44 protein-coding genes (2 of these 44 running past the window's edge) are annotated in these 57,671 nt (G+C 50.3%); 20 read left to right on the top strand and 24 right to left on the bottom strand.

Translation table 11 applies throughout. The annotated features are described in order from the left end of the window. Positions 1–918 carry the 3' portion of a DUF5685 family protein gene (locus ACFMKP_RS10915; RefSeq protein WP_382291732.1) on the top strand. 462 nt of this gene lie to the left of the window's left edge, so 918 of the gene's 1,380 nt are visible here — the last part of the coding sequence; its start codon lies beyond the left edge, outside the window; its stop codon occupies positions 916–918. Positions 919–985: 67 nt separating this feature from the next. Here the strand turns inward: ACFMKP_RS10915 and ACFMKP_RS10920 are convergent, their stop codons facing one another. The 3 genes from ACFMKP_RS10920 to ACFMKP_RS10930 all read right to left on the bottom strand — a co-directional run bounded on the left by ACFMKP_RS10920 (position 986) and on the right by ACFMKP_RS10930 (position 5,529). Beyond that, complete coding sequence (locus ACFMKP_RS10920; protein ID WP_382291734.1) at positions 986–1,438, bottom strand: DoxX family protein; 453 nt, start codon at positions 1,436–1,438, stop codon at positions 986–988. A 404-nt stretch (positions 1,439–1,842) separates the two neighbouring features. Continuing rightward, entirely contained in the window at positions 1,843–4,173 is a 2,331-nt protein-coding gene (locus ACFMKP_RS10925) for an FTR1 family protein (protein WP_382291736.1), read from the bottom strand. 276 nt (positions 4,174–4,449) lie between these two features. Continuing rightward, positions 4,450–5,529, bottom strand: a complete 1,080-nt coding sequence (locus ACFMKP_RS10930; protein WP_382291738.1) for an EfeM/EfeO family lipoprotein — start codon at positions 5,527–5,529, stop codon at positions 4,450–4,452. 259 nt (positions 5,530–5,788) lie between these two features. Between ACFMKP_RS10930 and ACFMKP_RS10935 the strand changes: the two genes are divergently transcribed. The 9 genes from ACFMKP_RS10935 to truB all read left to right on the top strand — a co-directional run bounded on the left by ACFMKP_RS10935 (position 5,789) and on the right by truB (position 14,666). Continuing rightward, entirely contained in the window at positions 5,789–7,087 is a 1,299-nt protein-coding gene (locus ACFMKP_RS10935; protein ID WP_382291740.1) for a hemolysin family protein, read from the top strand. Between the two features lie 120 nt (positions 7,088–7,207). Continuing rightward, positions 7,208–7,807, top strand: coding sequence for a GNAT family N-acetyltransferase (locus ACFMKP_RS10940; protein WP_382291742.1), 600 nt, complete (start codon positions 7,208–7,210; stop codon positions 7,805–7,807). Between the two features lie 73 nt (positions 7,808–7,880). Further along, the gene (locus ACFMKP_RS10945) at positions 7,881–8,117 is read left to right on the top strand and encodes a hypothetical protein (RefSeq protein ID WP_382291744.1); all 237 of its coding nucleotides are present in this window, start codon (positions 7,881–7,883) and stop codon (positions 8,115–8,117) included. A gap of 175 nt (positions 8,118–8,292) precedes the next feature. Next, positions 8,293–9,627, top strand: a complete 1,335-nt coding sequence (gene nusA / locus ACFMKP_RS10950) for a transcription termination factor NusA (RefSeq protein ID WP_054532403.1) — start codon at positions 8,293–8,295, stop codon at positions 9,625–9,627. Positions 9,628–9,630: 3 nt separating this feature from the next. Next, positions 9,631–9,954 (top strand): RNase P modulator RnpM, encoded by a 324-nt coding sequence (rnpM, locus tag ACFMKP_RS10955; protein WP_054532402.1) that lies wholly within the window; start codon positions 9,631–9,633, stop codon positions 9,952–9,954. A gap of 497 nt (positions 9,955–10,451) precedes the next feature. Beyond that, the gene (gene infB, locus ACFMKP_RS10960) at positions 10,452–12,260 is read left to right on the top strand and encodes a translation initiation factor IF-2 (protein ID WP_204756354.1); all 1,809 of its coding nucleotides are present in this window, start codon (positions 10,452–10,454) and stop codon (positions 12,258–12,260) included. A 99-nt stretch (positions 12,261–12,359) separates the two neighbouring features. Then, complete coding sequence (gene rbfA, locus ACFMKP_RS10965; RefSeq protein ID WP_110518679.1) at positions 12,360–12,740, top strand: 30S ribosome-binding factor RbfA; 381 nt, start codon at positions 12,360–12,362, stop codon at positions 12,738–12,740. Positions 12,741–12,751: 11 nt separating this feature from the next. Next, entirely contained in the window at positions 12,752–13,744 is a 993-nt protein-coding gene (locus tag ACFMKP_RS10970) for a bifunctional oligoribonuclease/PAP phosphatase NrnA (protein WP_382291747.1), read from the top strand. A 46-nt stretch (positions 13,745–13,790) separates the two neighbouring features. Continuing rightward, positions 13,791–14,666: a tRNA pseudouridine(55) synthase TruB gene (gene truB / locus ACFMKP_RS10975; protein WP_382291749.1), complete on the top strand. Its 876-nt coding sequence runs from the start codon at positions 13,791–13,793 to the stop codon at positions 14,664–14,666. A 196-nt stretch (positions 14,667–14,862) separates the two neighbouring features. On the opposite strand, the gene ACFMKP_RS10980 is transcribed toward truB, so the two are convergent. After that, entirely contained in the window at positions 14,863–15,357 is a 495-nt protein-coding gene (locus ACFMKP_RS10980; protein ID WP_382291751.1) for a hypothetical protein, read from the bottom strand. A gap of 527 nt (positions 15,358–15,884) precedes the next feature. Here ACFMKP_RS10980 and ACFMKP_RS10985 point away from each other — a divergent pair. From ACFMKP_RS10985 to ACFMKP_RS11000, 4 genes are read left to right on the top strand one after another with little or no spacing between them, the layout of a single operon-like run. Further along, a complete protein-coding gene (locus ACFMKP_RS10985) occupies positions 15,885–16,757 on the top strand; it encodes a hypothetical protein (RefSeq protein WP_382291753.1) in 873 nt (290 codons plus the stop codon). A gap of 10 nt (positions 16,758–16,767) precedes the next feature. Further along, entirely contained in the window at positions 16,768–17,436 is a 669-nt protein-coding gene (locus ACFMKP_RS10990) for a VWA domain-containing protein (RefSeq protein ID WP_382291755.1), read from the top strand. Between the two features lie 57 nt (positions 17,437–17,493). Beyond that, positions 17,494–18,894, top strand: coding sequence for a protein phosphatase 2C domain-containing protein (locus ACFMKP_RS10995; protein ID WP_382291757.1), 1,401 nt, complete (start codon positions 17,494–17,496; stop codon positions 18,892–18,894). A 22-nt stretch (positions 18,895–18,916) separates the two neighbouring features. After that, a complete protein-coding gene (locus tag ACFMKP_RS11000; RefSeq protein WP_382291759.1) occupies positions 18,917–20,134 on the top strand; it encodes a protein kinase in 1,218 nt (405 codons plus the stop codon). On the opposite strand, the gene ACFMKP_RS11005 is transcribed toward ACFMKP_RS11000, so the two are convergent. Both ACFMKP_RS11005 and ACFMKP_RS11010 read right to left on the bottom strand, forming a co-directional pair. Further along, the gene (locus tag ACFMKP_RS11005) at positions 20,131–21,036 is read right to left on the bottom strand and encodes a DUF58 domain-containing protein (RefSeq protein ID WP_054532398.1); all 906 of its coding nucleotides are present in this window, start codon (positions 21,034–21,036) and stop codon (positions 20,131–20,133) included. The genes ACFMKP_RS11000 and ACFMKP_RS11005 overlap by 4 nt on opposite strands. Then, positions 21,008–22,342: a hypothetical protein gene (locus ACFMKP_RS11010; protein ID WP_382291761.1), complete on the bottom strand. Its 1,335-nt coding sequence runs from the start codon at positions 22,340–22,342 to the stop codon at positions 21,008–21,010. The genes ACFMKP_RS11005 and ACFMKP_RS11010 overlap by 29 nt, the downstream gene beginning before the upstream one ends. 160 nt (positions 22,343–22,502) lie before the next feature. Here ACFMKP_RS11010 and tkt point away from each other — a divergent pair, with 160 nt between their 5' ends. Together tkt and rpiB are read left to right on the top strand one after the other, a co-directional pair. Further along, on the top strand, positions 22,503–24,509 hold the full coding sequence (gene tkt, locus ACFMKP_RS11015) for a transketolase (RefSeq protein ID WP_382291763.1): 2,007 nt from the start codon (positions 22,503–22,505) through the stop codon (positions 24,507–24,509). Positions 24,510–24,586: 77 nt separating this feature from the next. Then, complete coding sequence (gene rpiB / locus ACFMKP_RS11020) at positions 24,587–25,030, top strand: ribose 5-phosphate isomerase B (protein ID WP_382291765.1); 444 nt, start codon at positions 24,587–24,589, stop codon at positions 25,028–25,030. Between the two features lie 71 nt (positions 25,031–25,101). Here the strand turns inward: rpiB and ACFMKP_RS11025 are convergent, their stop codons facing one another. The 3 genes from ACFMKP_RS11025 to ACFMKP_RS11035 all read right to left on the bottom strand — a co-directional run bounded on the left by ACFMKP_RS11025 (position 25,102) and on the right by ACFMKP_RS11035 (position 30,206). Beyond that, the gene (locus ACFMKP_RS11025) at positions 25,102–27,708 is read right to left on the bottom strand and encodes a choice-of-anchor J domain-containing protein (protein WP_382291767.1); all 2,607 of its coding nucleotides are present in this window, start codon (positions 27,706–27,708) and stop codon (positions 25,102–25,104) included. A 287-nt stretch (positions 27,709–27,995) separates the two neighbouring features. Then, positions 27,996–28,865: a fumarylacetoacetate hydrolase family protein gene (locus ACFMKP_RS11030; protein ID WP_110518756.1), complete on the bottom strand. Its 870-nt coding sequence runs from the start codon at positions 28,863–28,865 to the stop codon at positions 27,996–27,998. A gap of 96 nt (positions 28,866–28,961) precedes the next feature. After that, positions 28,962–30,206 carry a PP2C family protein-serine/threonine phosphatase gene (locus ACFMKP_RS11035; protein WP_382291770.1) on the bottom strand — a complete coding sequence of 415 codons (1,245 nt, stop codon included), beginning with the start codon at positions 30,204–30,206 and terminating at the stop codon, positions 28,962–28,964. A gap of 120 nt (positions 30,207–30,326) precedes the next feature. Between ACFMKP_RS11035 and ACFMKP_RS11040 the strand changes: the two genes are divergently transcribed. Further along, entirely contained in the window at positions 30,327–31,457 is a 1,131-nt protein-coding gene (locus ACFMKP_RS11040; RefSeq protein WP_382291772.1) for a M20 family metallopeptidase, read from the top strand. Positions 31,458–31,876: 419 nt separating this feature from the next. Further along, positions 31,877–32,338, top strand: coding sequence for an OsmC family protein (locus tag ACFMKP_RS11045; RefSeq protein ID WP_382291774.1), 462 nt, complete (start codon positions 31,877–31,879; stop codon positions 32,336–32,338). On the opposite strand, the gene ACFMKP_RS11050 is transcribed toward ACFMKP_RS11045, so the two are convergent. The 5 genes from ACFMKP_RS11050 to ACFMKP_RS11070 form a co-directional block, all read right to left on the bottom strand. Then, positions 32,335–33,735: a hypothetical protein gene (locus ACFMKP_RS11050; protein ID WP_382291776.1), complete on the bottom strand. Its 1,401-nt coding sequence runs from the start codon at positions 33,733–33,735 to the stop codon at positions 32,335–32,337. The genes ACFMKP_RS11045 and ACFMKP_RS11050 overlap by 4 nt on opposite strands. After that, positions 33,728–34,540 carry a sensor histidine kinase gene (locus tag ACFMKP_RS11055; protein ID WP_382291778.1) on the bottom strand — a complete coding sequence of 271 codons (813 nt, stop codon included), beginning with the start codon at positions 34,538–34,540 and terminating at the stop codon, positions 33,728–33,730. Before ACFMKP_RS11055 ends, ACFMKP_RS11050 begins: the two co-directional genes overlap by 8 nt. Continuing rightward, positions 34,537–35,229: a response regulator transcription factor gene (locus ACFMKP_RS11060; RefSeq protein ID WP_382291780.1), complete on the bottom strand. Its 693-nt coding sequence runs from the start codon at positions 35,227–35,229 to the stop codon at positions 34,537–34,539. Before ACFMKP_RS11060 ends, ACFMKP_RS11055 begins: the two co-directional genes overlap by 4 nt. 489 nt (positions 35,230–35,718) lie before the next feature. Then, entirely contained in the window at positions 35,719–36,570 is an 852-nt protein-coding gene (locus ACFMKP_RS11065; protein WP_382291782.1) for an aldo/keto reductase, read from the bottom strand. A gap of 96 nt (positions 36,571–36,666) precedes the next feature. Beyond that, positions 36,667–37,299: an HAD-IA family hydrolase gene (locus tag ACFMKP_RS11070; RefSeq protein ID WP_382291784.1), complete on the bottom strand. Its 633-nt coding sequence runs from the start codon at positions 37,297–37,299 to the stop codon at positions 36,667–36,669. Between the two features lie 175 nt (positions 37,300–37,474). Between ACFMKP_RS11070 and ACFMKP_RS11075 the strand changes: the two genes are divergently transcribed. Continuing rightward, a complete protein-coding gene (locus tag ACFMKP_RS11075) occupies positions 37,475–37,924 on the top strand; it encodes a hypothetical protein (protein ID WP_382291786.1) in 450 nt (149 codons plus the stop codon). 220 nt (positions 37,925–38,144) lie between these two features. On the opposite strand, the gene ACFMKP_RS11080 is transcribed toward ACFMKP_RS11075, so the two are convergent. From ACFMKP_RS11080 to hrcA, 7 genes are all read right to left on the bottom strand, one after another. Continuing rightward, the gene (locus ACFMKP_RS11080; protein ID WP_382291788.1) at positions 38,145–40,286 is read right to left on the bottom strand and encodes an ATP-binding protein; all 2,142 of its coding nucleotides are present in this window, start codon (positions 40,284–40,286) and stop codon (positions 38,145–38,147) included. Then, positions 40,283–41,158, bottom strand: coding sequence for an ectoine/hydroxyectoine ABC transporter substrate-binding protein EhuB (gene ehuB / locus ACFMKP_RS11085; RefSeq protein WP_382291789.1), 876 nt, complete (start codon positions 41,156–41,158; stop codon positions 40,283–40,285). Before ehuB ends, ACFMKP_RS11080 begins: the two co-directional genes overlap by 4 nt. A 244-nt stretch (positions 41,159–41,402) precedes the next feature. Then, complete coding sequence (locus ACFMKP_RS11090) at positions 41,403–41,813, bottom strand: zinc-ribbon domain containing protein (protein WP_054532383.1); 411 nt, start codon at positions 41,811–41,813, stop codon at positions 41,403–41,405. 283 nt (positions 41,814–42,096) lie between these two features. Continuing rightward, entirely contained in the window at positions 42,097–43,233 is a 1,137-nt protein-coding gene (gene dnaJ / locus ACFMKP_RS11095) for a molecular chaperone DnaJ (protein WP_382291792.1), read from the bottom strand. A gap of 245 nt (positions 43,234–43,478) precedes the next feature. After that, a complete protein-coding gene (gene dnaK / locus ACFMKP_RS11100) occupies positions 43,479–45,335 on the bottom strand; it encodes a molecular chaperone DnaK (protein ID WP_382291794.1) in 1,857 nt (618 codons plus the stop codon). Between the two features lie 95 nt (positions 45,336–45,430). Continuing rightward, positions 45,431–45,946, bottom strand: a complete 516-nt coding sequence (gene grpE, locus ACFMKP_RS11105) for a nucleotide exchange factor GrpE (protein WP_204756347.1) — start codon at positions 45,944–45,946, stop codon at positions 45,431–45,433. Between the two features lie 58 nt (positions 45,947–46,004). After that, positions 46,005–47,069, bottom strand: coding sequence for a heat-inducible transcriptional repressor HrcA (gene hrcA / locus ACFMKP_RS11110; RefSeq protein ID WP_204756348.1), 1,065 nt, complete (start codon positions 47,067–47,069; stop codon positions 46,005–46,007). 419 nt (positions 47,070–47,488) lie between these two features. On the opposite strand from hrcA, the gene ACFMKP_RS11115 reads away from it, so the two are divergent. Continuing rightward, the gene (locus tag ACFMKP_RS11115) at positions 47,489–50,542 is read left to right on the top strand and encodes a M4 family metallopeptidase (protein ID WP_382291796.1); all 3,054 of its coding nucleotides are present in this window, start codon (positions 47,489–47,491) and stop codon (positions 50,540–50,542) included. Between the two features lie 137 nt (positions 50,543–50,679). Here the strand turns inward: ACFMKP_RS11115 and ACFMKP_RS11120 are convergent, their stop codons facing one another. The 3 genes from ACFMKP_RS11120 to ACFMKP_RS11130 all read right to left on the bottom strand — a co-directional run. Next, positions 50,680–52,980 (bottom strand): hypothetical protein, encoded by a 2,301-nt coding sequence (locus tag ACFMKP_RS11120; protein ID WP_382291798.1) that lies wholly within the window; start codon positions 52,978–52,980, stop codon positions 50,680–50,682. Positions 52,981–53,001: 21 nt separating this feature from the next. Next, positions 53,002–55,407: a hypothetical protein gene (locus ACFMKP_RS11125; RefSeq protein WP_382291800.1), complete on the bottom strand. Its 2,406-nt coding sequence runs from the start codon at positions 55,405–55,407 to the stop codon at positions 53,002–53,004. Between the two features lie 79 nt (positions 55,408–55,486). Further along, a protein-coding gene (locus tag ACFMKP_RS11130; RefSeq protein WP_382291802.1) for a hypothetical protein crosses the window boundary here: on the bottom strand, positions 55,487–57,671 show its 3' portion. It continues 128 nt past the right edge of the window; only the last 2,185 of its 2,313 coding nucleotides appear in the window; its start codon lies beyond the right edge, outside the window — the gene reads right to left on this strand; its stop codon occupies positions 55,487–55,489.

The following is a 57,671-nucleotide window of genomic DNA, read 5'->3' on the forward strand; positions in this document are numbered from 1 at the left end:
GTCGAAGCCTTGCCCAAGGCCGATTTTTGCACCTACTCAGCGCCAACTGAAGCCGCTGTGGGCGCAGCCTTTCGGCATACCGCAATTTTGGCCAACCAGCCAAGCAACGCCGAGCCGCTAGAGCATATGGGTCGCATGTATGGCCGCATGATGTTGCTGCTCGATAGCTATGGCGATTTTGCCGAAGATCAGGCGCGTGGCCATTTTAATGCCTTGAATGCAACACCCCAAGCTGAATTGCGCACCACGGCGCATAAAATCTTCAACGATGCCTTGGCAAGCTTGCGCCAACACTGGCAACGTTTGACCCTCTTGCAAGCGCATTTGGTCGAAGTGTTGTTGCTCAATATGTTGCCAGCAATTGGCTCAAAAGCTTTTGGAGCTTGCAAACGCCATAGTTTGGTCTGTGCAACCGCTTTGCCAGTGGCCGCCGCATTGTTGCCAGCCATGGCCAGCGATTATGACGACGACCCTTCGCGTCGCGACCCCAACCGTGCCTACACTGGGCCAACACGGGCCCTCAAACCCCACGAAAACCCAGAGTACCAAGGCCAATATCCGCAACAACCGCCCTACCAAGGCCAACAATATCCTTCGCAATATCCGCCGCCGTACAATCCCAACGATCCAGGGATGTTGCCACCAGGTACGTTGCCGCCAGCCAGCTCGCATCCCGCGCCGCAAGGCCATTATCAAGATAGCAAGCGCGATGTGGCCTTAGGTGCGGCCTTGTGTTGCTGCCAAAGCCGCCGCCATTCGCATCGCTCGCGCAGCCGCTGTTGTGATAGTGATTGCTGTGATTGTTGTCAATGTTCATGTATCTGTTGCGATGCAACTGATGCCTGCGAAGGCGGCTGTGGCTGTTGCGAATGTGGTAGTTGCTGCGAATGTGGCGATTGCTGTAGCTGCGATTGTTAAATTAAAAGCTGACCCCGCCATGCGTCTAGGCTGCATGGCGGGGTCGCTGTGTGTATCTGTAAGTTGTTTAGGCGCGAGCGGTAATTTGGCGGCCAGTCAAGCGTGGGCTGAGCAAGTTGTCGAGCGCCAATGAGCCTGAACCAAGCAAGACCAAGGCAAGGCTTGCCCCAATCAAAGCCAACACATATTCGTAGCCACCATTTTGTGATGAGAAGCCATTTTCCAAGTGCACGGTTACCAAGGCCACAACCATGGCAATTGCTTCAGCCACTGCAACGTAGCGGGTAAAGAGGCCGAGAATCAACATAATCCCGCCAATAAGCTCAGTCGCAATCAACAAAATTGCCATGAAATAAGGGGCTGGAATGCCAAGGCTGCCAAGGAAACCAGAAGTTCCGTTAAGCCCACCTTCGCCAGTAAATTTATCCCAACCGTGCATAAAGAAAATAAAACCAACCACAATTCGCAAAATAGCGATCCCAAACCCTGGCTTATCGAGTAATTTATTGATACTTGCCATGACCGTGTGCTCCTTTCAAGCAATGGTGAATTTCAAACCTCGGCCACTATAAAGCTAGATAGTCCGAAACAACGTCCTTGCTCACGTCCCAAAGGTCAATAAAAGATTAATAAACGATGAAGTAGCGATGAATATTGCTGAGAATTCCAGCTAACAAACTTAATTTTAGATATAACGCCGCATAAACGTGGGCAAACGAGCTACATAAAAAGCCCTTAGTTCGTAACCATTCTTGGGACATCCACAGCATGAAAAAGCCCCTCGCACGCTAGGCATGCGAGGGGCTTTAACACCTTGATTGTACCGCAATCTGTTGGTACATAACGGTCGGCTCCCCCTCGCCCGCGTCTAGTGGGAGAGGGGGTTGGGGGGTGAGGGGACGTTTGACCACAGCTTTAAATTATTTATTTGGCAGGGGCACTTTGGCGTTTAACCGCAACATCGGTTTTGCGATGTTGCAAGTGCTCAGCAATCACATACGAGCCAATGACGAAGGCAGCAGCTGCAACTTGTGAGGCAATGCCTTCCCAGGTTGCATAGAAGCCCAGCCACATATTGGCCCAATACGGAATTTCAAGGCTGCGAATTGGGTGCAGCGGCATCCAACCAACTAATTGCATAATATGAACCGTGTTGCCAACCATAATCAGCAGCACCGCCCCAATCATCACGCCAGTGACGATCAGCATTTTCTTATGCGGCAATTTGGCTTGCAAACCAAAGACTAGCACGCCAACCAAGGCCGTGCCACCAAGCCCCAGCGCAACCCCGCCAAGCACCACTTGGGTGCTAGCTTCGAGCACCAGCGCTTGCAAAAAGAGCACGGTTTCAACGCCTTCGCGATAGATGCTGGTAAAGCCCAAGGTGATCAAGCCCAGCCAAAGCCCTGCTTTGCCGCCAATAATTCGGCGTTTTTGGGCATGGAAATTGGCCATCCAGCCAGTCCAATAGACTTTGTGGAAGAACCAGTTGGTGATCAATAGCAACACGCCAATCGCAATCAACGAAACAATCGCCTCGATCTTTTCTTGATCACCACGCCGAATCAGTTCGTTGATCAAGCCTCGCGCTAGCACCCACGTTAGAGCTGTAGCGACCATCGCGAGGGCTGCACCAATCCAAATTGGCTTGCGATAGCTGCGTTGTTCGCCAATTTTGAGGCTGGCTAGCAACGAGGCCAAAATCAACACGGCCTCTAAGCCTTCGCGGAACACAATCACGGCAGCACTGGTAGCCACAGCTTCTGGGGTACTGGAGCCGCCAAGGGCATCTTGCGCCAAATCGAGTTGTTTATCCAAGGCTTGGCGGCTGGCGCGAATGTCGCTCAGCGGCGCTTTTTGGCGAATCAACTCGGCAAGGCCAGTAAATTCGTCTTTGCCATACCAAAAGAGATTTTCAATTGGGGCTTTGTATTCTGGCGCAAACACAATCAAGCGCGCTTCTGGGCCAGATTCGAGCACAGCGTAGGCTTCCAAACGCGCCGATTCAGCCAGATCATATTGATCGCCAGCGACAGCATTTTCCATCTGATCAAGCATTGAATCGATCACATCGAAATCGCCTTCGAGGCTCGATTTTTGCCACTCGGCAGGCATAATTGAGGCTAAGGTTGTGGTAATGCTATCAACTTTGGCTTGCACTGCATCGGGGTCGGCGACGCTGGTACGTTGGGCCGCAGCGGTCAGCATCGTTTCAAGATCGCGCAACTCGCCAGCAACTTGTTGGGTTTTGGTCGCATCAATTTCGACCAACAAGCTTTCAAGGTCACTAAATGCGGCAGCAGCGCCATTACGGAAGGTAGTGGCTTCTTGAATTTCAAGGTCAAGCGTGACTTGGCCGTTGCGCACGCCACGTTCATATTCAACAGGCACAAGGCTCAAGAAGCGGCGCAATTGACCAGCGCGACGCACTTGCTCCGATGGACTAAGCGGAGCCGCCCGAAAGCCGCTGAGTGAGCCTTCAAAGGTTGTAATTGCCGTTTCTAGGTTGGTATTGCTTAGCGCTGCTTCGCGCAAGGCTTGGGCATTGGTTAATGCACTATCAGCCTTATCAGGATATTGCCCACGATAGGCTGGCTCTAAAATATTAAAATAGCCTTGGATTGCTGCGCCAGCCTCTGCTTGCTGAATCCGATTGCCTTTTTGGGCGGCGCTACGCAGGGTGCGCAAACTCTCGTTAAGTTTGGCTTGATAGGTATCCAACAAATCGGCATCGAGGGCAATGCGGGCATCGGCGGCACTATAGGCTGCTTGTTTCCATTGCTCGATAGCGCGGGCTGCATCGCCATTAGGGCGTGAAAAGCGGGTCGCATTGCGAAACTCGCGCACAGGCAGCCATTGCAAAGCTTGTTCTGGCTTGTCGGTATCGATTGCTTGGCCAACAATGCCATAGCTCGCTTTGAGCAAATCGATCCAGAGCAAGGCACGCTGTTGAGCAAAGGCCGCAACATCGTTCGCAGCCAAGGCCTGATCTAAATCTGCCCAGCGTGTGGCGATTTCAGTAGCCTGTTGGGGAGCCAAGCTGGTCAAATCCTTGGCGAGAGCTTGATCATACAAGGCTTGGGCTTCGCTGACCAAACGTTTGGCGTTGGCAGCATCAGTTGTGAGCGATAATTGGGCTTTCACCAACAACGAACGCACCGATTCGCTGGCTTGGGCTGGTGATGGTTCGGCTGCCATGGCCGACCATGGCAATAAAGCAACGACCAACGCCAGCAAAAAACGACGCAACCACATACAAGCTCCTAAAATTGTGGTTTGCTGCTGCTCACAATGGGCAACAGCAAAATAAACCGACAAAGGACGTGAACCGTATGCCAACAGTTCACGTCCTTTGCTGCTTAAGTTTTGTGATGGAGGGACGCACACCCAAACTCCATCGACCTTGCTCCGTCGCAACTTCTTTCTCATTGATCGCATAGGTATAACTGTGATACAAGCAGTATACCTATTTTGGTTCGATTTGCGAATCAGTTCGTGAACCGATTTTTAGCCTATTTCGAGCTTTTTTGCTTATTCGCTAATTTTTACATTCAAGCGAGCAGCAATTTGGCTAACTTGGCCGGTAATTGCATCAGCACGATTTTGGGCTTCAGCACCGAGCAAATCGGCTTCTTCCGCGGTAAAGCGTTGGCCAGCTTGTTCTTTTTTGTGCACATCGGCAACAAAATCGCGTAGACCTTGTAAGTTGGTCTTGATTTGGCGATCTTGATCGGCATCGAGGGTAGCAATTTTGGGGCTAAGGCTGTCGTAGACAACTTGCAAGCTGCCCAAAATATCGCCGATGTCGGCCAAACGTGAGATGGCCACGAAATCGCGTTGGGTGCTGCTATCGCCAGCAACAAAGCGCGAGTTCTTCCACGAATCGAAATATTCGTTCATGGTTGGCACCATCACGACCAAGGCGCTAAATGCGTCGCTGTCGGTTGGTTCCCAAGCTTTGGCGGCGGTATCAAGCTCGGTTGCGGTGGCTTTGAGCTTTTGGGCTGCTGCCAACAACACATTCGCTTCTGGCAACGATTCGCCAAATTCAACCGTGCCGTTGCCGTTGATATCGGCTTCTACATCGGTGACGCGGAAAGCATCGTAGGTGCCCCAGAGCGTGCTTTCGGTTACGCCAAACAAGTTGCCTGGTTTGGCAACCGTGCGGCCATCAGCCAAGGTCAAATCATAATTGACCACGCTATCGCCGCCTTCTTCTGCCGAAGCGCCAGCGTCAAGCGTTACGTCGAAATCGGCCAAGCTGCTTACGCCTGCAACGATCCCTTCCATTTGTTCGTAGGTAGGGCTGGATTTCAACCAAGCTGCTTTGGCATCGTTTAAGATTGTGCCAACCTCAGCTTGCTTGCTGCTCCACAGCGTTGCATAATCGAAATTAGCAGCTTTTGCCAAATCATAATAGCGTTGGCTAGCGGTTTCCAAAGCGCTGGTACTGGTGATCAAATCGCCAGTTTTGCCCAAAAGATAGGTCTTGATTGCGCCAAGTTCGCCAGCGGCGGCAGCTTGGGTTGGTTGCGTGGTAGGAGCAGCTTCTTCAGCACCACAGCCGAAAAGCACTGCCACGAGAGTTAATGCACAAAGCCAACGATACATGAGCCAGAAACCTCCAAATGCCAAGGTCTAGTTAAATCAGTTAGTACGGAAAAAACTGTTTTTATTGTGATTGGCAGAGTATACGTCGCGCTATTGGTTCTGTCAAACGAGAATGATTCTTAGATTTAGCTGCTGAATCAAGCCCAAAGCTGCGTCAACGCGAGGCCAAGTCAATGGTACAATTTGTGATATTACAGCACAAGGAATCCCAATTAAAAACTGTGCTGGAACATTCTATATTTGAGAAAGGAACAATTGAATGCTAAGTGACATAGCCAGCGAGCTAGGAATTGTCTTGGTATTGCTGGTTGCCAACGGGGTTTTTGCTGCATCGGAGCTAGCCATGGTTTCGGCGCGGCGTTCTCGCTTAGAACAACAAGCCGCCGATGGCGATCTTCGGGCAAAGAAGGCCCTGCAACTCGCCGACCAACCTGATCGTTTATTAGCCACCGTTCAAGTTGGGATCACATTAATTGGTACGTTTGCAGCAGCTTTTGGGGGCGCGAACATCAGCAAACCCTTTGCCGAATATCTGAAAACGATTCCTGCGCTCGAGAGTTATGCCGATTCAATTGCCTTTACGGTGGTTGTATTGCTCATCACGTATCTGTCGTTGATTATTGGTGAGCTAGTGCCAAAACGCTTAGCTTTGTTGCATGCAGATGCGATTGCCCGCAACCTTGCGCCGTTACTTTCGTGGCTTTCGTGGCTCACCCGCCCAATCGTTTGGGTGCTTACCAATTCATCAACTTTGATTTTGATGTTGATTGGCCAGAACAAAAAACCTGATTCTAGCGTTACCGAAGACGATATTTTGTATATGACCCGCGAAGGGCGAGCAGGCGGCACAGTGGCCTTGCACGAAGAAGCGTTAATCTCGCGGGTTTTCGATTTTTCGGATCGCACGGCGCGCATGTTGATGACTCCCCGCCCCGATGTGGTAGCGGTCAGCGCCAACACCCCACTTGCTGAAATCACTCGCATTGCGGTTGAACATGGCTATTCGCGCATGCCAGTCTACGAAGGCGATTCGCTTGACCGCTCGATTGGCACGATCTATATAAAGGATGTGTTGCCATCGATGTTGGGCAACGATCAACGCCAACTGCGTGAATTGGTGCGCCCGCCAACCTATGTCTTGGAGCACGAGCCAGTATCCAAAATGTTGAGTCTGTTTCGCCGAACTGGCTCGCATATGGCCTTGGTGGTCGATGAGTATGGCCAAATTTCGGGGATTCTGACCCTCGAAGACGTGTTAGAAGAATTAGTTGGCGATATTCGCGACGAATATGATTCGAACGAAGAACAAACCATGGTCAAGCGTGATGATGGCTCATGGCTGATCGACGGCTCTGAATCCTATGCGGTAATTGCAGATCGCTTAAACATTGCAATTAATGATGCCAATGATTTTGTGACGATTGCGGGCTATGTGCTAAACGAACTGCATCGTTTGCCAAATGTTGGTGATCATGTCGCTTGGGATGATTATGATGTTGAAGTTATCGATATGGATGGGCGGCGGATTGATAAAGTCTTGATCAAAAAACGCGCCTAAACTGCTTGATCGACAATTGGCAATGACGAAGCTCGTTTGAGTTTCGTCATTTGCGTTAATCACGAACCTGTTGAATTGATTGTTGATAAAGCCCGTCACGTGTTTACAACAAGAGGTGATATGCTTGATTTAGATCGTGCTTTAGCCCAATTTCCCGTGTTGGAGACCAAGCGCCTGATATTGCGCCAGCCAGTTTTAGCCGATCGCGATCCCATGTTTGCGATTATGGCCGACCAGCAGGTATTGCGTTATTTTGGTCAATTGCCAATGGAAACGCCTGAGCAAGCAGAAAATCGCTTGAACAATCTCAAACGATCGTTTGAGCAAAAAATTGGTGTGCGCTGGGCCATTACCTTACGCGACCATGGCGAATGGATTGGTTCTGGTGGGTTTTGGCGGTTTGAGAGCGAGCATGCGCGGGCCGAAATTGGCTACGAATTGGCAGCCCAATACTGGGGCCAGGGCATTATGACCGAGGCCTTGCAGGCGATTCTCCAATTTGGCTTTGAAAACCTTAAATTACATAGCGTCGAAGCCCAAATTCACCCTGAGAATCAAGGCTCGCGGCGAGCGCTCGAAAAAGTTGGCTTTCGCCAAGAAGGGCTGCTGCGCGAGAACTACTTTGATATTGTCGAAAAACGCTTTACCGACACGGTGGTCTTTGGCTTGCTCGGCACTGATTGGCGAGCGGCGCAGGCCAAAAAGATTAACAACGGTTAAGCCAAAGCTTTGACTTTTTATCAGCGCTACGGTAGCATAACGAGCGATTGAAAACCCATGGAGGTTCTTACAGATGCGCAAACACATGTTGGCTAGCCTTGTTGTGCTAGCACTCTTGGCTGGTTGTTCAACCACCGGTTCAGCTCCAACCACGGCTCCGGTTACCAACCAACCAACCAATCCGGCCCCAGCCCAAACCCCGGCCAGCTACCCAACGCCAGCAGATGGCAACGTGGTTGTTGAGCCAACCTTGGAGCCAGGCCAATACCCAGCCCCCAACTCGCAACCAACGGCCTACCCAACTCCCTAGGGTTGCACGGCCTTAGTGGTAGTGATATACTATAATCAGTATGAAGTACACAGACCGAAACGTGGGTGTCCCCCACGTTTCTTCTTGTCAACAAGGTTAACCAACGCAGGGTGGCTCCATCAAAGCAGGTATTATGTCGATACCTGACCCACTGCACCCCTAAGCGAGGCTAGATATGAAAAGTGATTTTTACGCAGCTATTTCACAGATTGCCGCTGAGCGCGGCATTCCCCGCGAGTCGGTGCAGGATGTGGTCGAGCAAGCCCTAATCTCCGCCTATCGGCGCTATTTGGGCAATAATCCGCCACCCGTTGATGTTAAGATTGAATTAGAGCCAAATACTGGCCGCATTCGGGTTTATGCTGAAAAGCAAGTTGTTGATGAAGTAATGGATGATCGCTTCGAGATCGACATTGAAGATGCTCGCAACGTGCGCGCCGATGTTGAAATTGGCGAAACCGTCTATGTTGAAAGCACGCCCGACGATTTTGGCCGGATTGCCGCCCAAACTGCTAAGCAAGTTGTGCTCCAACGAATCAAAGAAGTTGAACGCGACCATATTTATGGCGAATACTTTGATCGCGAAGGCGAAATTGTCACGGCGACCGTGCAGCGCACCGCCAAAGGCAACGTCATTTTAGAAGTTGGGCGCGCCGAAGCAATTCTGCCCCAAAAAGAGCAAATTAGCCACGACAACTATCGCCATGGCCAGCGGCTCAAAGTCTATTTGATGGAAGCCCGCCGTGATGATCCCCGTGGCCCGCGCTTGGTGGCCTCGCGCACCCACAAAGATTTGATCAAACGCTTGTTTGAAATGGAAGTGCCAGAAATTTATAACGGCACGGTTGAAATTAAATCAATTGCCCGCGAACCGGGCTTACGATCGAAAGTAGCCGTGCATGCCCGCCAAGAAGGCATCGACCCAGTTGGCTCGTGCGTGGGGATGCGCGGGATTCGGATTCAAAATATTGTCAATGAACTGAACGGCGAGAAGATCGACGTGGTGCAATGGGGCGCTGATATGCGGGTATTTATTGCCAACGCCCTCAGCCCAGCCCAAGTCGTCGAAGTTCATCTTGATGAAGGCGAGAAAACGGCCACCGTGGTCGTGCCAGATAAACAATTGTCGTTGGCAATTGGCAAGGAGGGCCAAAACGTTCGTTTGGCAGCCAAACTGGTTGGTTGGCGCATCGACATCAAGAGCGCATCTTCACTCCTTGAGGAAGAACGCGCTGCTGCCGAAGTGCGCGAAGCTGCCGCGTCGGAACAAATGCTGCAAGAAGCAGCGCTTTCAACCGCCAAAGTCGAAACCCGCAAGGTTCGGGTCGATTCCTTGGTTACCTATCAAGGGCGACAATACGGCCCATTGCCAGCAGAGATTATTGGCGAAGAAGTCGCGTTACGCGCCGCCGCCCAAAAACTCAATATTTATTTCAATGACAAGCTCATTGCTAGCTATATCATCGATGATGAAGCTGGCGAGAGCGACGAGACGGATACCGAGGCATAGCCTATGGCTGCTCAAAAGCAGTCGCCGCGCCCACGCCATGTGCCACAGCGCATGTGTGTTGCTTGCCGGCGTACCGATAATAAACGTCAGTTGGTACGTCTTGTACGCTTGGCCGACCAAAGTGTTGTGGTCGATCCAAGTGGCAAGCAAGCGGGCCGCGGTGCATATCTCTGTGCTGAACGCCCATGTTGGACCAATGCGCTAAAGCGCGGGGCCTTAGAGCGAGCCTTGCGCGTCGAATTAAGCGCGATTGATCAGCAGGCTCTGCAAACAATTGCTGATCAATTTCCCGATGCTGACCCAGCGGTGGAGGCTGCGATGAACTAAGCCGCATCACTGCCTTCGCCTCTGGCTTCAGCTTCCCAAGCCCTTAAACACAAGTTTCGTGTTGGGCATTAGGAGGACTATAGATGCCAGTTTCTCAAAAAAATACCCGCGATGGCGTAAGTGATCGCGCAAACAATCGCAAATCATTCTCTGCTAGCAGCGGCGGCAGCGGTGGCAACCGTGGCGGCGGCGGTGGCGGTGGTGGCAACCGTGGCGGCGGTGGCGGCGGCGGTGGCAACCGCAATCGGCCTCAATCGTCTGGTGGCGCACGCCCTACCCGTAGCGGCGAAGACGACCGCAATCGCTCTGGTGGCGGTGGTGGCGGCGGCGGTAACCGCAATAATAATAACCAAAACCGTAGCGGTGGCCCTGGTGGTAATCGTGGCGGTGGTGGTGGCGGCGTTCCTCCACGCGGCGGTGGAGTTCCACCTCGTGGCAGCGGCGGACGCGGCCAAAACAACAATCAACAAGGTGGCCGTGGCCGTGGCACGCCAATGATGGCTCGCCCCGTTGCGCCTGCGCGCCCACGTGGCCCAGTCGAGCTTGCTCCGGTTATGACCGTGCGCGAGCTATCAGAAGCGCTGAGCGTCGGCGCAGCTGATATTATCAAAGAAATGCTCAAGCAAGGCATTTTGGCAAATATTAATCAACAGCTTGATTATGAAACTGCCGCTGTAATTGCCGCAGAATTTGATATTGAAACCACCGAGCATGTGCCTGAAAGCATGGCTGGCTTGGTTGATGATATTGGCGATGCGCTACGCGCTGAAACCGCTGAAAATCTCAAAACCCGCCCACCAGTTGTCACAATCATGGGTCACGTTGACCACGGTAAAACCAAATTGCTCGATGCAGTGCGCTCAACCCGCGTTGCTGAAGGCGAAGCTGGCGGGATTACCCAACACATTGGGGCTTACCAAGTTGAAATCCATGGCCGCAAAATTTCGTTCTTGGATACACCAGGTCACGAAGCGTTTACCGCCATGCGTGCCCGTGGTGCAACCGTCACCGATATTGTTATTTTGGTGGTTGCAGCAGACGACGGCGTGATGCCGCAAACGGCAGAAGCTATCGCCCACGTTAAGGCCGCTGGCGTGCCAATGATTGTGGCCATCAACAAAATCGACGTGCCTGGGGCCAACCCCGACCGCGTGCGCCAACAATTGGCGGTCGAAGGCATTGCGACTGAAAGCTGGGGCGGCGACGTTCCTGATGTCGAAATTTCGGCCAAGCACAAGAAAAATATCGATGGCTTGCTGGATATGGTGTTGTTGGTTGCCGATTTGCAAGAATTGAAGGCCAACCCCGATAAACCAGCCATCGGTACAATCGTAGAAGCTGAGCTCGACAAAGGTCGTGGCCCAGTCGCAACGGTGCTGATTCAAAACGGTACGTTACGTCAAGACGATATTGTGGTGGTGGGTGCAACCCACGGCAAGATTCGGGCAATGTTTACCGATATTGGCCGCCGGATTCGCATCGCCGAACCTGCAACGCCAGTCTCGATCATTGGGCTTTCGGAAGTGCCACAAGCTGGCGATATTTTGCAAGTGCTTGATGATTCGCGGATTGCCCGTGAAGTGGCAACCCAACGCCAACGCCAACGCCAGATGGAACACTTGGCCAACCAGCTTGGTAAAGCAACCACGCTTGATGAAGTCTACAAACAAATTCAAGCAGGCAAAATCAAAGATCTCAATATTATTCTCAAAGCCGACGTACAAGGCTCAATTGGGGCTATCGAACACTCGTTGGCGCAGTTGAACGAGAAACAAAGCGAGATTCAAATCAAGATTTTGCACCGTGGGACGGGCACAATCAGCGAGTCGGACGTAAGCTTGGCCGTGGCATCGCACGCGATTATCATTGGCTTTAATGCTCGCCCCGATGCTGCTGCTCGCCGTAGCGCCGAAGCAAACGGGATTGATATTCGCTTCTACAACATCATTTACCAATTGATCGAAGACCTGAACAAGGCCATGATCGGGATGCTCGATCCTGAGATCAAGGAAGTGACCGATGGCTTTGCAGAAGTGCGCAATACCTTCCGCTTGCCATCACGCGAAGTTGTGGCTGGTTTGATGATGATCGACGGCAAGGTTACCCGCAACTCATTGGTACGGGTCTTGCGCTCAGGCGTTGTGTTGCACGACGGACGGATTGGCTCGCTACGCCGTTTCAAAGACGACGTGCGCGAAGTGCTGTCTGGCTACGAGTGTGGGATGCAGGTCGATGGCTTCAACGACATCGAAGCTGGCGATACCATGGAATTCTATCGCAAAGAAAAGATTATTCGCACCTCGTAAGCGCTGATTAACCGTTAGAGTGGAGACAAATAGATCTGTTGTTTGTAACAGGTGTGTTTGTCTCCATTCTGCATTATTAATCCTGTGGGAGTGACTGTTATGGCAAAAGGTAAACGAGTTGAACAAGTTGCCGAAGAAATTAAAGTCATTTTGAGCAACGCAATTCAATTTGAAATTCAAGACCCACGCTTGGGCTTTGTAACCCTCACCAGCGTGAATGTTAGCCCAGATTTGTATCATGCCAATATCAACGTCAGTGTGATGGGCGATGATGCTGCCCGCAAAGATTCGATTGCAACCCTTGATCGGGCTAAAGGCTTTTTGCGGCGTGAACTTGGCCAGCAAATGAAGTTACGGGCTGTGCCAGAGTTGCATTTTCATCTTGACGTGACGATTGATACACGCCAACATATGGACAAGCTGTTCAACCAAGTGGACGAAGAACGGCGGGTTAATCCACCACAACTAGACGACGAATAAGGAATACCACGATGCTGTATACCACTATTCAACAAGCGGCTCCGGCCCTGCGTGATGCCATGACCGCCGCACGCCATATTTTGGTTACCTCGCATATCAACCCCGATGGCGATGCAGTTGGCTCAAGTATTGGGCTAACCCGTATTTTACGGGCGATGGGCTGTCGAGTAACCATGGTTTTGCCAACCGATCTGCCAAGTTTGGCGGTGGTTTTGCCCGATGCGCCAGAGGTTGGGGTTTATAGCCAAGGGGCAAGTTTGCCCGCCGATGTTGATTTAGTGGTGTTGGTCGATACTGGCAGCATCTCGCGGATTGAGCCGATTTTTAGTGCTGAACGGGCCTATTTGGCTCAGCGCCCATTGTTGGTGATTGATCATCACGCCACCAATAGCGGCGAGGGCTTTTTAAATTTGGTGATGACCGAAGCCGCCGCAACTTGCGAAATTTTGGGCTTGCTGGCGCAAGCTTGGAACCAAGCAATTGATGCAGAAACTGCAACCGCCTTGTTGATGGGCTTGGTGACTGATACCCAAAGCTTCCAAACCTCGCATACCAGCCCGCGCACCTTGCGCGTTGCCGCCGATTTATTGGCGCTTGGCGGGCGATTAAACGAGGTGATGCGCTCGATGATGTATGGCAAGCCGTTTGCCCATGCCAAAGCTTTGGGCATGGCAATTGAGCGCATGCACGACGAAGGCGATATTATCTGGACGGAATTTACCCAAGCCATGCAACAAGGCACTGGTGCAGATGATGAAGCTGGTGATGAAATTACGGCCTATCTCAGCCGCGTTGCCACAGCCAAAGCCTATGTGCTGTTTAAAGAGCGACGTGATGGCACGGTGAAAATCAGCATGCGCTCGCAACCTGGGATTGATGTTGGCAGCGTGGCCCATAATTTGGGTGGTGGCGGCCATCGCGAAGCTGCTGGCGCAACCTTGCAGATGGGCTTAGCCGAAGCCCGCGAGTTGGTGCTGAGCACGTTACGGTCAGCCTTAGCCTAATTAATAGAAAGGTTGTGGCTCGTTAATTGACGAGCCATGTTTGCGTATGCTGCATGGATTTTTAAACATCGATAAACCTCAGGGTATGACCTCAACCGACGTGGTGCGGGTGGTTAAACGAACTGCGCGCATGAAACGGGTTGGCCATGGTGGTACACTCGATCCAATGGCCACGGGCGTGCTGCCGATTGCTTTGGGCAATGCCACCCGTCTGCTGGAATATTTGCAAGAGGAAGATCACAAAGCCTATACGGCAACCCTGCGGCTCGGCATCACCACCGATAGCGACGATGCAGAAGGCGCTGTAATTGCTGAATCGGCGGTTCCTGCGCTTGATGCAGAATTGATTGAGCGGGTGTTGAGCCAATTTCGTGGTGCAATCGAGCAAGTGCCACCGCAATATGCAGCGATTCGGGTTGATGGCAAACGCATGTATGAATATGCTCGCGAAGGCACACATATCGAGTTGCCAGCCCGCCCAATCACGATCGAGCAGCTTAATTTGTTGGCTTGGGATGCGCAGCAATTAACGATTGCGGTAGATTGCAGCAAAGGCACCTATATTCGCGCCTTGGCCCGCGATATTGGAGCCGTGCTTGGGTGTGGCGCGCACCTAACTGCCTTGCGACGTACCCGAGCAGGAGCCTTTGATTTGAGCACAAGCATTGCGCTGGCTGAGCTTGATCAACAGCCTGAGGTTTTGGCTGCGGCGCTTTTGCCACCACAGGCAGCAATTGCCAACTGGCCCTTAATCTCGCTGCATGAGGCGGTTATAGCCGATGTGCGTATGGGGCGGGTTGTACAGGTTGAAAGCGCTGCCGAACGGATTGGCTTGCTTGATCAAGCTGGTCAATTAGTGGCGATTGCGGTATTGCGCGAAACTGGCTATCAGCCAATCAAGGTTTTTGCCCCAGAAGCGTAAAGCAAATTATGAAGGATGAATTATGAGGGATGAAGCACAAAGCAACCTAATAATCTGTGGCTAAAAACCTTCTTTGTGCACTTCATGGTTTCTATAATTCATCCCTCGCAATTACGTAAACCTGACCCCTGATCTCTAGACCCTGACCCCTCTGAACTCTGGGCTGCTATTCATCATCCCTCATCCTTCATAATTACTACTGGGTTGTGTATGGCAAAAAGACGAAATTGGCAGGCTCAACCGAGAAGGTGCGGGTAATGCTCTGGCCTTGGTAAGTGCTGCAATCATAGGCAACATGCCAATTCCATGGCCCCAGTGCATCGGCTGGCAGCGCTTGCGTTTGAGTATAGCTGAAGGTAAACGGGACGATTGCTTGGCCTTGGCCCATAACCCCATTGAAAACATAATTCCGATCGCCAGGCCCATCGAGATGGATCGTGTGTCCACAGCGCGGGCCTTGCCAATTAAATGTCCATTTGTTGGGGGCAACTGGCTGGGGCAAAATGGCTTCATTGGCAGGCGACTGGAGGGTAGGCTCTGGTCCAGGCGTTGCGGTGGGGCCGCCAAATGAGTGGGCAAGGCTGCTTGTGGTTGCTGAAGTGGCATGGTTCGGCGCAAGCAAGGTTCCGACGATGAACAGTCCGATCAGCCCTATCACAATGATAGTGCCTGTGCGTTCGAGAAAATTCATACCATCCTCCTAAACTGTAGCAGTGGCTGAATCAGCAACAGCCATATGCTCCAACTTGATAGTAATTTTTTCGAATGCAAGAAGCAATAGCCGATCTAGGCTAGATTATCGTTTTGATCCACGAAGCGCACGAAGAGCACGAAGGACGAAAACCACGAAGAACGCGAAGAGCACGAATTAATTATTCCAATAGCCAATAGCTGTACTGGTTCATTAGGTTGACAACCAAGTGCATGCCCTCACCTCCAGCCCTTCTCCCACTGAACGCGGGCGAGGGGAGCACTGATTCAGCGGTTCCCCCTCGCCCGTTCGACGGACGAGGGGGCTAGGGGGTGAGGGGGAATCGTCGTTAACGCAATGAACCATTACACATGGCCAATAGCCAATAGCCCTGAGTTCTCTGCGCCTCTGCGTTAAATTTTTGACTTTTGACTTTTGACTTTTGATTTTAGATCCCAATCAAAAAAAACCCTCTGGAATGTATCTAACTCTAGTAATGCGTATTTATGCTAGAGTTGGAGGCTTTTATGCCAGTTGTTGGTACCGCCCCAGTAAAGCCCTGTCCGCAATGTCAATTTCGTAATAACACTCATTCAACATTTTGTCAGAATTGTGGCCAAGTATTAGCCAAGCCGCAAGCAGTTCCATCAACCCAGCCTGTGGCCAAGCCAATTGCGCAGTCACCTGTTAATCAATCTTCGACCCAGCCTGTGGCCAAGCCAATTGCGCGTCCACCTGTTAATCAACTTTTAGGTGCACCAGCAACAAGACCACTTACACCGCCAGCACCCTATCAAACCAGCCCAATTGCAAGCTCAACTCAATCAACTCATCAAAAACTCTTGTTTCAATTGCAAATGTTTGCTTACGGTTTAATTGGGCTTGGCTCAATTATGCTGATTTGTTTTATTTTTGGGCCATTTGTACAAAACAATATTGCTGGTGGCTTTGGCGATACCCTAGGTGCCAGTATGGGAAGCAGTTTTAGCGCACTCCATATGTTGGGAATGCTTTTAGGTGTTCTATTTGATGATCGCTTTTCAAATGGTAGCATTTTTATAGTTTTGGGGATTATTGCGATTCTTCTATTGCCAATTTTTGCTGTTATCGTAATTATGACGGGATCAAAAATGTATAAAGGCTTTACGTTGAATCATCCACCCCAACCAATCAAGCTCCTCCAAATTGGCAGTGGAATTATGCTTGGCTTTTGGGGCTTTCTTTACTCAGCATTTAATTTCCGATTAAGCGTTAATGGAAACCTTGCAAAAATTTTTGGAATCGAAGGCGACATTGGTTTGGGATGGGGATTTACATTCAGCGTGATTTCAATCTTAGTGCTATTTATTAGCTGTATTTGGTATAAAAATACAGTTTTAAAACTTTCAGTTACCCCATAAAGGAGCAATTATGGAATATGGATTAGAAAGCCCAACTAATTACGAACAGAAATGTTTGTGTGTTTTGGTCGTCGATACATCAGGTTCGATGCAGGGTAAACCAATTGACGAATTAAACCAAGGTCTCCAATTATTTCATCAAGATATTAGTAATAATTTTTCGACTGCTCAACGCTTAGAAATTTGCTTAATTGAATTTAATAGTCAAGTTGATTGTATTGTTGAGCCAAGTTTAATTGATCATTTTGATATGCCAATTTTAGCGGTAGCCGGAACAACAAAACTCGTTGATGGAGTACGTTTGGCTATTCATAAAGTCCAAGAACGCAAAGAATGGTATCGCTCAACAGGTCAGCCATATTATCGGCCATGGATTATTTTGATGACTGATGGCGCGCCTGATAAAGACCAAGATATTCCAGGTTTAGCCCAAGAGCTTCAATATGGGGTCGCCAATAAACAATTTACGTTCTTCCCAATCGGGGTTCAAGGAGCAGATCTTAACATGCTTCGGCGTATTAGCACGCCAGATCGCCCACCAATGATGTTGCAAGGCTTACGGTTTGAAGCATTTTTTGACTGGTTAAGCGCAAGTTTAGCTATGGTCGCAAGCTCAACTGATGGCCAAGTAATCAATTTGCCGCCAACGAGTGGTTGGGGAATTCTTCCAGTGTCCTAAAATTTGTTGGGGTTGGTTGGTTTGGCTCCAGCTGACCCCTTTTGCAAGGAAGAGACGATGAAACAGTATCAACGATCACTCATTTTGGTGTTATCTGCGCTGCTTTTGCTCAGCAGTCTATTAATTGTACTGCTCTTTATCCGATTAAACACCACCAATCCGCAGGCAACTCCAATAATTCGATCAACAACTATACCACCAACGTTAACCAGTTCAGGCTCAATTACAACAACCCAATCGCTACCTGTTGCGGCACCAATTGAATCAATCATTACCACTATTGCAACTGTTGCGCCAAAACCTGATAATGCCAAACTGCAACCAAACGCTCCTAAACCCGCTACAACTCAAGCCCCCACTAGTTTTGGAGCAACATTGCTCAAAAGCCTGCTTGGATTGGGTGTGCTTGCGATTGGCGGATACTTATTATGGGTGCGTTTGACTGGTTCGCCTCAGTTCGAACCCCAACGGCGTTTGATGCCGAAACCGCTGCTTAAGCAAAATCCAGCGGAGATTGCCTTGCCACCAGAGAGCAATCCAACTCCACCTAGGTCGCGACCAGTCGCTGAACCGAGCGCGTCTAGCAATTTGAAACCAGCAGTTGACCCGAGTTTGCGGAATGCCAACTATCAATTTCATGTATTTTGTGAATCGATCATTGGTAAGAGCCATAGTCAACATGGTTTATTATGTCAAGATTATTCACAACATCAAATGTTGGGTGAAGGTTGGGGTGTTGCAGTGATAGCTGATGGTTTGGGTAGCCGCAAATTATCACATCTTGGCTCTGAATTTGTGGTTAAAGCAGCATGCACACAATTATTAGAGCTGGTGAAAAAGCATTCTTGGTATGAAACCAAGCAATTACCGAATCTGCAGCAATGGCAGAGCTATGTAATTTATATTTTCCAAGATATTTATGCAAAATTACAAAAGAAGGCCCAAGCAGAAAAGCAATCAGTTCATGAATATGCTTCTACATTAATTAGTGTCATTTATAGCCCAATTGGCATTTTGGTAGCACATATTGGCGATGGTCGGGCTGGCTATAGCGATCGTCATGGCCAATGGCATTCAATGATTACGCCACATAAAGGTGAAGAAGCCAACGAGGTTATGCCATTTACTGCCGATCAGGTTTGGAAAAATCCATCTGAATTAATCGAATGTCGAGTCATTAACGACCACATTAATGGATTTGTATTAATTTCTGATGGCTGTGAAAAACATACATTTCAATGTAGCCAATTTGATCAAGCAACTCAGCACTGGCACGATCCAAATCGACCACATCAACAATTTTTTGATCGTTTGCAGCAGCTATTTCGTGAAAAAAAACAAAAAGGCCAAAGTCTCCAAGATTTACAGCCTACGTTTAAAGATATTCTAGAACGAGGTACTACCGGTTTTGCCAATGAGCCAGATGATAAAACCATGATTCTTGGTTTGTGGATCTAAGCATACGAGAAGGATATCAATAATGAGTCTTATCTATCAAACCAAACAGCATACCCACGTTCAGCTTGATGAATCCAAGCCGCTAGGAAAAGGTGGCGAGGGTTGTGTTTATTCTATCATTAACACTGCTACTTATCCTAATCATTGTGCGAAAATTTTCTATCCTAACCGATTAACTCCTGAATTAGAGCAAAAGATTAATTTTATGGTTGATAATCCACCTGATACTCTTACCAGTACTAATTATCGGATTGCATGGCCAATTGCTGCATTGTATCAAAAACAAAAATTTTGTGGTTTCATTATGCCAAAAGCTTTTGATCAGAGCATTGGGCTTGAACGATTAACACAACCTCATATTCATATCAAAAATATTGATCAGTCATGGATTAAGTATCAACGATCTGATAAACAAGGGGTTATTAATTGCTTTAAAGTTTGTGTTAATATTGCTTTCACGGTTAATCTTATTCATCAAATGCAAAAATATATTTTTGTCGATTTAAAACCTCAGAATATATTAGTCACATTAAATGGATTTATTTCGATTACCGATATTGATTCAATGCAGGTTTATGATGATAAGAAGAATCTCTATTATAAATCGGTCGTTTCAACAGCTGAATATTCGCCTCCAGAGTATCGTAACTATCTTAAAAGTGGAAGCATTATTGCAAAAGAGTGGGATAATTTCTCATTAGCAGTTATTTTCTATCAATTGATTACAGGAATTCATCCTTTTGCTGCAACCTTTGGTGATAAATTTCATGATTCAACAACGATTGATGACCATATTAGCCGTAGTTTATTTGTATTTGGTAATCACAAGCATGCAATTGTTCAGTTGCCAAAGTTACATAAATATTACGAAAGAATGCCAGCTGATATTCAACAATTATTCCTGCGTGCGTTCGATAAACCAGTTGCTCAGCGACCTAATGCAGAGGAATGGGGAAAAAATCTGTTTGATTTAGTTTCGCAGAAACAACATTTAATTGCACATAATCCAGATATTAGTCCGGCTTCACAGCCCAAAAAACCAGTAGGAGGATTAAATCAAGCAAAAAAAATCAACTCAGCATTAAAACCAGTACAACAGCAAGCGACTCAGCCACGCAATAATTCGGCTCCGATTCAAATATCACAGCCAATTAATGCTCAGCGTAAAAGTTATGCTTGGATCGGCTGGTTGATTGTTGTAATTGCGATTATTGGAGTTATTTTGCTGGCGCAAGCCTAGAGGCCAATAATGCCGCGCCGCCGTAGAAAGGGCAGAATGCTTTGCTCAAGCGGGCGATCGCTGCGAATGCCAGCATAGGTCGCCCCATAGCGCTGACACATTTGCTCGTGCATGCGCACCCAACGCACCAGTTTTTCGCGATAATCTTTTTGGGTTTGTTGATCAAGCTCAAGCGCCAGCACTTGGCCTGTTTCACTATCTTCAAATTCAACTGGTCCGCTTAGCGTGGGCTTGATTTCTTCGGGATGCAGCAGGTGCAGCACCACAACTTGCCAGACTGGCGGGGCAGCCGCCCGCAGCAATGGCTCTAAATCGCTCGTCCATAGATCGGAGATGATCAAGAGCATACCGCCAGAACTGCGGCGAACTGCTTGAGTAATTGGCGTAAATGAGGTTTGTTCGGCCCAATTCAAATTGCTCAAATAGCGCAGCAAATCGGGGCCGCGTGCGCGACTAACCGCCGGCCCAAACGGCTTGATCAATTTGCTGGTAAACGGCCAAATCGTGGTTTGATCGTTTGAGGTAAGGCCGAGATAGCCGAGCATTGCCGCCAAACGCAGCGCATAGCGACCTTTGTGCAGCTCGCCTTGGCCCCAATCCAACGAGGCTGAACAATCTAAGGCAATCGTAATATTAATATCTTGTTCAGTTTCGCCAAGCTTCACATGCAAATCTTCATGGCGTGCATAGGCAAACCAATCGACGTGGCGAAGGTCGTCGCCTGGGCTATAGGCGCGATGATCGCTAAATGTTGGCGCGGGCAAGCGCCGGCGCGAGGCATGTTCGCCGCTCAAGCCCCCGCGTAAGGTACGCCGCGAACGCAAGGCAAGGCGTTCGATCCGCGCTAAAAACTCAGGGTTAAATAGGTCGCCACTAGCGCCCGAAGTAGTCTTGAATCGCATCGCGTAGCTCCGCAGGAATATTGGATGGATCGCTAATATCGCTGGGCACGCTGCCACCGCTACCGCCAGCATTGCCACCACCAGCACCCTCACCACCAGGCAAGGTGATTGAAGTATCGCCGCCCGTTCCTGGAGTCGTTTCGCCAGCAGCAGGTGCTTCCGGCAAGCTTACATCGGGGCCAAGCGCAGCGCTCGGTGGCGGCGATGAACGGCTGCCAGTGCCGGGATTATTGCCAGCGCCGTTGTTGCTGGGCTGGCCATTTTGGTTTTCGCCTGGCTGGCCTTGTTGCGGTTGGTTGCCAGCTTGTGGCTCGTTGCCAGCTTGGCCATTCTGCTCGCCATTGGCTAAATCTGGTTGGGCATTATCAAGCTGATCGGTCAGTTGGGCCAAATCTTCAAGCGCATCGGCACCATTTTGCGGGTTGCCACGCAGTTGTTCTGCATCGCTACGCAAGCGTTCGGCCACCTCTGGCTGATTCTGCAATTGTTCGGCTGCTTGTTCAAGACCATCAGCAATTTCGTTGCGGGTTTGGGGCGATAGCTGATCAGCTTGATCGGCGAGTTTGGACAATTCTTCGGCTGCTTGTTGCACATCACCACGGCGCAAAGCATCGGCAGCGGCCCGCGTTGCACCATTATCACTTAAGCCATCGGCCAAGGCATCGGCAATTTCTTGGCCTTCGGGGCTGATTTCTGGTTGTTGATCAGGCTGATTGCCAACTGGCTGATTGGGATCAGCAGCAGGATCTTGCTCAGTGGCAGGCTGTTGCGGCGGTTCAGTCGTGGTCAAACTCGCCAATTCGCGCAATGGCTCGGTGGTCGGCGCAGGCAAGCCAGCATCAATTTGGCCCAACACAAACAAACCAGTAGCCAACACCGCAGCCAAGCCCAAACTTTGCCATTCAAGCGCAATCGGCGCAATCACGCTAGCAGTGGCATCGCGGGCAACGCTAGGCAAACGGCGCTTGGCACGTTCAATATTCACAGCGTGAAAGCCACCACGCTGGTCTTGAAATTCGCTAGCAGTGCTCAACTGGGCATTTAATTGATAATGCTGATCGAGCATTTGCACAAATTCGGCTGGGGCAAGAATTGATTTCCAAGCGTACACTCCGCCTAATGCCGCCACCAAAATCACAATTAAGCCCAACATTGGCCACGAAAGTGGCCAAGCTAGCCAGTTTCGGCCAATCAGGCCAAGGCATAAGACCGCCAAGGTCATCCAAGCGGCGCGAATTAATAAGCGCTGGCGTTGGCGCTTTTGAACTTCGACATATAATTCAAGAATTTGTTGGGTCAGATTCATGGTGGCGCTCCTAGCCTTGCGCGCTGGTGAATAGCTGCATGCCCTGAGGCGTGAGAAGGACAACCAAACAGTTGCAATTATGAGTGTACCATAGAATTACAATGGATCGGCCTCTGCTATAATTGACAGTTGGAACTGATACATCACCGCAGGAGGATTTGTGACTCAAGCACATACACTCGATGAACTGGCCATCAATACAATCCGCATGTTGGCGGTTGATGGTGTGCAAGCGGCTAATTCGGGCCACCCAGGCTTACCAATGGGGGCTGCGGCCATGGCTTATGTGCTGTGGACGCGCCACCTCAAACATAATCCGGCTAATCCAGATTGGGCTGACCGCGACCGCTTTGTGCTGTCGGCGGGCCATGGCTCAATGCTGTTGTATAGTTTATTGCATCTCACGGGCTATAGTGACATGACGCTCGATGATTTGAAGAATTTCCGCCAATGGCACAGCAAAACTGCTGGCCACCCAGAATATGGCTATGCTGCTGGGATCGAAACCACGACTGGCCCGCTTGGCCAAGGCTTTGCAACAGGCGTGGGTATGGCAATTGCCGCCCGTCACTTGGCTGGCACATTCAATCAACCTGAGCTTGAAATCGTCAAGCACCATATTTATGCGATTGTCTCCGATGGCGATTTGGAAGAGGGCATTAGCGCCGAAGCTGCTTCGTTGGCAGGCCACCTCAAATTGGGCGAGTTGGTTTATCTCTACGATGATAATGAAATTTCGATTGAAGGCGATACCTCAATTGCCTTCACCGAAGATGTGCCAGCGCGTTTCCGCGCCTATGGCTGGCATGTTCAAGAGATCGACGGGCTTGATACCGAGCAAGTTGATGCAGCCTTGACCGCCGCCAAAGCAGTGACCGACCAGCCATCGTTGATTGTGGCCCACACCGTGATTGGCTATGGCTCGCCTAATCGGGCTGGCACGGCCAAAGCGCACGGCGCACCACTCGGCCCCGATGAAGTAAAATTGACCAAAGAAGCCCTCGGCTGGCCGCTCGAACCAACCTTCTACGTTCCTGAAGAAGTGTCGGCACATTTCCGCGAGGCCTTAACCAAGGGCGCTGCTGCTGAGCAAGCGTGGAACGAATTGTTCGACCGCTACGCTGAGGCGCATCCAGCAAAGGCTGCCGACTTCAAGCAACGCATGGCTGGCGAATTACCAGACGGTTGGGATAGCAAGTTGCCAGTTTGGGAAGCTGATGCCAAGGGCGTGGCAACTCGCAAATCATCAGAAGCAGCGCTCAACGGCTTGGCCGAGCAAATTCCGGCCTTGATTGGCGGCTCGGCAGATTTGGCCGAATCGACCTTTACCTTGATTGAGCATGCAGAATCGTTCCAACCAGCAACGCCTCAAGGCCGCAACATGCACTGGGGTATTCGCGAACATGCGATGGTCGCAGCTGTCAACGGCATGGCCTTGCATGGCGGCACGATTCCCTACGGTGCAACCTTCTTGGTGTTCAGCGATTATTGCCGCGCCTCGATTCGTTTGGCAGCCTTGATGGGCATTCGCACGATTCAAGTCTTTACCCACGATAGCATTGGCGTTGGCGAAGATGGCCCAACCCACCAACCAATCGAACACATTCCATCGTTGCGGATTATTCCCAATTTGAATGTGATGCGACCTGGTGATGCCAACGAAACCAGCCAAGCCTGGCACGTAGCCGTAACCCACAAAGGCCCAACCTTGCTGGCACTGACTCGCCAAAACTTGCCAACCCTTGATCGCAGCCGCTATGCTTCGGCAGAAGGCGTGGCCCAAGGTGGCTATGTGTTGGCTGATAGCGACGGCCAACCAGAACTGATTATCATTGCCACCGGCTCGGAATTGCAGCATGCGGTTGCTGCCTACGAGCAATTGAGCGGCGAAGGAGTCAAAGTTCGCGTGGTCAGCATGCCATCGACCTTCTTGTTTGATGCGCAGTCGGCGGAATATCGCGAAAGCGTGCTACCCAAGGCTGTGAGCAAACGGATTGCGATTGAAGCTGCCCATCCAGTCACGTGGTACAAATATGTTGGCACTGAAGGCGATATTATTGGGATTGATCACTTCGGTGCATCAGCACCAATTAATATTTTGATGAAGGAATTTGGCTTTACCGCTGAAAACCTGATTGCCCGCGCCAAGGCCTTATTGGCTAAGTAATCGTTGCTTGATTGAGCATGTGACGCGAAGTACGAGCAATTCGTGCTTCGCGTTGTGCTGTTGAAAGGACATAAATCATGAAAATTGCGGTCGGAACCGATCATGGTGGCCTGATTTTGAAGCAAGCAGTGATTGAGGCTGTGCAGCGGCTGGGCCATGAAGTGCTCGATTTTGGCACCGATTCGCCAGCCTCGGTCGATTACCCTGATTTTGCGGCTGCGGTTGGCAATGCGGTCGTTAGCGGCCAAGCTGAACGCGGGATTGCGATTTGTGGCAGTGGCGTTGGTGTGACCGTCGCCGCCAACAAAATTAAAGGCGTGCGGGCATGTTTGTGCCACGACACCTACTCGGCGCATCAAGGCGTTGAGCACGATGATTTGAATGTGCTGTGTTTGGGCGGGCGGGTAATTGGCCCAGCCTTGGCCGATGAAATTGTGCAAGCCTTTTTGAGCGCCAATTTCCACAACGAAGCGCGTTTTACCCGCCGCTTGGATAAAGTGATCGCCCTCGAAAACCAATAGATCGCCAATCAAAAAAGCCCCGCCCTTGGTTTGAATCAAGGGCGGGGCTTTGGGCTATTCAGCGCAGCGATTTAGTTCTTCATCACTGCTGGCAAGTAGACCAATTCTGGGCCTTCTGGCTCAGATTCTTCGGTACAAGCCTTCACGCTGACGTTATCGATCTTCCAGCCATCAGGCCGGCCAACTGAGCTGTCCGAGGCAAGACGGAAGCGGAACATCACGGTTTCGCCGTCGTAGGCTGCCAAATCAACGACGCTCTTGATCCAGTCTTGTGGGTCGCCACACCAAGCGTCGCGGCCATTGAGTGGATTGGTAGAAGCAGTGATTGCGCCATTGTATGGGTCGGTCAACAAGGCAGCGTTAGGAATTTGCTCCCATGCGGAGCCGCCATCGGTTGATACTTCAATCAATGCGCCATCATAACAGCCGCCAGCTGTACGATCTTCAAGCGTTTGTGAGTTCCAGAATTGCAGGGTATGGGTCAGACCTTCGGTTAAGGTAATTGCTGGGGTAGTCAGCCATTGATCTGATGCTGTGGTCGGATCAATCGCCTTCATCCCTGAAGTGCCACCATAGCCAAATGCACCATGGGCCCAGGTATTGCCAGTGCCACCGCTAACCCAGTTTGGATTGGTTTCGAAATTTTCTTCGAAGGTAACCACGGTTTCGGTGCCAATTGAACAATCGCCAGGTGCTGCTTCAGTCATAAAGCTGAAGATTGCGCTATTGGCGCTAACGCCACACGCATTGGCAGCGCGCACGCGCCAGTAGTGTTTGGTGTTGGTGCTCAAAGGAGCGCTGGTCAAGCTGGTCAACTCGGTCGTGGCCGTGTAAACCAAATTGCTGAAGCCAGCATCGCTAGCAATTTCGAGCACATAGCTATCTGCGCCAGTAGCGCTTGACCAAGTGAAGGTTGGGGTATTGCTCACATCGGTAGCATTGTTGGCTGGTGCAGTCAAGGTTGGTGCTGCGCTTGGAATGCCAGCCGAGACGCTGAGATCCAAGTCGGCGGTGCGGGTGATGCTAGCACTATCTGCATGCACCACAACCGTATAATCGCCAGCTGCGGCAGCAGTTACGTTACCAATGGTTAATTGGCTGCTCAAGGTTGGTGAAATCACTGGGTTTGGCGTAAAGGTTGCGGTTGCGCCAGCAGGCAAATTGCTTGCCGAAAGGTTTACCGGCTCGCTGAAGCCTGAAATCCAGTTTAAGTTAACCGTGGTTTGGCCCGAAGCTGGGGCACAAACTGCCAAGCTGGCAGGGCTGAGATTCATGGTGAACGCAGGCGAACCACCATTACCATCAAGCACCAACGTACCCGAGTTGGTTGGGTCAAGCCAATCCTTCAAGCGGCTTGCGCTGGTACCGCCACCATTCCATGATACAGAAACCCGACCATACCAGTCTGATAAATCGTTACCACAGGCAGCGCCGCCACCATGGAGTTGGCCAACCACGCGATGCTGAGGATCGTACAATGGCGAGCCTGACGAACCACCTTCAGTCGTGCCTAAATCCCAGTCGATAACCCGAATGTGGGTGCCATCGCCAGGTACAGCGTTGCTATTGTAGCCGGTGGTTTGGGTAGCTTGGTTTTCAAAGCTGATCCGTTTTTCTTCAACACCTGGGTGGTGAATCGCCACAACGCTAGCGAAGTCGCCACTTTGGGCGTTCCAGCCAGTCCAGTATGGTGAGTATTCGGTTGGAACTGCATCATCAAGCTCAACCAAGGCAAAGTCTGATGGGGCATATTCGGCGCGTAGAATCGCCCCGGTCATGGTTGTGTTAGGCTTGGGCAATGGCGTACCATTTTCAGCCGATCCAACCGCGCGACACAGGGTTGATTCGTAGTTCCAATATGTCACCATCGAAGCAGCATTGCCTGAACTGATGCCACAGTGATCGGCGGTCAGGAAGTAGGGCTTTTGATCTTGGGCGGTGTTATTCACCAACGAACCAGTACATGTGTCAATACCATTCAAGGTATAGGCAGCAACCGCGTTGATTTCTGCGCGCCAGTCGTCGCCTTGAGGACAAATAACGTCGACATTACACGATCCTGATTTATCGACCAAGAGATCACGCGGAACACCGAAGCCACTAAAGCCACGGTTGATTGCGCTCAAGGTCAGGTCGGCTGTTGCAAACTCGCCACTATCAGCGCTATATTCGATGATCATTTCATCGCCAGCGACGATTGGAGTCCACAATTGGCCATGATCTTCGTTATCAGCAGCACCGTATGGCCCAATAACTGAGCGATAATCAGGGCTGTACATAAACAGTTGGCCGCTCTTGGGCAGGTTATAGCGTGTATAGCCAAGGTTAATCGACAAGGCTTTTGGTGCGCTAATCCGCAAGCGGGCTACAGTACGATTGCCAACGACTTCGATCGTCGATACTTGCTTGATGTCAAGCGAGGTTTGATAATCTTTGGCAAAACGCATTGGGGTATTGCTTGGGCGTTTGGCTGCATCGGAGCGCTCTTTGGCCACATCCAGTTCTGGCACAGCAATCTGGGCAACTGTCGCCAAATCTTTCAAGCCTTGCGCCAATGCCAACGGTCGGTCGGACGTGCTGGCTTGATTTTGCGCAGCAGTAAACGGTACCTTAGCCCCAATTACCGATAATAAAACGGTAATCGCAAGTAAAGCAAATAGCCAACGGGATCGAACCATGCTTTAACCTCCTGAGGTGAGTTCCACACAACACTGAGGGGAATTGAGAGGATTTGTTAATAAGCTTAATATAAAAAGATTTAGCGCATTTGTCAAATTTATTAATTATTGTCTTATCGCGATAAGCCGATATATATTCAATTCGACGCTAATTTAATAGATTCAATTTAGCTAGCTAGATGGAGATTCAGATTAATTTAACTGCAATTAAATAACACATGTGGGCAACAAAAAAACAGCATTCTTCAAATAATACACTTTTGTCAGAATGCTGTTTTGGTGTGAAATTAACCGGCGACAACCGGATTGCGCAGCATGCCAATGCCCTCAACTTCGGTTTCGAGCAAATCGCCTGGGCGCAAAAATTCTTGCGGGGTGCGGGCAAAGCCCACGCCAGCAGGAGTGCCAGTTGCAATAATATCGCCTGGCTCAAGGGTCATGCCTTGCGAGAGCACGCTAATTAAGGTTGGAATATCAAAAATAAGATCGTTGGTATTGGATTCTTGCTTGATCTCGCCATTGACCCGTAAGCGTACAACTAAATTATGCGGGTCGGTCAACTCGCTGCTGGTGATAATCCACGGCCCCATTGGGCACGAGCCATCGAGTGCTTTGCCTTTGAAAAATTGCTGGTGGCGGGTTTGCAAATCGCGGGCCGAAATATCGTTAATCACGGTATAGCCCCAAACATGCTCCATGGCTTGCTCGCGGCTAATGTTTTTGCCAGCTTTGCCGATGATCACACCCAACTCAACTTCCCAATCAATCCGCTCGGAAACCGCCGGATCGATCACAATTTCGCCGGTTGGACTATTAATAGCGGTTGGTGGTTTGGTAAAAAAAACCGGATGTTCGGGCATTTTGACTTCGAGGCCTTTGGCTTGCAACGATTCACGGGCATGAGCAGCGTAATTCAAGCCAACACAAAACACATTTTTCAATGGCCGTGGCAACGGAGCCAATAATTGATCAAGATTGAGCTGAATGCCTGCACGGCTTTGATATTCAGGCAAGGCTGCTTTGACGATTTCTAAGCCAGCATCACCAGCCTCAATCAGGGCTTGCAGTGATTGATAGCCATCGAGCAACATCACCCGATCGCCGAGCACAATGCCTGGGCGCGGCCCAACCGCTGTTTTGAGCGTTACAAATCGCATAGTATCTCCGCAATATCGCCATGATAGCGTTTTCGCACCATCGTTTTGGCAAAGAATATGCTTGCATTATAACGATATTCGCTTATGTTGATGAAGCTAGCTTGATTCAGGGTTGAGCTTGACGACCAACAAGGTCAAATCGTCAATCGGCGGTGTGCCACTCTGAAAGGCGCGCACATCACCAAGGATGGCATCTGCAAGGCCATGGGCTGGTAAACGCCCATAGGCTTGAACTGCTGAAATTAAGCGCTCGCGGCCATAGGTATCGCCAGCAAAATTGCGCGCATCACACAAGCCATCGGTATAAAACACCAAGGCATCGCCTAGCTCTAAATCGATGTGCATCTGCTCGAAAAAGGCTTCTTCGGTGATGCCAACGGGCATACCACCACCCTCAAGCATGGCAACCCGCCCTTGTTTTGAGCGATAATGCAACGGCCAATCGTGGCCCGCTCGCACATAGCTAAAGCGTCGCCGCGCCAGATCCAAATGCGCATAAACCATGGTAATAACTGCTGCATCAAGGTTGGTGGTGCGAATTAATTGATTGAAACGTTCGACCAACGCCAAAGGATCACGCTGATCCATACCCAGCAACAGGCCTTTGGCCAGCGCCATCACCAAGGCAGCGCCCGCACCTTTATCGCAGACATCGGCCATCACAATCGAGAGCATGTGCTCGCTAAGTTGGCGCACCTCGTAGAAATCGCCGCTCATTTCGTAGGCAGGGAAGGTCGCGGCGGCAATGACCACGCCATGCACATTTGGAAAACTGGTAGGAATTAATCGGCGTTGCAATTCGCGGCCCAACTCCAATTCCCGGGCGGCCCGCGCACGGCGTAACGCCTCTGCTTGGGCTTGTTCCAAGGCAGTGTAGGCATCAGTTAAAAGCCGATTCTTATGGCGCAAATCTTCCAAACGCCGTTCATCAGAGCGGCGCACATGGGCAGCAACGCGGCGCAACATATTGTAGGCAATCGCGGGGTAGGTATGCAGCAAGGTTTCAAACGCCGCAATCGGAATCTCCAAGACCTCGCTTTGGACAACCGCAATTGCGCCAGCGGCCCGCGTACCATCAGGCTCCAATAAACTAAGCTCGCCGAAAAATGCCCCAACCCCCAACAAACCAAGGGTCGTTTCCTCGGAACTACCTTGCTCGAGCACCAACCGCAAGGTGCCACTCACCACCACATAACAGGCATCGCCACGATCACGCTGGTGGAACAACCACGCATCTGCTGGCAAGCCACGAATTCGGGCCTGACCATCGAGCATTTGCAAGCCTTCGAGCGAAAGGTCAGCAAATAGGGGCACTCGACGTAGGAACTCCATTTGGGACATACCCACCTCCTAGCAACGACCAAAATGCAGCATAGCACGCTCGCTAGCCTGATGCAAGACAGGCTTGTGCAATGGCTGCGGTACAATATAGCTATACCTGCTTAGTGATGGAGGAAGACCATGCCTCGTCAGCTTTTAACCTATCTTGATGCTTGCCTGCCGGATCTGTTGGATGAAATGCGTCAATGGATCGAAATTGAGTCGTTTACCCGTGATATTACGGCGGTTTCTTGGATGGTCAATGTGGTTGGCGAGCGCTTGAGCAAATTGGGCGCAAGTGTGCGCAAATACAACGGCAAACCCCAAGCCGACCATTTGTTGGCCAGCTGGCCCGGCGAGGGCGAGCCAATTCTGATTGTCGGCCATGTTGATACCGTTTATCCCCCAGGCACAATCGATCAATTTCCCTTCCGCATAGATGGTGATGTTGTGCGTGGGCCAGGCGTGAGCGATATGAAGGGCTGTATTTTGCTGACCTGCGCCGCCTTGCAAGCCTTACGCCATTTTGGGCGCTGGCCAAGCCGCCCCTTGAAATTTTTGATTACCACCGATGAAGAAATTGGTAGCCCAACCTCGCGGCGCTATATTGAAGAACAGGCGCGAGGCTGTCGCGCTGCACTGATTATCGAATCGGCGGAAGAGGGCGGCTGGCTCAAAACATGGCGCAAAAGTGTCAGCATGTATGATTTGGAGATTACTGGCAAGCCGTCGCACGCTGGCGTTGCCCCTGAGCTTGGCATTAGCGCCATCCATGAATTAAGTTATCAGATTGGCCAGATTTTACCATTGGCCCGACCTGATATTGGTACGACGATCAATATTGGCAAAATTAGCGGCGGCACTGCTGCCAATGTGGTTGCTGCCGCAGCTCATTGCACAATTGACGTACGCGCACTCAAAGTTGGCGAGGCCGAACGCGTCGATCAAGCATTGCATCAGCTAGCGCCGCGCCTCGCTGGGGCCAAATTAAGCTTGGAAGGTGGCGTGAATCGCCCAGCCATGGAACCAACGCCGGCGACGATGGCCTTATATGCAGCTGCCGAGCAGATTGCCAAGCAACTCGATTTGCCGATTAAAGCCAGTGGCACTGGCGGCGGCTCGGATGGCAATTTCACCTCGGCGATTGGCGTGCCAACCCTCGATGGCCTTGGTGGCTGGGGCAGCGATTCGCATAGCTTCGACGAGTGGCTCTCGATCAGTCAATTTGCCCCTCGCGCTGCCTTGTTGGCGCGTTTGATTGAAACGTTGTAGGTATAAAAGAACATAGAGCATAGAGCGAAAGGATGAAGGATGAGGGATGAATTATGAAGTTTAACGCAGAGGCGCAGAGAAGTTGTGGCTCTAGGCTATGTGTATTGGTACATGAGGTTAACCACCGCCTGATCCCCTCACCCCAACCCCTCGCCCGTCCGACGGGCGAGGGGCTTTAACGCCGTGGTTCTTGCGCAATACGTCAGTAAAAACCAGTGCTCCCCTCGCCCGCGTTCAGTGGGAGAGGGGCTGGGGTGAGGGCATGGATGTCATTGCCAATCCAATGAACCATTACATAGAGCCTATAGCCTCACTTCGCGTCCTTCGCGATCTTCGCGGTTTCAGAATCGCCCATCCTAGAGCCTAGAGCCTAGAGCCTCACTTCGTGTCCTTCGTGGATCATATTCAGGAGCAAAACAATGGCAGGCTACACAGTTAACATCGAATGGGAGCGCAAGGCGGCTTCATTTAGCGACGGCAAGGATAGCCGCGCTCATCGTTGGATTTTTGATGGCGGCCAGGTTGTGCCAGGCTCTTCGTCGCCGCATGTCGTGCCGCTGCCCTACTCCGACGAACAGGCGGTGGATCCTGAGGAAGCCTTTGTGGCCGCCTTATCAAGCTGTCATATGCTCTGGTTTTTATCAATCGTGGCCGAAGCAGGCTTTGTCGTCGATCACTATGCCGATCAGGCGCTGGGCAAAATGGGCAAAAATAGCGCTGGCAAAATCGTCATGAGCAAAGTAACCTTGCGCCCAAGCATAACCTGGGTCGAGCCAGCACCCAGTGCCGAGCAAATCGAGTACTTCCATCATCAAGCTCACGATAAATGCTTTCTGGCCAACTCAGTCTATACCGAAATTAGCATCGAACCACAAGCCTAACGCAACAGTTGATCAAATTCCTGAGCGGCTTCATGCATTTTGCCTTGTGGCTCGCTCAGGCTCCATTCGCGCCATTGCTGGCCAAACGGCTGATCAACAAACCAACACAAGGCCTGCACCTGCGGATTGGCGCTCACTTCGCGCAGCGCATTGCTCAGCCACCCATTGGGATAATTCTCCAGCGGCGTTTGGCCTTGCTCAGGGTGAAACGTGTTGGTAGCCGTGATATACACCGGACGATTGGCCATACTCGGGTAACGATTGATAATCGCCAACCAATCGCGATAAACCCGAAATCCGCGCTGGGCCTTGCCCGATTGCGCCAGATAGAGATCGCGTAATGGCTCTTGGGCAGGGTCGGCGCGCTGTTCGGGCCAGCCAAACGTACTGACCGCAAAGCCATCAGGCGCAACATTAATTTGCTGCGCATGCTTCAAACGAATCGTTTGATCAAGCAACAGCAACAAACTATTAAAATAATTGAGCCATGGTTGATTTAGCGGATCAGCCCAAGCGCCATCTGCATCGTTGCTCCAAGGCCGTACTGCCCCGACCAACAATTTGAGCTGCGGATTCAAGCCGCGCATAGTTTCAATCACATTATCGTGGCGCTCGACGGCAACACCATAACCAACCAGCATCCGCGCAACCCAAGCAGGAGTTAATGGTTCTTGGGTCAGGGTATTTTCGCCAACACTATTGTAGCCATTGCCAATGCTATAGCCATAAACCGCCTGCAAGCGTTGATCATGGGCTAGGCGCTGGCAAAAACGCAAAAAAATCGCCAAGGCAGTTTCATCATTATTCGGCGGCAAACTTTGGCCTTGATCGTAGGCAACCCGAATAATCACCCGCAAGCCAGCTTTATGCGCTGCCGCCACCCGCGAGGCTAGGGCATCGATGCTCCATTGGCTCTCATCGGCACGCAACGCATAGGCCAATTCAATCGTCCAAGCTGCGCGGCCATGCCAATCGCGCTCAGGATTGGCGAAGACAGCGCCCAACAAGGTGCTTTGGCGTGGCATCGGCGTTGGCACAGGCTGGCCCAGCATCAAACTGCCACGCTCTTGGCAACCACGATCACAATCGTGATAAAAACGAATATCAGCTTGGGTCAAATTGCCTGTTGTGTTCCAGCGCCATGTCCATGGGTCGCTGCCAGTGGCAAATTGCTGATCGCGGCTCAACGTCGTGCCATCAAGCGTCAAGGCCACATAGACCCAAGGCTGGTTATCACGCACATAGACCCATTGCTGATTTTCGGCATCGCGCTCGAACCAAATTTGGGGCCAGCCAGCCTGTTGGTTGGTCTGAAGCACCAAATTACCGTCAATTGGCAAGAGCCAGTAGATGATTGAACCAAGAACGAGTAGGCTAAGCCAACGCCATTTAGTCATAGGGCAAAATCCACCATACATTCGTGCCAGTCGGCGGGCTGGTGCTACTTTCAAGCTGCAAGCTGCTATGATGGCGGGCCAAAATCTGTTTGACCAAGCTCAAGCCCAAGCCGCTGCCTTGATTATCCAGCACGCCACGATACAATGGCTCAGTTACATGCGGCAAATCAGCGGTGGCGATGCCTGGCCCACTATCTTCAACACTACAACGCAACCCTTGCTCGCTCGCAGCAACTCGCACCAGCACCCGATCGCCAGCCCGACAATAGCGCAAACAATTGATCAGCAAATTTAACCAAACTTGTTTTAAGCGATCAGGATGAGCTAAAACACGCTTATGCGTTGGGTCGGCCTCAAATTGTAATTCAATTTGGGCTTCATCAGCCATCACCCAAATACTGGCAAGCGCTTCTTCGGCCAGCAGCGCCACATTAACTGGCACTAGCGGTAATTCTTCGCTCAATTCTAAACGATGCAATTCCAACAGATCGCGCACCAGGCGCGCCATACGTTGGGCTTCGCGTTCCAACGTCAGCAACGAATGGTCGCGCACCGTTTGCTCGCTTTGTTGGTTGCGCACAATTGCGGTATGGGCTAAAAGCGCGGTCAACGGTGTGCGCAATTCATGCGAAAGCGTGCCGATAAAGGCCCGATGTTGGGCAATTTGCTGGCGCAAGATTGGGTCAGCAGTGTGTTGAATAATCGGGCGCTTGCCGCGCTGACCCAGCCACCAGCCAAGACTAGCGACCAACCATAGCAACAGCAAGCTACCAAAAAGCATGGCTTTGAGCGGCAGCACAATCATGGTTCACACTTCAAGCGATAGCCAAACCCACGCACCGTCTGAATTGGGTCGGCACTAGGATCAAGTTGGTTGATTTTAGCACGTAAGCGTTGCACACATACATCAACAATTCGCGAATCGCCCAAAAAATTGGTGCCCCAAACGGTTTGCAACAAGGCCAAACGACCCCAAACATGGCTCGGCTGACGCATTAATTGCAATAAAACGCCACTTTCTTTGGGAGTTAATTCAAGCAATTGTTCATCCCACCATGCGCGCTGCAATTCGCAATCAAAGCGTAATTTGCCGCATTCCAATGCGCCAAGCGTTTCGCGTTGATGTTGAGCCAAGCGCAAAATTGCTCGTACTCGCGCCAATAATTCAACGGGCGCAAACGGCTTGGTCAGATAATCATCAGCGCCAACCGTCAGGCCTTCAACCCGATCATGCAATTCATCACGGGCCGAAAGCATCAAAATTGGCACATATTGACTGCTCTGACGAATTTGGCGACAGAGTTCAAAGCCATCACCATCGGGCAACATTAAATCGAGAATCACCAAGCTTGGGGGATTAAATGCCTGCAATTGGGCCCGCGCCTGAGCCACACTTGCAGCCTGAGCAATCTCATAACCTGCTTGCTCCAACAGGGTGCTCACCCCACTTAAAATTGCTGGATCATCATCGACAATCAGGATGCGACCACTCATAGCCCAAAACCTCCAAACTGTTGCATAGGGCTATTTTAGCCATAAAAGCGCACTCTCAGCAGCGCATCAGCGCTTTATCAGCCAATTGTTACCTAATTGTTACACAAGGGTGCTAGGCAGCTGCGTAGGAAGTTGCTACAATAATTAGTGAGGGGTGCGAACTAGTGTGTGGAAGTGATATGTGGTGGTTGATCGGGTAGCATTGCTACCCTTTTTTAATTTAATCCACGAAGGATACGAACCTGAGAAACCGCGAAGAGCGCGAAGGTCGCGAAATTTTCTCATTCCCTCGTCCGTACATTGCATCCTTCATTCCTCATCCTTCATATTTTTGAAGCTCTGCGCCTCTGCATTAAATGCGTACTCTATTTTGCTTTTTGACTTTTGATTTCTGCCTTTTCACTTTTAAAAAGGGATCAGGCTTGATGGAATACATCCTCCAAAGCCTAATCCCTTTTGCTTTTTGATTTCTGACTTTTGACCTTTAACTTATGCTTGCAACTCGCGCAAGGTTTGGAAGTCTTCGTCACTCAAAGCAATCTTTTCAGCGCCCAGATTTTCTTCGAGGTGCTTGATTTTCGAGGTACCAGGAATTGGCAAAATCACTGGTGAGCGTTTGAGCAACCAAGCCAAGGCAATTTGGCCAACCGTGGCTTCGTATTTCTTGGCAATCTGATCAAGTGTGCCGCCAGGCACGGTTAGTTTGCCAGCAGCCAACGGGAACCACGGAATAAAGGCAATTTGTTGGGCTTCGCAAGCATCGACCATACTTTCCCATTCGTGGTCGCCAATGCTATAGCGATTTTGCACTGAAACGATTGGTACAACTTTTTGAGCTTGGGCCAGTTGTTCATTGTTAACTTCGCTCAAGCCAATATGTCGAATCTTGCCTTCGTTGCGCAAATCGCTCAACGCGCCCAACGATTCTTCCAAAGGCACTTCGGCATCGATGCGGTGCAATTGATAAAGGTCGATGCGCTCAAGTTTTAATTGGCGCAAGCTTTTTTCGAGCGAGATGCGCAAGTGTTCAGGCCGCCCATTCGAGTACCAAATGTTTGGGCCGCCACGCAGCAAGCCGCCCTTGGTCGCAATCACCATATCTGATGAATATGGATGCAAGGCTTCGCCGATCAAGCGTTCGCTCACATCGGGGCCATATGAATCAGCGGTATCGATAAAATTCACCCCAAGTTCGGCAGCGCGGCGCAAGACAGCCTTCGCTTGTTCGCGGTCGTTTGGCTCGCCCCAAATTCCATCGCCAGTGATGCGCATCGCACCATAGCCCAACCGCCGAATTTCGAGATCGCCACCAAGCTTAAATGTTAGAGAACCGAGGCTCATCGAGCTTCCTCCACAACACAATCAATACCGTTCAGTACGGAACTTCATCTATTGTACCCCCAAAAACCCTAAAATTCAGGCTTATCGCTGGGGAATTTAATCGATCAAGCGGGTGGCAATATCGGGAACTTGAAAAAAGACCTCGCGGGGCGCATACGGTGCAAAATCTTGGATGCGGCTCATGCCCCAACCAACCGCGCCAAAAGCCAATTGGGCTTGCTTAGCGGCTTCTGCATCGCGAATTTCGTCGCCAACACACAGAATTTTTTCGCGCTCGAGGTTTGCTTTGCGCACAATTCGTTCAAAGCGCGCTCGTTTGCGCAAAATCGGCACACTACATTCATAAAACTCAATTACATTGGCTAAGGCATCGCCCAGCACATGGCGCACATTCTCCTCGCTATTGCTACTGACCACGCCCAAACGCACATCGGCGGCACTCAACTGAGCCAAAATTATTTCCATACCCTCAAACAGCTGAATCTGCCGAATATTCTGAGCCGCTAGTTGGCGAACATGCCGAGCAATGAGTGGCACTTTCCACCAAGCAACCTGCATATAGTTCATCACCTCGCGCGGGCTGCGGCCCCGCAATTCGCTAAATTCCTTCGGCGTAAGTTGACGAAATTTATATTTTTCGGCCACCCCGTTGATCGCCTTGACCAACCAAGGAATCGAATCGGCCAACGTGCCATCAAAATCAAACAGAATCAATTCGTATTTTTTCATCACATCACACCACTAAAATTGCTCATTGCTAAGCATACCTTGTGCTGGGCTAGTTGCCAATTCGGATAAGGTTCAATCTGGATGGAAGCCTTAGAAGCATCATCCGAAAAGCTGAAATTATACTTCAGTACTTGGTATAATAGCCAGTATCATGATTCAGAAGAGGCGTATATTTATGTCAAATAAACTATCAGTAAATACGGTAAATCGTCAACTAAAGGCAGCATTAAGTCGTTTATTAAGAAAAGATCTTTGTTTACTAAAGCAAGGACTTCATGAACGGACAATCGTTCACAAATTTGCTACCTATCTACAAATTAAATTTCCTGATTGGGATGTGGATGTTGAATATAACAGAAATATTAATGATATTAAAGAGATTGTTATAGATTTAGAAGAAAAGAGAATTATTCCTGATATTATCATCCATCATCGGCAAACACATGAAAATTTACTTGCAATTGAAGTTAAAGCGTTACAAAGGCCTAACCGCAAATCTATAGCTAAAGATAAGATAAAGCTTCAACGCTATAAAGATCAATTAGGCTATGATTATGCCTGTTTTATCTTATTCATCGTAAAAGATTCAACTAATCCTGAGCCTTATACCATTGAATGGATCTAAGCATCCAAGATTTTGGGCACAGTTTGGGCCAAAGTTGCCAATGAAACCAGAATGTTTAACGGAGAGGCGCAGAGTGTTTTTTGCACGCGAAGCACCCAAAGTTTGGGAATTGGAACCCTAACAACAATCCAACAAACAAACGTTAGGGGGTGTAGGGGGCTGAAAACCCCCGGCGTTTCCCTCCGGCGGAGGGACGGAAGGGTGGCGAACGATGCAAGATCTAAGCATCCAAGATATTGCGAACTGTTTGCGCTAAAGTTGCCAATGAAAACGGCTTGCTAAGCAACAACGGTTGCTGCGCAAATTGCTGTTGTTGGGCCAAACTATGTTCAGAATAGCCTGAAATAAACAAAATTTTGAGGCTTGGGTCACGCTCGCTCACCAGCTGGCCTAGCTCAAAACCACCCATTTGCGGCATAACCAGATCACTGATCAACAGCTTAATTGTGCCTGTAGCGTGAGCCTGCAAGACTTCCAAGGCAGCTGAGCCGTGAGCTGCTTCTAGCACCCGATAGCCCAAGCCTTGCAGCATGCGCACCAAAACCGCCCGCACCTGTGGCTCGTCCTCGCTGACCAAGATGGTTTCGTTGCCTCGAGGCAGGTTTTGGCTAGCATTTGGCGACTCAATGGCGGGCATTTGCTCCGAACGCGGCAAATAGATTTTGATTGTTGTGCCACGATCAACTTCACTATACAAACTAATATGGCCACCATGTTGTTTGATAATTCCATAACTGGTTGCCAAGCCCAAGCCAGTGCCTTCGTGATCGCTTTTGGTGGTAAAAAATGGCTCAAATGCGCGGCTTTGCACTGCTTGCGTCATTCCAACCCCGCTATCACTTACTGCAAACACCACATACTGGCCAATCGGCACATCAACATGGCTACGCGCATAGGCTGCATCAACCACCAGATTATGGGTTTCAACCAACAAATGCCCACCATTGGGCATCGCATCGCGCGCATTGACCACAAGATTTAAAAGCACTTGCTCAATTTGGCCTGCATCAGCCACAACGACATCAATAGCAGGGTCAAGCACAGTTTTCCAGTGAATTGATTCAGGCAAGACGCGCTTAATTAATTTTTCCATGGCAATAATTAAATCGTTAAGATTAATGATTTTTGGTTGGAGCTGTTGCTTGCGGGCAAAGGTTAATAATTGACTTGTGAGTAATGCAGCGCGATTCGTTGCATGTTGAATTTCAGTTAATTCTTCGAGCACTGGCAAACCATGCTGAAAACTATCAATCGCCAGCGTGGTATAGCCACTAATTGCTGTTAGCAAATTATTAAAATCATGAGCTACACCACCAGCCAAGCGCCCAATACTTTCCATCTTTTGAGCCTGAATTAATTGCATTTGCAATTGATTGCGATCAGTTCGATCTTCTGTATGCACCATAATTAAATCTGGCTCAATAAAAACATAGCTTACATATAAATCTCTGAATTGCTCGCTAAATTTAAATTGATAGCGTAACTCTTGATGAATTGTACTTTTTGTCTGACAACAACGCTGAAAATGATCGATGATTTCCGGATCATGTTGATAGACAATTTTGGCTGATTGGTTGACAAATTTGGTAATTGTGCCTTGCGTGATGGCAATAGCTGCATCGTTGTAGCTTTCGAGAATAAAATCATTATCAACCCAACGCCATGTATAGGTTGGAATCGGAATCCCAGCATATTGGGCGCGAAATTGGTTTTCGCTAGCGCTCAATTGGGCAACTGCCAAACGCTGTAAACTTGCCAAGCGATAGACTACGCCAGCAATCATAATCAAAAAGATCGACCAACCCACTAAGACCAACGAATAGCGTTCCGATTGGCGTTTAATCGCTATTTCCAAATCAAGATACAGCCGATTTTCCAACTGCTCTGCTTCTAACTCAAGTTGCGAGAAGGCGATACGCCGATCGATCGTGGTTTGAGCGTGATTTTGGGGGCGATTGAGATGCTGCAATAACAAGCCGCGAAAATTGGCTAAATCTTGGTGATATTGGCTGAGCGCTTGGGCCATGGGTGGGGCTGGCGGCAGCAATTGCTCAAATACGGCAACCGGATTTTGGCCTTGCTGCCAATCATCAACCGCCAAAATTGCCCAATCAAGGTAGGCGATTGCATCTTGGGCCAACAAGGTTTGGTTGCCATTTAGCACTTGCTCGGCAATCAAATAGCCGCGTTGCATATTCAAGCGGGCTTGAGTCAGGCCATTGAATGCAGTAATTTGGGTTTGAATCATTGCGCGCATTTGGGCATAATTGGCCTGCAACAAGCCAATTGAAACCAAGGCCACGCTCAATAAGGCGATTAATGGGCGTAATTCTTTGCGCCGCAGCCAAGCCAAAGCCTTCATGAGCCATGCTCGCACGCCTGGAGAATACTGGCAGTTGAACGATTGGGCAATTGTTCGCGCGCAAAACCAAACGGCGCAATCAAGCCATAATGTTCGTCGCTGCCAATAAATCCAAGCAACTGCTGATCGATTGCGCTGCGTAAATGGGTATCAGCAGGGCGCATCGCAAACGCCCCATAGCCAATACTCAGATTACCATCGATGATTGGCGGCACAAATGGCTGAGCACGTTCAACCTGATTTGGCGCTTGCTGAACTAAGAGATCGACGCTAATGTCGGTTAAGGCTAAGCCATCGGCCCGCCCGGCGAGCACTGCCGCCAAGCCAGTTTGCACATCGGGCACAAATAATAATTGCTGAGCATCAATCCCAAGGATTTGGGCGATTGTTGCTTCCTCAGCGCCGCGCATCACCGCCAACCACCGATCAGGTCGCCGAAAATCGCTAAAACTCTGAATACGCAGGGGATTGCCAAACTGAACCAAGATCGCGGGACTCAGGGCAAAAGTTGGTTGACTAAAAGCCAACAGCTGGGCACGTTCGCAGGTAATAAACATGCCGCTAGCAATCAGATCAAACTTGCCAGCCTGCAAGCCAGGAATTAAATCGGCCCACTCGGTCTGAACCCATTCAAGCTGAGGGATGCCTAAGCGCTGCATAACCCATGTCATTACCACCGCCGCCTCGCCGTGCATCTCGCCGCTGGCACTACGATAAGCAAACGGAGCTTCGGGAGCATAGCCAATCCGGATCATGCCAGTGCGTTGGGCACGTTCTAAGGTTGTTTCCACCGGAGTTGTCAGCCACCAGATTAAAGCAGTGGTAACAATAATCAGCGTTAAACCAGCAAAGCTCCACCATGCTCGACGCATGCCAAAACCTCCAGCGCAAGAGGTTGCAGCAAGCTCACCAATTGCGAACTGCGATCAGCGAGTCAAGCGCAAAGTGCCTGATACTATTGGGCTATAGTATAACGCAGCTAGTTGAGGATAGCACTAGTACTACGCCGTTATCCGTACTAAAGAACTAGTGCACAGAGCTGAGGCCAGCAAAAAGCCCGGACTCGTGTGAGTCCAGGCTTTGCTTATAAGAGTGAGGATTGATTCCCCAGGGTTCTTACCAGCGGTTCGAGCGTGATGATGATTGTTGGCTTTGGAAGCAATCGCGGCAGTAAACTGGCTTGTCGCCACGTGGTACGAATGGCACTTGTGCAGGGCCGCCACATGATGAACAGGTGGTGGTGTGCATTTCGCGTTGACCGCGATCTGAGCTGAAGCCACCACGATCTGAGCTGTAACCACCACGGTCTGAGCCATAGCTGCTGCGGCTGTAGCCACCACCGCCGCCACGGCTTGAGCTTTCGTAGCCACCGCCACCGCGATTTTGTTTGCGGGCTTGGCGGCAGTTTGAACAGCGAGTTGGCTCGTTGTCAAAGCCCTTTTGAGCGTAAAATTCTTGTTCGCCAGCGGTAAATACGAACTCGTTGCCACAATCGCGGCAGTTCAACGTCTTGTCGGTAAAGCTCATTAGCTTGTTTCTCCAACTATGGTAAGGGATTCCAATTGTTTCAGGTTGGAGTCACGAAGCTCAGGGAAGAGATTGCATATCCACTCAGTCCGAGGTAATGTGAGGAACCAAACCATGTCAACGCAATCATTGTACCAAAACTATCTACAATTTACAAGAGGCAAAATGTGCTTTTTTGCCACGAGTTTAATCATGCGGGGTAGCTAGGGGTGAAAAAGTGGTTAAACTATGGTGGCAAAGGGTAGGTAGCTAGTTAGCCCACCCTACCCTTTACCCAACATGCTTAGCTGCCGAAGATTTTGCTCCAGAAGCCACGCTCTTTTTGCTCGAAATGATCCATGCCCATGGTCTCGCCAAGTTTCTGGAACAGTTCGCGCTGGTCTTCGTTGAGTTTGGTTGGCACGCGCACTTTAACCACGACCATTTGATCACCACGGCGGCCTAAGTTGCGTCCCGATGAATCGATGTAGGGCACGCCTTTGCCGCGCAAGGTAAAGACTGTCCCATCTTGAGTGCCCGCTGGCACATTCAACGGCTCGTCGCCATCAACGGTTGGCACGTTTAATTGTGCACCCAAGGCTGCTTGCACAATGTTAATTGGCAGTTGCAACAGAATATTGTTCTCTTCACGCACAAAGAAATCGTGTGGCTGCACCCGTAAATTAACATAGAGATCGCCAGCAGAGCCACCACTTGGCCCGCTATCGCCAGCACCACCAATTCGAATCCGCATGCCATCATCAACCCCAGCTGGTACGGTCAATTTGCGCTTGACGGTTTCACGAACGCGGCCTTCGCCGCGACAGGTTTTACATGGAATCGGAATAATCACGCCGCGCCCAGAACATTGATCACAGGTGGTGACGGTGACCATATTCAGGAACGTGCGCACCCGCATCTCACCTGAGCCTTGGCATTTAGGACAGCGGGTTGGCTCGGTGCCAGGTTCAGCGCCGGTGCCGCCACAAGGCCCACACGATTCAAGCCGCCGGTAATCAAGCTCTTTTTCGGTGCCAAAAATTGCTTCTTCAAAGCTAATCACCAAATCGGCGCGTAAATCGGCTCCTTGGCGCGCGCCACCACGGTTGCCGCCGCGTGCACCTTGGCCAAAGAAGGCATCGAAGATGGTGCTAAATGGATCACCGCCAGCGCCACCAAAGCCCGAAAATGGGTCGAAGCCTTGGCCGCTACTGCCAGCGTGACCAAATTGATCGTACATGCGGCGCTTTTGATCGCTCGAAAGCACCTCGTAGGCTTCGGTTGCCTCTTTGAATTTGTTTTCGGCTTCTGCATTGCCGGGGTTGCGGTCGGGGTGATATTGCATGGCCAACTTGCGGTAGGCCTTTTTGATCTCGTCAGGTGAGGCACTTTTGCCCACACCTAGTACTTCGTAGTAGTCGCGTTTTGCCTCAGTTGCCATACATATCCCTTATGTAGAAGGATGAAGGATGAGGGATGAATTATGAACATCCCCAGCATCCACACCTTAGTTAATCTTGTAGAAGGATGAGGGATGAATTATGAACATCCCCAAACCTTTATACCTTAGGTTTGTAATGTAAGTTCTGCGCTTGATGTCTAAATTACATATTCAATAATAAAGAATGAAATAACCTTTCTAAATTCATAATTCGTCTATTTCATCCTTCATAATTCATAATTCCGTTAGAGTTCTACTTCGTCGGCGTTGCCTTGTTCTTGGCTGGAGGTTTCTGGCTCGATGCCAAAATCGGGTGCTGGCTTGAGCCGTTGCATTGCCACGCTCAATTCAGCAGTGCGATTGTTGATCGCTTCCATATCGTCGCCATCAAGCACCGCGCGCAGGGCCGCAATCCGATCTTCGACGGTGTTTCGAGCTGAGTAATCCACATTCTCATCTGCTTCGCGCAACATGCGATCGGCGGCGTAGATTACGCCATCGGCTTTGTTGCGAGTTGCAATTTGATCGCGACGAAGGGCATCACTATCGGCGTGATCTTCAGCATCGCGAATCATCGAGGCAATTTCATCATCGTTTAGGCCCGATGATGGCGTGATGGTGATTTTTTGCTCTTTATTCGTCGCTTTATCGGTCGCGCTGACATTAACAATCCCATTGGCATCAATATCAAAAATAACTTCAATTTGCGGCACGCCACGCGGCGCGGCAGGAATGCCATCGAGGGTAAAGCGCGCCAACGATTTATTGTGACGGGCTTCAGCGCGTTCACCTTGCAACACATGAATTTCGACGCTATTTTGATTATCGCTCGCAGTTGAGAAAATTTGCGAGCGCTTGGTCGGAATCGTGGTGTTGCGATCAATCAGCGGAGTCATTACGCCGCCATAGGTTTCGATGCCCAAGGTTAATGGCGTTACGTCAAGCAACAGCACATCGGTTACATCGCCCGAAAGCACGCCCGCCTGAATTGCCGCGCCAATCGCCACCACTTCATCGGGATTCACGCCTTTGTGTGGGTCTTTGCCAAAGAATTTTTTGACGGCTGCTTGCACAGCTGGCATGCGGGTTTGACCACCAACCAAAATCACTTCATCAACTTCGCTGGCCTTCAAACCAGCATCTTGCAAAGCGAGCTTGATTGGTTTGAGCGTGCGTTCGACCAAATCGGCGGTCAATTGCTCAAGTTTGGCGCGGGTTAAAGTCGTGTTCAAGTGTTTGGGGCCGCTAGCATCGGCGCTGATAAATGGAAGCGAAATATCGGTTTGCAGCACGCTCGAAAGTTCTTGCTTGGCCTTTTCGGCAGCTTCTTTCAAGCGTTGCAAGGCCATGCGGTCGCTGCGCAAATCGATATTATTTTCGCGTTGAAACTCACTTGCCAGCCAGTCGATAATCTTTTGATCGAAATCATCGCCGCCGAGGTGGGTATCGCCGTTGGTTGCGCGAACCTCGAATACCCCATCGCCAAGCTCCAAAATTGAAACGTCGAAGGTGCCGCCACCAAGGTCATAGACGACAATTAATTCGTTGGTGTTGCGATCCAAGCCATAGGCCAAGGCGCTGGCGGTTGGCTCGTTGATGATGCGCAATACTTCGAGGCCAGCAATTTTGCCAGCATCTTTGGTCGCTTGACGCTGCGAATCATCAAAATAGGCCGGAACCGTAATCACAGCTTGGGTGACAGGCTCGCCCAAATAGGCTTCGGCATCGGCTTTGAGTTTTTGCAAAATCATGGCCGAAACTTCTTGGGGCGAATAATCGCGACCGCCCATCAAAACTCGCGCATCGCCATTGGGCGCGCTGGTCATGCGATAGGGAATCAAATCTTTATCACGTTGAACGCTAGGATGATCTAATTTACGGCCAATAAAGCGCTTGACTGAGTAAATTGTATTTTCGGGATTGGTGACCGATTGGCGCTTGGCCACTAAGCCAACCGTGCGTTCACCGTTTTTGCTCAAGGCGACAATTGAAGGCGTGGTGCGTGCGCCTTCAGCGTTGGGAATCACCACCGCCTCGCCACCTTCCATGACCGCAACCACTGAATTGGTTGTTCCAAGGTCAATACCGATCACTTTACCCATATTGCTATTGCTCCACAGACAGCGACAAAGCATCGTTAAGCGACAGCCACGAACGGCAGCGATGCCACTTATAACGATGCTTTGCCTAGGTGCTCCTACTTGCCGACTTTGACGACCGTTGGACGCAAGACCCGTTCGCCGAGCTTGTAGCCGCGGCGCAATTCGGCCACGACTTTGTTTGATTGGGCTTCGTCGCCTTCTTCAAACATAATTGCTTCGTGAACATTGGGGTCGAATTCTTCATCAACGGCGGGAATTGGTTGCAGGCCAGCGCCCTCAAGCACCGTTTCAAATTTACGTTGTACTTGTTTAACGCCGCCAATCCACTGATTGTTTTCAATTTCAGCGGGAATTTGGCCCATCGCCAAGAGCAGGTCGTCGAGCACTGGAAGCAATTTCAACATCAAACCAGCGCTAGCATTGCGAATCAACTCCTCGCGTTCGCTTTCGGTGCGGCGTTTGTAATTTTTGAAATCGGCAATTGCGCGCATCCAGTTGGTTTTATGTTCTTCAACTTCGCGTTCGAGCGTGGCGATCCGTTCGTTCAGGCTTTCTGCATCGCCTTCAGGATTGGTATCGTCAGTTGATTGTGCTTGCACTTCTTCCGTCATGAGAACTCCATACCTCCGTAAAGATCAAATTTGTATTATCACAGTCTAGTGTGAGGCACTATTCTGTTGGTTCTATTTTGCGTTCGCCGTATAAATCGCCCATCAGATCGCTCATAACCCCAGCGATATAACGCACGCTAGAGATTGAGCGTGGATAGGCCATGCGGCGCGGCCCTAAAACTCCGACGACTCCGGCAACATCGCCATTAACTCCGTAGCGCGAAAGAATCACGCTATAATCGCGCAACTCATCGCGGCTATGCTCGCCGCCGATAATCACTTGCACGCCATCGGAGGCCAAAGCTTGGGGAATGAGCGATTCGAGCATCGTGCCGCCTTCGAGAATCGAAAGCACCTCGCGTACCCGCGTCACCTGGCCAAACTCTGGTTGATGCAGCATTTCAAGCAAGCCATCGTGATGAATTAATTCGTTGACATGCTCCTCGAATTGTTGCATTGCCCGCGCCACGCTCTCGATCACCAGCATTTCAAAACTGCTGAGCGGTGGCTGGGCCACAGGCTGCGTCAACGCAAGCGCCGCAATCGCCTTGGCCGAAGCTTCATGACAAAGCTCGTTAATCCGGCCAGCGATTCTGCTAAGTTGCTCTTGGGTGGTGTTGGGGTCGGCGGGCAGCGTTTGTTGCTTAACCGAGCCTTCGTGCAACACCAACACCATCAACACCAAGGCATCGTTGATCGCAATCAATTCAATATGTTTAAAGCGACTTTCATAGGCGCGCGGTGGGGTAACCACGGCTGCGGTTTGGGCAGTTCGGGCCAAAACCGCTGCTGCCAAATGAATCCATTGGTTCAATTCCGAGCGGATTTGATAGAACTGATGTTGGATCATGCGCTGTTCTTGGGTGGAAAGCGCCGCCCGATCCATCAAATTTTCGACAAAGAAGCGATAGCCAGCATCGGTGGGCAAGCGCCCTGCAGACGTATGCAAATGGGTCAAAAGGCCAGCATCTTCTAAGGCCGCCATTTCGTTGCGGACAGTTGCTGAGCTAACCCCTAAACTCCGCGCAAGATCTTGCGAGGCGACTGGTGTTGCCGTATCGATATATTGTTGGATCACTGCCTTAAGCACCCGTCGTCGCCGCTCATTGAGTTCTAGATTCATCGCTCACCTCGCTTTAGCACTCTTGGCCGCCGAGTGCTAACTCGGTAAGTTATAAGATTGGCGTGCTCGCCGCACGCCGCTGAATATTGTAACACGCCGCGAAAGAGCTAGCAACGGGGCCACGCCAGCTCTTACATCGCTCTAACATTCAGCCAATTTAAACCAGTTGCGACTTAATCTCAAAAATTGGCTGAATTTCCGTTAGAACTATATCGCAAGAACTATGCACATTTTGCCGAGAATCGGCTATAATCGCCAAACGCTATTGCAATATGATCATCAAGTGCTATGAGGAGGTTTCGAATTTGGGTCGGGGAGAAACTCTGCTGATTGAGGAGCAGGTAGCATCGGGGGGTCTGGCAACTCACCTTATAGCGTGATGCTGAATGTCAATAGTTTTTAGTGTGTAAGGAAGGTCTATGCGTTCGATGCGTATGCTGCGTTTGCTAGCAGCATTAATTGTGGTGAGCATGCTTCCATTGAGCCGAAGCAACGCCCAAACTCCAACCACCAATGCCCCAATCAATCGCTTGCTCAACCAAGGAGCCAATCTTGCTCGCCACAGCCAAACAGGCTATGTGCGCTGGATTGGCGCGGCGGCAGGCACAACCCTCGATCAGCCAAGCGGCCTGAATCGAGCAGATACGGTTAATGTTGCCAACGCCTATGTGGCTGAATATGGCAGCTTGTTTGGCTTAGCTCAAGCCAGCGATGCAGCAGTTGCCAAAATGACCACCACCCAAGATGGTCGCCAAGTTGTGCGTTATCAACAACGCTACCAAGGCGTGCCAGTAGTAGCTGGTGAATTGCAAGTGCAATTGAACCAAGCAGGCGAATTGCTCAGCATGAATGGCGAAGTGTTGCCAAATCTCAATCTGAGCACCAGCGCCACATTGAGCCAAGCCAACGCTAGCAGCATTGCCCAAAACTATGTTGCCGCCAAATACGATGCTAACACTGCCAACTTGAATGTGAGCAAAAACGAGCTTTCAATTTACAACCCAGCCTTATTGGGTGGCACTGGTGTTCAAAAAAACAGCTTGGTTTGGTTGGTCACGGTTGAATCGGACACCAGCGAACCAATTCGCGAGTATGTGTTTGTCAACGCCCATTCGGGCGAGATTAGCTTAGCCTTCAACCAAATTGGCTATGCCAAAAATCGCTTCGTCTGCGACGACGACAATGTAATTGATAACGACAACACTCCCAATAATAACTGTGATGAAGCCAGCGAATATGTGCGTACCGAAGGCTCAGCTGCCAGTGGTGATGCAGATATTGATGCCGCCTACGATTATTCGGGCGATACCTACGACTTCTACAACTTGTTCTTTGGCCGCAACAGCATCGACAACAACGGCATGAACTTGATTTCATTGGTCAAGCACTGCCCACCTGGCGCTGGCTGTCCTTATGGCAATGCCTTCTGGAATGGCCGCCAAATGACCTATGGTGAAGGTTTTGCTGCTGCCGACGACGTGGTTGCCCACGAATTGTCGCACGGCGTAACCGAATATACCTCAAACCTGTTCTACTACTTCCAATCAGGCGCAATCAACGAAGCCATGTCGGATATCTTCGGCGAATTCATGGATCAAACCAATGGCAGCGCCGACGATGACGAAACCACTCGTTGGATTATGGGCGAAGATTTGGGCGGATTGCGTGATATGCAAGACCCACCGCAAGGCGGCCAGCCTGATAGCATGCTCAGCCCATTGTATGTGCTTGACGCAAGCTTGGCTGATAATGGTGGCGTGCACACCAACAGCGGGATTGCCAACAAGGCTTCCTATCTGTTGACCGATGGCGACAGCTTCAACGGCCAAACGATCAACTCAATTGGCATCACCAAAACCGCACATTTATTCTATGAAACCCAAATTAGCTCGTTGACTTCGGGCAGCGACTATGCTGATTTAGCATCAGCTTTGCGCCAAGCTTGTAGCAGCCTGACTGGCGATCATGGGATTACGACAGCTGATTGTGCTGAAGTTAACAAAACCATTTTGGCCACCGAAATGGATTTGCAGCCAACCAACGCACCAGCCCCTGACATCAAAGCATGTAGCCCTGGCCAAACTCAGGTTAATGTTTTTGCCGATGATTTTGAAGCCTTGCCAAACACCAAATGGACTTCAAGCGCCTTGAGCGGCAGCAATGAAAGCTGGACGACCAATCCTGCTCAAATCGTTGGCGCATATGCAACCAGCGGCAATGGTTCGGCCACCAACGTCAATGGTGTGTATGGTGTGAATCAAGATGTTGAAGAATCGGCCTTCAGCCAAAATGCAGCTGTGACGGTTCCAGCCAATGGCTTTGCCCACTTCCGCCATGCCTACGATTTCTACTCGCCACTTGATGCTGGCGTGGTTGAATATAGCACCAACAACGGCAACAGCTGGCAATCGGCAGCAAACTTGTTTAGCTACAACGGGCCAAACAACATCGCTGCAGGCGGCGAATTTGCAGGCGAGCAAGCCTATGTTGGCAACAGCAACGGCTACACCGCTAGCCGCTTGAATCTCTCAAGCTTGGCTGGCCAATCAGTTCGCTTCCGCTTCAAAGTGGCGCTTGGCGACAACCCAACCCCAAGCCGCTCGGTTACCTGGTCGATTGACGATTTCGCAATCTACAGCTGTAGCGGCGCAGTAACGCCAGCCGCACCAAGCCTGTTCGTCACCAGCGATGTCTTGGCCCAACAAGGCAAGATTAGCAGTGCTGTGATTGGGACGGCCTCTGATGATATTGATTTGGCTGGTTCGTTGGCCGTGAGCGTTGCTGGCGCGCCAGCAGGCTTGAACGTCAACGTCGCCAACCAAGCAGGCATCTTGAAAGCGACGGTCAATTGTGCTTGTGCCACCGAAGTTGGCAGCTACCCAATTACCGTAACCGTCCGCGACAGCGGCAACCGCACCGCTAGCCAAGTGTTCAATGTTGAAGTTGAAACCGCTGGCCAAAGCGTGATTGATGGTGGCTTTGAGCGCGGCGAGGGCTGGGAAGCCTTCTCAAGCTCGTTTGGCGACGTTTCACCGCCATTGTGTTTCTTGCCTGGCTGCGCTGGCGAGCCACGCACCGGCAATAGCTGGTTGCGCTTTGGCGCACGCGCTGGCAGCACCGAAACCGCGTTTGCAGAGCAAACCTTCACCTCAACCGCGAGCGACGCAACGCTTGAATTCTATCTTTCGATCTATGAGCATAACGGTCGTGGCACGCAAGATTACGTCAAGCTCAGCATTGATGGCGAAGAAGTGTTCCGCGTCACCGATGCCAACACCGAATACGACAATGGCTATGCCAAAGTGACGATTCCATTGACCGACCTTGAAGCAGGCGCGCATGTCTTGCGCTTCGATTCGGTCAATAATTCGACTGCGGAGATCATTCGCTTCAGCATTGACGACATCAGTTTGATTACTGAAACCAATCAATGCCGTGGCGTTGGCGTGTATCTGCCAGCCGTCACCAAATAACGGGAGGCCCTCACCCCCAGCCCCTCTCCCACTCAACGCGGGCGAGGGGAGCACTGGTCTCGTGGTTAACCTGGTATATCATACGAATAACCACAAAAGCGCCAGCTTGGCTTAGGCTAAGCTGGCGCTTTTGGTTTTTAGCGCCCAAATGCCGTCAAGGCGCGCTGGCTCAATAGTTCATCTGGCAGCGGAAACTGGGCAGTAAGCTGGCCATGGCTGCGCTCTTGAATCAAATTACCTGCCACCCCCACCAAAACCAGCGTTTCCGCATCGGCACTAACAACCGCATGATTATGCAATGGCAACTCATCGCTCCATTCCAAGGCCCCTGTTGCGGCGGCATAAACCCGATATTGCTTGCCGAGCACAGGCTGTTGCAAACTGCGTTGCCACCACAAGCGCGTGCCATCAGCCGACCAGCCGACAATTGGGGTGGTGGTTACCATCGGCCCACTTGGTTGTTGATCAAGCACGTGCCATGTTTGGCTAGCATGATCGTAACGCTGCAATTGAGCCATGCCCTGCGCCGAATCGACCGTCACGGCGGCCAAGGCTGAGCCATCGGGAGCGAAGGCAAGGGCATGGTCTGAGCTAAGCGGCAAACTGAGCGTGCTTGAGGTTTGGTTGGTTAAATCCCACCAAACCAGCTGTTGCTCAGTGGCAGTTTGACTTTGGCGATAGACCAAGGTTTGTTGGTTGGCACTAACCCACGTTTGCGGCTGATACGGCAATTCGGCCAACAGCTCAATTTTCGCTTGTTGGTTGAGTTTCATTGTGACAAAAAAAGACTTGCGGTTAACCATATTTGTTGGTTCATCGTGCAACAAGCCATAGATTGTTTGTGCCTGCCATGCAAGCGGCTCAAACTCTGGCGGATTAGCAAAAGAGACCATAGCTTGAATTAATGAATGCGGATTGGTCGTAAGATCCACATGAAATATCTGTGGGGCAAAGCGATAGGCTCCATTTGTAACAAGCAGTGCCTCTTGTCCATTAGGTGCAATTAAGCCATAGCTCGCATATGCTAAATCAGATTCTATCTTTGCATAATTAATTTCATGATGAGTTTGGGTTTGGGGATCATAGAGCCATAGTGTATCAGACGACTTGTCGCGGTAAAGCGCCAAAGCAGGGAGATTAGGCCGATTAATTAGTAAGCGTATATTAAGCTTTTCAATCTGTTGATCGCTCAGCACGGTTGAATAGATCGCGTATGTCGAGTTCCATTCTTCGGCTAAAAGTGCCATTTGATAGGCTGGTTGACTGGGTAACACCAGTTGGGTTGGTGATGGCTTCGCTATTGGCAAAGTCTCTGCTAAACTAGGTTGTTCAGGCCAAAGCCACAACCGCTCAATACCTTCACCATAGCTTTGGTTCAGATCGAGCCATGTATGCTGCTGCGTAGCAGGATGCCAAAGATCAACAAAGTTGGTCATTTTGGTTTGCATTTCATAGGTATACCAATAGCCAGCTTGATAGCTAGGAACGAGGTTAATCCCTAGCCCAGAATGATAGTCTTCGAGTAATTGACCTGTTTTGAGGCTATACATTTGCCAATGATTATGTGGCGGATACTCATACCCAAACGCAATTTGATCGAGGTTAGGTGCAACTATCATACTAAAGGGATCAAGTGCTAACGCTGGCGAAAGCTCAATCGTACGGATTGGCGAACCATCAAACGCATTCAACTCAATTACGGTTTGGCGATTGGCAAGCACAAAAAGTCGTTGTTGGCTCGATGTGACTAAACCTTCAACGCTGGCCAAAGTTAAGTTGTGGTTGCGTGGTGCATACAGCCAAAGTTGATAACTATTGTGCGGTTGAAACCAAAAATCGCCAGTTGCGCTAAGCCAGCCTGATCTAATTGTTGAAACTTTCGTGAGGATTGTTTGCTCTAAAACGATCCCGTCACTTAATCGCACATGCAGCCAACCCATGGGCAGATCAAGTATTTTGCCACGCCGTCCATACACAATATAGACTCCTTGAGCATCCTGATCAAGAGTAACGAATGGATCAAGCGAGCCAAACAAATCGGGTGCGGCCACCTCCCACACGACCTTATTCTCTTCCAGATCAAACAAACACAATGTTTCATACTTAAAGCAAATCATCATTGAGGTGTTTGGAATCGCAGAAACTAGCCATGGTTCATACAAACGTTGGGCCGTTAACGTACCAGCCGTGGTTAGCCATGCATAATGCTTATCAAGCTCAGTTCCAGGCCGAGTTATCTTCATCAACACCCGCTCAGTGGTCGGTATGCTCAAGGCTTGGGTGGGCGTGGCAATTGGCTGGCTTGGGCTGGCTTGGGCTGCCGACGGCAAAGTTGGCGTAGCTTGCGGAATGACCGTTGGCGTGGACTGTTGCGCTTGGCAATTGCTCAACAACCCAACCAATACCCCCAATAAAAGCATTCGATAGACTTTTTGCATAGCCTTCTTCCTCTCTGGCTCCTATGGTTGCGAATAGACATATTCAATAGTTGATAATTGCGATGAATAAATTGGCTCTAAAGCAGCGAATTTGGCCAACGGCAACCAGTGTTGATTGACCCGCTCTAGAACATACAGATCCTTGAACGTATCCAAAACTACGCGCTGGCCAAACCAATCACTTTTGCTTAGATTGAACGAATCAGCCAAGAGCAGCGCATGGCCAATTTGGCTGCTACGGCTAAACGTCAGCAAGCGCGAATTAATCATTTGATTGTCGGCAAGCAAGTAGTATTGACTATCACCCGACCATGTACCTTGAAAACTCTTCGACTGCGGCTGGCGCAGCAACTCCAAACCCGTTGCACTATCAAACATCAAGAGCGTGCCATAGTCCAAGGGATAGGTGCGCTCAAACAGCATAATCGTCTGGCCATCGGGCGCAATCTCAATTTTAAGCGCCTTGCTGGCACTGGTTGGCATGAGCAATTGGGTCAGTTGGCTGACGATTGAATAGCGCTGAATTTGATCGTGGGGATCTTGATAGACAACAATTGGCGAGCCAACCGTATACCAAAGCTGCTGCACATCAGTCGAATCGAGCAAATCGGTGCCTTGGCTTGGATCATTGAATGCCGTTTGCCATAACAGATAGCTATCAGCACCAGAGTTCGAAGTAAGGCCAACAATCGTCAACTGGCGACCATCCCAATAGATTGGGGTTAAGTAGGTTGCGGCGGGCAGTTCGGCAAAAACACTCCTTTTGCCAGTTTGCAGATCAAGGGCAAGGCACCGATTGACCCGTGAACGTGTATTGCCATCGAAATAATAGCTATAGCAAAGCGCCACGCTGCGATTATCCGGCGCACTGACTCCCGCCACATCACTCCACATTCGATTTTCGGCTGGTTCTAAATCAATAGTGATGGTAGTTTGGCTAGTAGGGTCAAATAGCGCCAAATCTTCATCATTAAGCCCAATCAGGAGCGGTGGTGCATGCTGCCGCGCAATGCTATAGCTATTTGCATGCTGCATCAATTCACTCCAGCCTTGAGGCCAAAGTTGCTTTATGCCCACACCATCATTGGCCAATGCCAAAGGTTGATCTTCGACTGGCGCAGCAGCAAGCGGGGCATTCTCTGGCAGCGTTAGCCGTAAGGGTTCTAAGCGAGGAGTATCGACGATGGGCAACAGGGAGAGCTTAGGAATAAGGGTAAACCTGCTATATTCTGGCTGCGTTGTTTCAGGTTGATGGACCGGTTCGATAGTTTGAGTTTGGTTGGTTGTCAGATCAATTGTTTCCAAGCTCCCATTGCGATTGAGCATAATTAAGCGTTGATCATCAAGAAAGCGAATGCGTTGGCTAAACCCAGTTTGATTCAGATCTAGTGCTGCAAAGGCTAATAAGCGTTGCCAAAAGCCAAGCCCATTGCCAGCGCGATCGTAGGCAAAAATCTGCTGCGGTGAATCATAATCTTCGGAGGGGTCGATAATGACAACCACATAAGTGAGTTCGGGCGAAACCAGCATCTCCTGAATGCTAGTAGCGCGGGGTAAATGTAAAAATTCAGTTTGGTTGAGCGTTTGACGCGTGCGCAAATCGATTTCGCTGACCATGCCCGAACCAAAGACCAAGGCCCGCTGGCCGTCGGCGGCCACCGCAGCAAACTCAAGCTGACTAAACCATGGTTCGGCAAAGCCTTCACTGGCAGCATCAAAGCCAAACAATTGACCGTCGGCCAAAAGCCATGGGCCAGCAGCGGTTGGCAAGACTTTGGGTTGTTGGCGCAGTAGCGGCGCTTGATATTGGCGCAATTCCAGACCACTGCGGCTATCCAGCCCACGCAAACGCACCGTCGCAGGCTGAAATGGGTCATTCGTGGCTTGCTTTTCGATTAACCAAACCACGTCCATAAACGGATCGTTGACCACATCCAAAATGCTGGTTTCAACGTGAGCTTGTTGGCTATAAATTGGCACTTGCCACAAACGCTGATCATCGCGCAAAGAACGGGCTTCGAGCCAGGCATAATTGCGCCCCAACAGCACTTCACGCTCGCGATCAATTGTGATTATCGGCTCTTGATCGATGAGCTTGCCTCGCGTTTGAGGCTGATTAACACCATCCCAGATTGTAAGTTCAGCCCCACTCCCAACCAACACGAGCTGCTGATCACCTAGATCAAGCGTATCGCTGGTGGGAAGTGGCTGACTCGGCTGCGGCTGACTTGGCTGCGGCTGGGTTGCAATACTCGGGGTTACGATTGCTTCCGCAACCATGGTGGCGGTTGGAGCAGGTGCTGGGGGCGCTGGCGTTTGGGCCGCCAAAATCATGGCGATTAATAAGCCAATCCCAGCCAGCACCGGCAGAATTTGCCAGCGACGGCCTGAACCGCCAATCTTGGCGCGCTGCGAATGTTCTTCCATCAGCAATACCTCTCGTAGGGTTGCCCTCATTGGAGCATACTATCGAACCTTCTCACAATCATAGCAAACTATGCTGAGCTTATGGTTGCGGATATATATACACAATATTGAGCGGGCTGATCCTATAATTCGCAATTGTACTTAAGTGCTGCCAACCAAGTTTGTCGCGCCTGAGCAGCGCGAGCGTATTAGCAACTTGCAGCACTACATGGCGAGCCGACCAATCGCTTCTGGCCCAACTTAGTGGTTGTGCAACCTGGATTAACTCGCGCGCTTGGCCTTGCGCGTCGATCATTGCTAAACTTGAATTAACAATCTGCTCATGGTGGATTAGATACCATTGGCTATCGCCCGACCAATGCCCTTGATAATTTTGCGCCATAGGATCGCGCCATAGCTCCAAGCCAGTCCTAGCATCGATCATTCGGGCAACCCCATAGCTAAATGGCAATTGCTGCTCGAACACCATAACCCGCTCGCCATTGGGTGCGATTTCAAGTTTAAGCGTATGGTTGGGGTTGGTCGCCAGCAGCAATTGGCGTTGCTGCGATTCGATTGCATAGCTATACAGCTGATAATTCAGATCTTGATAGATGATCGTTGGCGAACCCAGCTTATACCAAAGTTGCTTGATTTCAGCAGTGTTGAGCAACCTTTGGGTTTGTGAACGATCCTCGGCCAAGGTTTGCCACAATCCATAAGCTTGATCACTATCTGGGTCGATGATGCCTGCCATGGTTAATTGACGACCATCCCAGTACATTGGAATGATTAAATTTGGCGCGGTTGGCATTTCACCAAAATCAGAGGTTTGGCCGGTTTGCAGATCAAGCGCAAGGCAGCGTTTCACCCGTGAATCAGCTTTTGGCTCTGCATAATAGCGCGTGCAAATAACGACACTTTGATTATCGGACGCACTAACCGCGCCAAAATAATCCAAACAACACCGTTCATTTGTGCCCAAATTGAGGGTAATTGTGGTTTGGTTGGTTGGGTCATACAGATCGATACCAAAGTCTTGCACTGCCAGGATCAATGGTGGAGCATTCGAACGCGCAATCGTATGCCGAAATGGATCAACGATTGACGTATACGTGCCATCAGTTTTAATCTGGCGATATTCAGACCCAAGCCACCTCAAGAGCAAGGGTTGTGGCGCGGGTACGGGGCCAATCAGTTTGGTTTCTGGCTGGCTTAACGCTGCATCTGCAACCGCTGCTAGCTCTGGTTGAAAGAATGCTGGCAATAGATCGAGTTTGGGGATCACAATAAACCCATCAAATTGCGCAAACTGCTCACCATCAAGCCGATCGCTGGTTGCTAAAAACTGGTTCGATTTACCAGTTCGCAAATCAAAGAAATCGAGGTTGCCTGTCGATTCCAGCATTAAAAGCCGATGCTCATCGAGAAACTGAAGATAAAATTGGCTACCTGGCTCAGATCCGTCGTAGCCGTCAACCAACAACTTCCGCTCCCACGAGCCAACAATCTTACCTTCACGATCATAGGCCATAATCTGTTCTAAATTACTTGAGGAGCTATGTTCCAAGCCAATTAAAACAACATAGCTAAGATCTGCCGAAACCAACATTTGCCCAAGCCGATTGCGCTTTGGCATGGCTTCGAGGGTGGTTTGTTTGAGGATTTGCTTGGTTGCAAGATCAAGTTCTGTGATAATCCCATTGCTCAACGCTAATACTCGCTTGCCATCAGCTGCGACTTGGACAAACTCAACGCCACTTAATCTGGCTTCGCCAAAGCGCGCCTGATCCTGATCGAATGGCAATAACTGACCATCGGCCAAGAGCCACAAACCATATGCGGTTGGCAAAAGGCTGGGGTAAGCATTGACCAATGGAGTCTCAAGCTGGCGCAAGGCTAGGCCACTGCGGCTATCCAGCCCGCGCAAACGCACCGTGGCTGGCTGAAATGGATCATTGGTCGCTTGTTTTTCAATCAACCAAACTAGCTCATTAAACGGATCGTTGATCACATCTAAAATGGTGGTTTCGAACTGAGCTTGGCGGCTGATAATTGGCAGTTGCCACAAACGCTGATTATCGCGCAACGAACGAGCTTCAAGCTGATAGGTATACTGGATAATCACAACTTCGCGTTCAGGATCAAGAGTTAACGCATAGCTTATGTCTACTGAATCATGCGCCGTACCACGCGCTTTGAGCGGTTTGCGGCCATCCCAAAGGAACATATACCGATCAGAATCGATAAATAAAACATGGTTACCACCGAGATCAACCCCAGCG

This window comes from Herpetosiphon sp. NSE202 (assembly GCF_042688385.1).
Lineage (GTDB): Bacteria > Chloroflexota > Chloroflexia > Chloroflexales > Herpetosiphonaceae > Herpetosiphon.

Excerpts from the sequence above, each read along its gene's own strand:
- ACFMKP_RS10940 (WP_382291742.1), top strand. The coding sequence starts at position 7,208 with ATGCTTGATTTAGATCGTGCTTTAGCCCAATTTCCCGTGTTGGAGACC.
- ACFMKP_RS11075 (WP_382291786.1), top strand. The coding sequence starts at position 37,475 with ATGTCAAATAAACTATCAGTAAATACGGTAAATCGTCAACTAAAGGCA.
- hrcA (WP_204756348.1), bottom strand. The coding sequence starts at position 47,069 with ATGAATCTAGAACTCAATGAGCGGCGACGACGGGTGCTTAAGGCAGTG.
- ACFMKP_RS11125 (WP_382291800.1), bottom strand. The coding sequence starts at position 55,407 with ATGGAAGAACATTCGCAGCGCGCCAAGATTGGCGGTTCAGGCCGTCGC.
- ACFMKP_RS10970 (WP_382291747.1), top strand. The coding sequence starts at position 12,752 with ATGCTGTATACCACTATTCAACAAGCGGCTCCGGCCCTGCGTGATGCC.
- ACFMKP_RS11040 (WP_382291772.1), top strand. The coding sequence starts at position 30,327 with ATGCCTCGTCAGCTTTTAACCTATCTTGATGCTTGCCTGCCGGATCTG.
- ACFMKP_RS10935 (WP_382291740.1), top strand. The coding sequence starts at position 5,789 with ATGCTAAGTGACATAGCCAGCGAGCTAGGAATTGTCTTGGTATTGCTG.
- ACFMKP_RS10995 (WP_382291757.1), top strand. The coding sequence starts at position 17,494 with ATGAAACAGTATCAACGATCACTCATTTTGGTGTTATCTGCGCTGCTT.
- ACFMKP_RS11115 (WP_382291796.1), top strand. The coding sequence starts at position 47,489 with ATGCGTTCGATGCGTATGCTGCGTTTGCTAGCAGCATTAATTGTGGTG.
- ehuB (WP_382291789.1), bottom strand. The coding sequence starts at position 41,158 with ATGCGTCGAGCATGGTGGAGCTTTGCTGGTTTAACGCTGATTATTGTT.
- ACFMKP_RS11030 (WP_110518756.1), bottom strand. The coding sequence starts at position 28,865 with ATGCGATTTGTAACGCTCAAAACAGCGGTTGGGCCGCGCCCAGGCATT.
- infB (WP_204756354.1), top strand. The coding sequence starts at position 10,452 with ATGGCTCGCCCCGTTGCGCCTGCGCGCCCACGTGGCCCAGTCGAGCTT.
- rpiB (WP_382291765.1), top strand. The coding sequence starts at position 24,587 with ATGAAAATTGCGGTCGGAACCGATCATGGTGGCCTGATTTTGAAGCAA.
- grpE (WP_204756347.1), bottom strand. The coding sequence starts at position 45,946 with ATGACGGAAGAAGTGCAAGCACAATCAACTGACGATACCAATCCTGAA.
- ACFMKP_RS11060 (WP_382291780.1), bottom strand. The coding sequence starts at position 35,229 with ATGAGTGGTCGCATCCTGATTGTCGATGATGATCCAGCAATTTTAAGT.
- ACFMKP_RS10985 (WP_382291753.1), top strand. The coding sequence starts at position 15,885 with ATGCCAGTTGTTGGTACCGCCCCAGTAAAGCCCTGTCCGCAATGTCAA.
- ACFMKP_RS11035 (WP_382291770.1), bottom strand. The coding sequence starts at position 30,206 with ATGTCCCAAATGGAGTTCCTACGTCGAGTGCCCCTATTTGCTGACCTT.
- dnaK (WP_382291794.1), bottom strand. The coding sequence starts at position 45,335 with ATGGGTAAAGTGATCGGTATTGACCTTGGAACAACCAATTCAGTGGTT.
- ACFMKP_RS10990 (WP_382291755.1), top strand. The coding sequence starts at position 16,768 with ATGGAATATGGATTAGAAAGCCCAACTAATTACGAACAGAAATGTTTG.
- nusA (WP_054532403.1), top strand. The coding sequence starts at position 8,293 with ATGAAAAGTGATTTTTACGCAGCTATTTCACAGATTGCCGCTGAGCGC.
- ACFMKP_RS11065 (WP_382291782.1), bottom strand. The coding sequence starts at position 36,570 with ATGAGCCTCGGTTCTCTAACATTTAAGCTTGGTGGCGATCTCGAAATT.
- ACFMKP_RS11000 (WP_382291759.1), top strand. The coding sequence starts at position 18,917 with ATGAGTCTTATCTATCAAACCAAACAGCATACCCACGTTCAGCTTGAT.
- ACFMKP_RS11120 (WP_382291798.1), bottom strand. The coding sequence starts at position 52,980 with ATGCAAAAAGTCTATCGAATGCTTTTATTGGGGGTATTGGTTGGGTTG.
- rnpM (WP_054532402.1), top strand. The coding sequence starts at position 9,631 with ATGGCTGCTCAAAAGCAGTCGCCGCGCCCACGCCATGTGCCACAGCGC.
- ACFMKP_RS10945 (WP_382291744.1), top strand. The coding sequence starts at position 7,881 with ATGCGCAAACACATGTTGGCTAGCCTTGTTGTGCTAGCACTCTTGGCT.
- ACFMKP_RS10930 (WP_382291738.1), bottom strand. The coding sequence starts at position 5,529 with ATGTATCGTTGGCTTTGTGCATTAACTCTCGTGGCAGTGCTTTTCGGC.
- ACFMKP_RS11090 (WP_054532383.1), bottom strand. The coding sequence starts at position 41,813 with ATGAGCTTTACCGACAAGACGTTGAACTGCCGCGATTGTGGCAACGAG.
- ACFMKP_RS11070 (WP_382291784.1), bottom strand. The coding sequence starts at position 37,299 with ATGAAAAAATACGAATTGATTCTGTTTGATTTTGATGGCACGTTGGCC.
- truB (WP_382291749.1), top strand. The coding sequence starts at position 13,791 with ATGCTGCATGGATTTTTAAACATCGATAAACCTCAGGGTATGACCTCA.
- ACFMKP_RS10925 (WP_382291736.1), bottom strand. The coding sequence starts at position 4,173 with ATGTGGTTGCGTCGTTTTTTGCTGGCGTTGGTCGTTGCTTTATTGCCA.
- ACFMKP_RS11045 (WP_382291774.1), top strand. The coding sequence starts at position 31,877 with ATGGCAGGCTACACAGTTAACATCGAATGGGAGCGCAAGGCGGCTTCA.
- rbfA (WP_110518679.1), top strand. The coding sequence starts at position 12,360 with ATGGCAAAAGGTAAACGAGTTGAACAAGTTGCCGAAGAAATTAAAGTC.
- ACFMKP_RS11050 (WP_382291776.1), bottom strand. The coding sequence starts at position 33,735 with ATGACTAAATGGCGTTGGCTTAGCCTACTCGTTCTTGGTTCAATCATC.
- ACFMKP_RS11005 (WP_054532398.1), bottom strand. The coding sequence starts at position 21,036 with ATGCGATTCAAGACTACTTCGGGCGCTAGTGGCGACCTATTTAACCCT.
- ACFMKP_RS10920 (WP_382291734.1), bottom strand. The coding sequence starts at position 1,438 with ATGGCAAGTATCAATAAATTACTCGATAAGCCAGGGTTTGGGATCGCT.
- ACFMKP_RS11080 (WP_382291788.1), bottom strand. The coding sequence starts at position 40,286 with ATGAAGGCTTTGGCTTGGCTGCGGCGCAAAGAATTACGCCCATTAATC.
- ACFMKP_RS10980 (WP_382291751.1), bottom strand. The coding sequence starts at position 15,357 with ATGAATTTTCTCGAACGCACAGGCACTATCATTGTGATAGGGCTGATC.
- ACFMKP_RS11025 (WP_382291767.1), bottom strand. The coding sequence starts at position 27,708 with ATGGTTCGATCCCGTTGGCTATTTGCTTTACTTGCGATTACCGTTTTA.
- dnaJ (WP_382291792.1), bottom strand. The coding sequence starts at position 43,233 with ATGGCAACTGAGGCAAAACGCGACTACTACGAAGTACTAGGTGTGGGC.
- ACFMKP_RS11010 (WP_382291761.1), bottom strand. The coding sequence starts at position 22,342 with ATGAATCTGACCCAACAAATTCTTGAATTATATGTCGAAGTTCAAAAG.
- ACFMKP_RS11055 (WP_382291778.1), bottom strand. The coding sequence starts at position 34,540 with ATGATTGTGCTGCCGCTCAAAGCCATGCTTTTTGGTAGCTTGCTGTTG.